At 50.5% G+C, this 57,671-nt stretch carries 46 protein-coding genes and 1 tRNA gene (1 of these 47 running past the window's edge); 27 read left to right on the top strand and 20 right to left on the bottom strand.

The window, feature by feature from the left end:
• The 9 genes from E1919_RS16580 to E1919_RS16540 form a co-directional block, all read left to right on the top strand.
• On the top strand, positions 1 to 86 hold the end of the coding sequence (locus E1919_RS16580) for a hypothetical protein (protein ID WP_162054526.1). It extends 778 nt beyond the left edge of the window; the window shows 86 of its 864 coding nt (coding positions 779–864); its start codon lies beyond the left edge, outside the window; its stop codon occupies positions 84 to 86.
• A 7-nt stretch (positions 87 to 93) separates the two neighbouring features.
• Positions 94 to 3,015 carry a tail fiber domain-containing protein gene (locus E1919_RS16575; protein WP_162054525.1) on the top strand — a complete coding sequence of 974 codons (2,922 nt, stop codon included), beginning with the start codon at positions 94 to 96 and terminating at the stop codon, positions 3,013 to 3,015.
• 53 nt (positions 3,016 to 3,068) lie between these two features.
• Entirely contained in the window at positions 3,069 to 4,250 is a 1,182-nt protein-coding gene (locus E1919_RS16570; protein ID WP_162054524.1) for a hypothetical protein, read from the top strand.
• Positions 4,251 to 4,271: 21 nt separating this feature from the next.
• Positions 4,272 to 5,171, top strand: coding sequence for a hypothetical protein (locus E1919_RS16565; protein WP_162054523.1), 900 nt, complete (start codon positions 4,272 to 4,274; stop codon positions 5,169 to 5,171).
• A complete protein-coding gene (locus E1919_RS16560; protein ID WP_162054522.1) occupies positions 5,158 to 5,340 on the top strand; it encodes a hypothetical protein in 183 nt (60 codons plus the stop codon). Before E1919_RS16565 ends, E1919_RS16560 begins: the two co-directional genes overlap by 14 nt.
• 4 nt (positions 5,341 to 5,344) lie before the next feature.
• A complete protein-coding gene (locus E1919_RS16555) occupies positions 5,345 to 6,001 on the top strand; it encodes a hypothetical protein (RefSeq protein WP_162054521.1) in 657 nt (218 codons plus the stop codon).
• Between the two features lie 2 nt (positions 6,002 to 6,003).
• Positions 6,004 to 6,642 carry a hypothetical protein gene (locus E1919_RS16550; protein WP_162054520.1) on the top strand — a complete coding sequence of 213 codons (639 nt, stop codon included), beginning with the start codon at positions 6,004 to 6,006 and terminating at the stop codon, positions 6,640 to 6,642.
• Positions 6,643 to 6,645: 3 nt separating this feature from the next.
• Entirely contained in the window at positions 6,646 to 7,221 is a 576-nt protein-coding gene (locus tag E1919_RS16545; protein ID WP_162054519.1) for a glycosyl hydrolase 108 family protein, read from the top strand.
• Positions 7,222 to 7,384: 163 nt separating this feature from the next.
• Positions 7,385 to 8,020, top strand: coding sequence for a hypothetical protein (locus E1919_RS16540; RefSeq protein ID WP_162054518.1), 636 nt, complete (start codon positions 7,385 to 7,387; stop codon positions 8,018 to 8,020).
• A 12-nt stretch (positions 8,021 to 8,032) separates the two neighbouring features.
• On the opposite strand, the gene E1919_RS16535 is transcribed toward E1919_RS16540, so the two are convergent.
• A complete protein-coding gene (locus E1919_RS16535) occupies positions 8,033 to 8,281 on the bottom strand; it encodes a hypothetical protein (protein WP_162054517.1) in 249 nt (82 codons plus the stop codon).
• Positions 8,282 to 8,411: 130 nt separating this feature from the next.
• Here E1919_RS16535 and E1919_RS16530 point away from each other — a divergent pair, with 130 nt between their 5' ends.
• From E1919_RS16530 to E1919_RS16520, 3 genes are read left to right on the top strand one after another with little or no spacing between them, the layout of a single operon-like run.
• Positions 8,412 to 13,085: a strawberry notch-like NTP hydrolase domain-containing protein gene (locus E1919_RS16530; RefSeq protein WP_162054516.1), complete on the top strand. Its 4,674-nt coding sequence runs from the start codon at positions 8,412 to 8,414 to the stop codon at positions 13,083 to 13,085.
• A 32-nt stretch (positions 13,086 to 13,117) separates the two neighbouring features.
• The gene (locus E1919_RS16525; RefSeq protein WP_162054515.1) at positions 13,118 to 15,007 is read left to right on the top strand and encodes a hypothetical protein; all 1,890 of its coding nucleotides are present in this window, start codon (positions 13,118 to 13,120) and stop codon (positions 15,005 to 15,007) included.
• Positions 15,004 to 15,321, top strand: coding sequence for a hypothetical protein (locus tag E1919_RS16520; RefSeq protein WP_162054514.1), 318 nt, complete (start codon positions 15,004 to 15,006; stop codon positions 15,319 to 15,321). Before E1919_RS16525 ends, E1919_RS16520 begins: the two co-directional genes overlap by 4 nt.
• Positions 15,322 to 15,499: 178 nt before the next feature.
• On the opposite strand, the gene E1919_RS16515 is transcribed toward E1919_RS16520, so the two are convergent.
• A tRNA-Arg gene (locus E1919_RS16515) sits at positions 15,500 to 15,573 on the bottom strand.
• 72 nt (positions 15,574 to 15,645) lie between these two features.
• Positions 15,646 to 16,365 (bottom strand): TVP38/TMEM64 family protein, encoded by a 720-nt coding sequence (locus E1919_RS16510; RefSeq protein ID WP_162054513.1) that lies wholly within the window; start codon positions 16,363 to 16,365, stop codon positions 15,646 to 15,648.
• Positions 16,366 to 16,544: 179 nt separating this feature from the next.
• Between E1919_RS16510 and E1919_RS16505 the strand changes: the two genes are divergently transcribed.
• Positions 16,545 to 17,684 carry a cystathionine gamma-synthase gene (locus tag E1919_RS16505; protein WP_162054512.1) on the top strand — a complete coding sequence of 380 codons (1,140 nt, stop codon included), beginning with the start codon at positions 16,545 to 16,547 and terminating at the stop codon, positions 17,682 to 17,684.
• A 198-nt stretch (positions 17,685 to 17,882) separates the two neighbouring features.
• Positions 17,883 to 18,395: a DUF6141 family protein gene (locus E1919_RS16500; protein WP_162054511.1), complete on the top strand. Its 513-nt coding sequence runs from the start codon at positions 17,883 to 17,885 to the stop codon at positions 18,393 to 18,395.
• Between the two features lie 144 nt (positions 18,396 to 18,539).
• On the opposite strand, the gene E1919_RS16495 is transcribed toward E1919_RS16500, so the two are convergent.
• From E1919_RS16495 to E1919_RS16485, 3 genes are all read right to left on the bottom strand, one after another.
• Complete coding sequence (locus tag E1919_RS16495) at positions 18,540 to 19,250, bottom strand: OmpA family protein (protein ID WP_162054510.1); 711 nt, start codon at positions 19,248 to 19,250, stop codon at positions 18,540 to 18,542.
• A 169-nt stretch (positions 19,251 to 19,419) separates the two neighbouring features.
• A complete protein-coding gene (locus E1919_RS16490) occupies positions 19,420 to 19,884 on the bottom strand; it encodes a hypothetical protein (RefSeq protein ID WP_162054509.1) in 465 nt (154 codons plus the stop codon).
• Between the two features lie 145 nt (positions 19,885 to 20,029).
• Positions 20,030 to 20,464: an NUDIX hydrolase gene (locus tag E1919_RS16485; protein WP_237144530.1), complete on the bottom strand. Its 435-nt coding sequence runs from the start codon at positions 20,462 to 20,464 to the stop codon at positions 20,030 to 20,032.
• A 127-nt stretch (positions 20,465 to 20,591) separates the two neighbouring features.
• On the opposite strand from E1919_RS16485, the gene E1919_RS16480 reads away from it, so the two are divergent.
• The gene (locus E1919_RS16480) at positions 20,592 to 21,623 is read left to right on the top strand and encodes an isoaspartyl peptidase/L-asparaginase family protein (RefSeq protein ID WP_162054508.1); all 1,032 of its coding nucleotides are present in this window, start codon (positions 20,592 to 20,594) and stop codon (positions 21,621 to 21,623) included.
• 317 nt (positions 21,624 to 21,940) lie between these two features.
• Here E1919_RS16480 and E1919_RS16475 read toward each other — a convergent pair whose 3' ends face one another.
• On the bottom strand, positions 21,941 to 25,444 hold the full coding sequence (locus E1919_RS16475; protein ID WP_162054507.1) for a ThuA domain-containing protein: 3,504 nt from the start codon (positions 25,442 to 25,444) through the stop codon (positions 21,941 to 21,943).
• 175 nt (positions 25,445 to 25,619) lie between these two features.
• On the opposite strand from E1919_RS16475, the gene E1919_RS16470 reads away from it, so the two are divergent.
• The 3 genes from E1919_RS16470 (at position 25,620) to E1919_RS16460 (ending at position 28,799) form a co-directional block, all read left to right on the top strand.
• Positions 25,620 to 26,147, top strand: a complete 528-nt coding sequence (locus tag E1919_RS16470) for a gluconate 2-dehydrogenase subunit 3 family protein (RefSeq protein ID WP_237144528.1) — start codon at positions 25,620 to 25,622, stop codon at positions 26,145 to 26,147.
• 14 nt (positions 26,148 to 26,161) lie between these two features.
• Positions 26,162 to 27,868: a GMC oxidoreductase gene (locus tag E1919_RS16465; protein WP_162054506.1), complete on the top strand. Its 1,707-nt coding sequence runs from the start codon at positions 26,162 to 26,164 to the stop codon at positions 27,866 to 27,868.
• 64 nt (positions 27,869 to 27,932) lie between these two features.
• Positions 27,933 to 28,799: a sugar phosphate isomerase/epimerase family protein gene (locus E1919_RS16460; protein WP_162054505.1), complete on the top strand. Its 867-nt coding sequence runs from the start codon at positions 27,933 to 27,935 to the stop codon at positions 28,797 to 28,799.
• A gap of 149 nt (positions 28,800 to 28,948) precedes the next feature.
• Here the strand turns inward: E1919_RS16460 and E1919_RS16455 are convergent, their stop codons facing one another.
• Positions 28,949 to 29,353, bottom strand: coding sequence for a SpoIIAA family protein (locus E1919_RS16455; protein WP_162054504.1), 405 nt, complete (start codon positions 29,351 to 29,353; stop codon positions 28,949 to 28,951).
• Positions 29,354 to 29,659: 306 nt separating this feature from the next.
• On the opposite strand from E1919_RS16455, the gene E1919_RS16450 reads away from it, so the two are divergent.
• Both E1919_RS16450 and E1919_RS16445 read left to right on the top strand, forming a co-directional pair.
• A complete protein-coding gene (locus E1919_RS16450) occupies positions 29,660 to 31,585 on the top strand; it encodes a hypothetical protein (RefSeq protein WP_162054503.1) in 1,926 nt (641 codons plus the stop codon).
• A gap of 44 nt (positions 31,586 to 31,629) precedes the next feature.
• Entirely contained in the window at positions 31,630 to 32,142 is a 513-nt protein-coding gene (locus tag E1919_RS16445; RefSeq protein ID WP_237144526.1) for a DUF421 domain-containing protein, read from the top strand.
• 289 nt (positions 32,143 to 32,431) lie between these two features.
• Here E1919_RS16445 and trxA read toward each other — a convergent pair whose 3' ends face one another.
• Together trxA and dnaE are read right to left on the bottom strand one after the other, a co-directional pair.
• Complete coding sequence (gene trxA / locus E1919_RS16440; protein ID WP_115563496.1) at positions 32,432 to 32,758, bottom strand: thioredoxin; 327 nt, start codon at positions 32,756 to 32,758, stop codon at positions 32,432 to 32,434.
• A gap of 332 nt (positions 32,759 to 33,090) precedes the next feature.
• Positions 33,091 to 36,711 (bottom strand): DNA polymerase III subunit alpha, encoded by a 3,621-nt coding sequence (dnaE, locus tag E1919_RS16435; protein ID WP_162054502.1) that lies wholly within the window; start codon positions 36,709 to 36,711, stop codon positions 33,091 to 33,093.
• 279 nt (positions 36,712 to 36,990) lie between these two features.
• On the opposite strand from dnaE, the gene E1919_RS16430 reads away from it, so the two are divergent.
• Positions 36,991 to 38,319 (top strand): MFS transporter, encoded by a 1,329-nt coding sequence (locus tag E1919_RS16430; RefSeq protein ID WP_162054501.1) that lies wholly within the window; start codon positions 36,991 to 36,993, stop codon positions 38,317 to 38,319.
• A 364-nt stretch (positions 38,320 to 38,683) separates the two neighbouring features.
• Here the strand turns inward: E1919_RS16430 and E1919_RS16425 are convergent, their stop codons facing one another.
• The 4 genes from E1919_RS16425 to E1919_RS16410 form a co-directional block, all read right to left on the bottom strand.
• Positions 38,684 to 41,266: a LysM peptidoglycan-binding domain-containing protein gene (locus E1919_RS16425; protein WP_162054500.1), complete on the bottom strand. Its 2,583-nt coding sequence runs from the start codon at positions 41,264 to 41,266 to the stop codon at positions 38,684 to 38,686.
• Positions 41,267 to 41,588: 322 nt separating this feature from the next.
• Positions 41,589 to 42,233 (bottom strand): O-methyltransferase, encoded by a 645-nt coding sequence (locus tag E1919_RS16420; protein WP_162054499.1) that lies wholly within the window; start codon positions 42,231 to 42,233, stop codon positions 41,589 to 41,591.
• Between the two features lie 89 nt (positions 42,234 to 42,322).
• The gene (locus E1919_RS16415) at positions 42,323 to 43,555 is read right to left on the bottom strand and encodes a M16 family metallopeptidase (RefSeq protein WP_162054498.1); all 1,233 of its coding nucleotides are present in this window, start codon (positions 43,553 to 43,555) and stop codon (positions 42,323 to 42,325) included.
• Between the two features lie 110 nt (positions 43,556 to 43,665).
• The gene (locus E1919_RS16410) at positions 43,666 to 44,448 is read right to left on the bottom strand and encodes a hypothetical protein (protein WP_162054497.1); all 783 of its coding nucleotides are present in this window, start codon (positions 44,446 to 44,448) and stop codon (positions 43,666 to 43,668) included.
• Between the two features lie 399 nt (positions 44,449 to 44,847).
• On the opposite strand from E1919_RS16410, the gene E1919_RS16405 reads away from it, so the two are divergent.
• From E1919_RS16405 to E1919_RS28065, 3 genes are all read left to right on the top strand, one after another.
• Positions 44,848 to 45,855, top strand: a complete 1,008-nt coding sequence (locus tag E1919_RS16405) for a glycosyltransferase family 9 protein (protein WP_162054496.1) — start codon at positions 44,848 to 44,850, stop codon at positions 45,853 to 45,855.
• A 282-nt stretch (positions 45,856 to 46,137) separates the two neighbouring features.
• Positions 46,138 to 47,451 carry an aminopeptidase P N-terminal domain-containing protein gene (locus E1919_RS16400; RefSeq protein WP_162054495.1) on the top strand — a complete coding sequence of 438 codons (1,314 nt, stop codon included), beginning with the start codon at positions 46,138 to 46,140 and terminating at the stop codon, positions 47,449 to 47,451.
• Between the two features lie 354 nt (positions 47,452 to 47,805).
• Positions 47,806 to 49,290, top strand: coding sequence for an OmpA family protein (locus tag E1919_RS28065; protein ID WP_162054494.1), 1,485 nt, complete (start codon positions 47,806 to 47,808; stop codon positions 49,288 to 49,290).
• 197 nt (positions 49,291 to 49,487) lie between these two features.
• On the opposite strand, the gene E1919_RS16390 is transcribed toward E1919_RS28065, so the two are convergent.
• From E1919_RS16390 to E1919_RS16365, 6 genes are all read right to left on the bottom strand, one after another.
• Positions 49,488 to 50,411, bottom strand: coding sequence for an aspartate carbamoyltransferase catalytic subunit (locus tag E1919_RS16390; protein WP_162054493.1), 924 nt, complete (start codon positions 50,409 to 50,411; stop codon positions 49,488 to 49,490).
• A 9-nt stretch (positions 50,412 to 50,420) separates the two neighbouring features.
• The gene (pyrR, locus tag E1919_RS16385; RefSeq protein ID WP_162054492.1) at positions 50,421 to 50,969 is read right to left on the bottom strand and encodes a bifunctional pyr operon transcriptional regulator/uracil phosphoribosyltransferase PyrR; all 549 of its coding nucleotides are present in this window, start codon (positions 50,967 to 50,969) and stop codon (positions 50,421 to 50,423) included.
• A gap of 224 nt (positions 50,970 to 51,193) precedes the next feature.
• The gene (locus tag E1919_RS16380) at positions 51,194 to 52,681 is read right to left on the bottom strand and encodes a hypothetical protein (RefSeq protein ID WP_162054491.1); all 1,488 of its coding nucleotides are present in this window, start codon (positions 52,679 to 52,681) and stop codon (positions 51,194 to 51,196) included.
• A gap of 117 nt (positions 52,682 to 52,798) precedes the next feature.
• Positions 52,799 to 53,203 (bottom strand): EVE domain-containing protein, encoded by a 405-nt coding sequence (locus E1919_RS16375; RefSeq protein ID WP_162054490.1) that lies wholly within the window; start codon positions 53,201 to 53,203, stop codon positions 52,799 to 52,801.
• Between the two features lie 59 nt (positions 53,204 to 53,262).
• Positions 53,263 to 53,445: a hypothetical protein gene (locus E1919_RS16370; protein ID WP_162054489.1), complete on the bottom strand. Its 183-nt coding sequence runs from the start codon at positions 53,443 to 53,445 to the stop codon at positions 53,263 to 53,265.
• Positions 53,446 to 53,512: 67 nt separating this feature from the next.
• The gene (locus tag E1919_RS16365) at positions 53,513 to 53,920 is read right to left on the bottom strand and encodes a hypothetical protein (protein ID WP_162054488.1); all 408 of its coding nucleotides are present in this window, start codon (positions 53,918 to 53,920) and stop codon (positions 53,513 to 53,515) included.
• A 211-nt stretch (positions 53,921 to 54,131) separates the two neighbouring features.
• On the opposite strand from E1919_RS16365, the gene polX reads away from it, so the two are divergent.
• From polX to E1919_RS16350, 3 genes are all read left to right on the top strand, one after another.
• Positions 54,132 to 55,835 carry a DNA polymerase/3'-5' exonuclease PolX gene (gene polX / locus E1919_RS16360; RefSeq protein WP_162054487.1) on the top strand — a complete coding sequence of 568 codons (1,704 nt, stop codon included), beginning with the start codon at positions 54,132 to 54,134 and terminating at the stop codon, positions 55,833 to 55,835.
• 168 nt (positions 55,836 to 56,003) lie between these two features.
• Positions 56,004 to 57,002 (top strand): glycosyltransferase family 9 protein, encoded by a 999-nt coding sequence (locus tag E1919_RS16355; RefSeq protein ID WP_162054486.1) that lies wholly within the window; start codon positions 56,004 to 56,006, stop codon positions 57,000 to 57,002.
• Positions 56,989 to 57,390: a hypothetical protein gene (locus E1919_RS16350; protein ID WP_162054485.1), complete on the top strand. Its 402-nt coding sequence runs from the start codon at positions 56,989 to 56,991 to the stop codon at positions 57,388 to 57,390. Before E1919_RS16355 ends, E1919_RS16350 begins: the two co-directional genes overlap by 14 nt.
• The last annotated feature ends 281 nt before the right edge of the window (positions 57,391 to 57,671 follow it).

The raw sequence follows: 57,671 nt of genomic DNA, 5'->3' as shown, positions 1-57,671 counted from the left end.
CCACAGAATACTTCGTGATTCGCTCCCTGGGGCAAGGCCTGGGTGGGGGATCTTCTTACACCTTCCAATTAGGAAACATAGGATAAGCACAGCATGACACAGATATCTTCAATCGTAGCAGGAACAAAGTTTCCAGCGCCAATAGGACTTACTGACGACCAGGTACAAAAAGGCGTTCCTTTGGGCGATGGAGGCCTTATGCGCGGCACTCCTAAATTCGTTGCTACGCTTGCCGAGCTGGAGGCATACCCTGTTGAGCGATTGATGCCACGAAACGAGGGCACCGTGTACGCTGACCCTGTGAAGGCCAACAACGGGCTGTACCTCTTGTCTGAGGATTTGACAACCTGGACCAAAGCATCTAACCTTGCCGCTGCAGCGCACATCAACAGAGTGCAGGGGGGAACGCACCTGTACGACACCATTGCCGAGCGAAACGCCATTCCGCTAGATTTAAGGTATTTGGGCATGAACGTGAAAGTGTGGGAAGGTGGCAGGGAGGCCGGAAACGGCATCAACCCGACACAGGTAGCCTACATTCTGCTAGGCAAGAAAACGCCATTAGTGCCTGCAGGCTACACCTTTAACGGTGTGACAAAGCCTGCTTACACTATTTACGAAATTGTTGAGTACACCGGACTTTACGACAACCATCCGGACTATGATCCTGGTAACCCTTCCGCATCGCAGACAAACACAAGATTTGGTTTTGCTGCAGAGGTAGACTACTTCTTCGCTGACACACGTCCGGATGCACTGTATCAGATGAACTTTGTGCAGCTGATGGAGGATAGCGGCATTTTCAGCGTGAAGGGCGACGAAGAACACTGGTACTATGAGAAGTACTACTACCAGGAGGAAATAGATTCTGATGGCGATGGCGTGGTGGATTCCTACCGTGGCTATACGCTATTGGATTACCCGCCATACGATATGCCTGTTCGCATACTGGATGTAACGCCAGGTACACCGGAAATACCTGCAGGGCGTGACCTGATGGGCATTACTGAGGACCAAAGCGATGTATGGGCACCGCTTCCGGTACAGGCAGCCGTGACCTACACGACTTTTGAGGAAATGAAGGAGTTCCGGAACAAAGGACAGTTGGAGAAATACACCTACTATGCCTATGAGTACTCTTGCTGCTACATTCAAAATGGCACAAAGCTATTCACGGATGCCAATTCAGAGCACCAGAAAGAGCTGATGATATGCTTTGCCACGGACGCTAACAAAATCTCCAACATCGTGCAGTCTGCCAAACACCCGGGGGACGTGATAAGCATGTTATTCGATGCGGGAATTGGTGGCGTACCACACCACTACGGCTTTATGGAGTTCCGCTTTGACCCTTACTTGAATATAACAGGGGGATTTGACTGGAGAAGCATGAAGGTGGCGCGATACATGGTAGGTGGCATCAAACATGACCTGGTTACCAAAGTGAGCGAGAGCTTGTTCGCTGTAACGCCAATTCTTTTTTGGCCTCCTAATCACACGACCATACCGCATGAGTACTTTATTGACTTCGGCACAGCGCCATTGTCAAACACTGCAGCACCGAGCTTAGAGGTTCGGGCAACTAACGATGCCGCAACAGTATATAGGCTACCGCTTGTTGACCTAAACGGACAGCCAGTAGGAGCCAACCAGATACGGACAATAGTAGGAGCCACAGGCAAAGCGCATGTTTACAAGTCTCAGCCGCTTAACGCGTGGGTTCTAGCTTCTTCTGCAGACGAAGAGGCGATTGTAAAAGACCTTCCGCTTCTGACACCTAACCCTGACACAAACGGGGCAACGGTGGTAAGGCAGCTATACCGCAACGCAGAGCTGCTTCCGACTGGTGGCGTTCAGTTGTTCGATATCATACAAGGTATTGGCTCAGGAGCGAGGAACATTGACATAGGCGCTAATAATGGCTTCGGGCGTAACCCTAACATACTGCTTCATAGCAAAAGAGGGGGAGCGGTTGCACAAGACGTGTATTTCGGAGGTGGTTGTGAAAACGTAACGGTGGTAAGGGTGGATGGCGAGAATATTGGCAATGTCCGCGTCGGCAGACTATGCAAGGATATTGTGACAATAGGTGCCGTAGCGAGAGTGGAGGTGCCAGCTTTTAGCGAGAAAGTGCTTTTAGCAGGTAACTCGCACCGCACGTTGACCTTTGTTGAGGAACCAGGAGCAAAGCCCCTGTCAAACGTGGTTCTCTTTGCCCCGAAACAAGATTCAACTTTACGGGCAATAGACCTTTCCTTTAAGCTGCTATCACACTTCACGATGATAGTGCGCGGTGTGGGCTTTGTGCAGGCACAGTTGGGAGAGGCAGAGCAAAGCAACATCTACATTCACACCCTTTTTAACCGCGTAAGGATTGGCCGATTCTCAAAGAAGGTGTTTGAGCGTGGTTCCTCCTGGGAAAGTGTGGAGTATATCGGTTCAAGCCACTTGCCTACAGGACTTATGCAGCCGCAGTGGTTCCGTGGCACCATTCAAAGCCGGATGATAGTTGATACCGACGGTACAATCTTCAACACACAGCCAGCGGCAGGGCAGAACACAGACAAGCTCCTGAGCATCGACCCTCTTACGGGTGAGGTACGCACATTGGCCTATCCTGCTTCACAGCAGGTAAACGGTGTGGTAGATGCCACACCGAACACCATAGCGCAACGTGACAACCTGGGAGGCCTGTTTGCCACAGAGTTCACGCTAGTCTCTGATGCGAGGCTGAAAACGGACCTGGAAAAGATTACGCCAGAGCAGGCGCTTAACATGGTGCGGCAGCTTTCCAGCTACTACTACAGAAGGAACGACATAGACAATGCTCCGCTTGAAATCGGCTATTTGGCGCAGGAGGTACAGGGCATTGTGCCTGAGCTGACCAAGCAAATCAACCACGAGCTGTACGACGATGCCCTGGGTGTGAACTACTCCAGAGCCGTGACCCTGCTTGCACCGGCTTTGCAGGCACTCTATGAGCGCATCCTATCACTTGAAAAGCAGCTTAAATAGCCGCAATTCTCATGTTTCAATATCTACTCATGTTTGAATACCTGAAATTTCTTATGGCTAAAATTTCCTGTGAGCTTCCATTGAAGCTATCCACTATCAGAGCCGCTATCAACAGCGCATTTAAAAGCCTAGCAGAGTGCGTGGCAGGCTCAACCAGGATTGACAAGAGCCTGGACTTTCCGATGAGCCGGTTCCGCTGCTTTGACGATGAAATGTATGCTTCTTTAGGCCTTTCAACCTACTACAACCAGAGCGACACGACCGGTACGGTAATACTTGCTTCGCAGCTTTCCAATAACCCTGTTGGCATTGCCAGCACAACGCTGAACTTCAGCGTGTGGCGCGATGGTGTGCAGATTGGCACGACCACAATCACGCACAATGGGGGAGTTGCTGAAAATACAAGATCGCTGGATTACGCCAGGGAAGAAGCCGACTTTGACCTGACGTTTAGGTGTGAGCCAGGTGCCGGTTATTACCTGCAGCTTGATGCACAAGGCAACCCATCGCAGGTGACAGTCACGGTAGTGGCTAAAGTACCTGTAATGGTTGCATCTCAAGGGGATGCCTTCTATAAGCATGTAGATGACCTGACAGGGAACATTACCTGGGCATCACAGCTCACCAACAACACTGTTGGCGTGGGCGACACAGAGGTGTACTTCAGCTTGTGGAGGGACGGTGTGCAGATAGATTCCTTCATGGTGTCTCACCCCGAGGGTGTATTTAAGCATTCTTTTACCAGGCTATACAACCGGGAGGATGCCGACTACAGCCTGACGCTTAAATCTGAGCCAGGAGCCGGATACGACTTGTGGAAAGATGCACAAGGCAACCCATCGCAAATGACAGTAACGGTAGTGGCTAAAGTGCCTGTAGCTGCAACAGTACCGGTAATAAGCCTGAGCGCAACGAGAGACTTGAACCATACCATAGCTGGAGAAGAGAAGTGGAGCTGGATAGGTACCGTGGATGGTGGCGCTGTGCTGGAGGCTGATATAAGCGGTGAGATTTTCACTGTCTGGGACAACCAGCCGCTTTATGCCGCTACTTATAATTGGGTGTTGAAGGCAGGCACCAATTCCGGTATTCTGTTCATAGGCCAATACCCACAACTGGATGACCGTACGGCACCAGCCATGGCTGAAATCCTTGATTCCACGAATGGCACCTACACCGTGAACGAGGCCAACAGGACCAAAGAAATCACCATCTCAGCGGCGGCAGTCGCCTAACACCATAACCCGCAACACATTATGTACGCACGTCCCACGACACTTCCCCAGGCCATAGCAGAAATACAGGCCATGCCACACAAAGGGCTGCAATGCGCAGTGGTGGCCATTCCCTATGACGAAGAGGAGGCAAAGCCCCGGAAGCTGATGCCCCAGCAGGACTTTGACGCGGAGACGGTAAGCAGGGAGGTGGAAAAGGCCTTCACCTACTATGCAGGGCATGATGTGCTGCTGAAGGTGTACGCCAGGCGGGGATTTAGGCGGGACGGGCCGAGGTACGAGATTCAAACGACTTTCCAACTTATCAACGATACCGAAAACATGAGCGGACTATCTAAAAATCAGTCAAACTACAGTTACCCGCAGCCTAGCCCACAGCCCGAGGGCAACGGGGGCGGCTACCAGTACCCTTCGGACATGGGGCAGACCGGGATGTTCATCATGAGCATGAAGGACGAGCAGCTGCGCCATGAGCGGGGCCGCAACACAGAGCTGCGTGACCAGGTGAAGATACTGGAAACAACGGTGAAAGACCTCATCGCCAAAAACCAGGAGCTGCAGATGGATGTGCGCTTTAAGGACAAGGAGCACGAGATAACACTTGCCGGTATTGAGCAGAACAGCAAAAAGGGCTTCTCCGCCATTGTGGACGTGCTGCAGAACATGAAGCCCGAGGTACTGGGAATGCTGATGAGCGTAGCGATGCCTGGAAGAGTGGCTATGCCGCAGTTGCCGATGGGCGGGGTGCCGATGCCCTCTAACCTGACGCAAAACCAGCAGGAGGCCATTACCGAGATAAACAGCCTGCTCTCCGACATGGGCGAGGAAATGCTCACCAAGCTGTATGCCGTGGCGCTTTACGCAAAGCAGGGGAACATCAACTTAGACAACATACTGGCTCAAATCAATGGCGCAGCATAACCACACCATCAGGATAGCGGCCAAGTCAGAGCTGGAGGCCTTGAAAAAACTGGAGGCACTGCAGACCCTTGCCGACAATATCACCGCTGAAAACCTAAAGCTTTTGGCTGACAAGTCAAAGACGGTAGGCATCAACGCCAAAATCCAACTGTTTAAATCCTACATCTAGCCCTATGGCCTCTAACCTTCCCGCTGTCAATGTGCAGATGCCTGAATCGGCGATGAACAAGGCAATGAACGTCGTCTTCCTTGCCGGTGCCGCCGGTGGCACTTACCTTCTTGTCAAAAAGCTTGTCAACGATGCGCAGCGCAACAACGCACTAAAGGATTACGCCAACCCTTCCTCTACCGACGGCAAGGCGACGCAGTACGCCACGCAGTTCTACAACGCGATGTACTCCACCTGGGAATGGTTTAACTCTGCCTTCGGTGACGGGACCAATGAGGCGCTGGTTTTCCAGACCGCAGGCGATATGCACCGCCACAAGGTGTCGCTGCACACGGTGGCCCAGAAGTACAGGGCGCTTTACAGCCTGGACCTGCTCACTGACCTGCAGCGGGAGCTCTCCTCTGATGAGATGCAGCAGTTCAACCGCATGTACAGCTCCGGCAGCCTGGGCGCCACCCCGGCAGTGCAGAAGCGCATGGTAACCGCCACGCCGGCCTTCGTGCTCAATGAGAAGCTACAGCGCATTGCCTTTGTCCGTGCCAACACCGCTCTGGGCCCGATGGTGGACAACTTTATCCTTCCCGACAACAGGATCCTCCTAGGCTTCATGTACCACAGTGCGCTCCGCTATGTCGACAGCGCAGCAGTAAAACTCATCTGATCATGGCACCTCCTAAAAAAAAGCCTCTTACCAAGAGCAACACTTACAAAAGAAAGCAAAAGGCAACCAACACTTACAGAAAGGGACCAGAGCGCAGGGACAACCAGCTGCTCAACCTGGCCGTGCTGGCCGCGATGGTGGGTGGTGCGGTAGCCCTCGTGCAAGGCGCAAAGGCTGGTGCCAGCAACCAAGCAGCGCCGCAGGCAACGGGCAGCTCACCTGCCAAGGCACCTGCAGTCGTACCGAGGCCAACGCCTGCCCCGGCACCAGGGCCGGTGGCGGTCACAACGGCGCCGACAGCACCGGCAGTGCGGGACCAGGCCTTTGTTGACAGCTGGAACGGTGAGGGGCTCTATGCCGGCACCAGCCCTTCCTACAACCCTTACACCGGCAACGGGCGGGGCCATATCAAGCAGGCAGGCAATGAAACCTATGTAGGCCAGTGGACCGGGCACGTGAAGGATAAAATGCTGCAGCTCAAGATGACGGCAGTCTCCGGAAAGACCTACAGCTACTGGATAGCAAAGGACCAGGTGCAGCTCTACACCTTCGCTGAGGCCAACCAGCGCATCGCAAACGGCTCCGGGAGCAAGATGCCGGCCGACCTGAGACAGGCAATCGAAAACTACTTTAACAAATAAGCGATGGCGAATTTTGACGAGGCGCACCGTGTCATCATGCGCAACGAGGGGGGATACTCCAACGTGGGCACCGATTCCGGGGGCGAAACCTACAAAGGCATTAGCCGCAAGTGGCATCCCCACTGGGCGGGATGGGCAATCATCGACGCGGTAAAAGCCATGCGGCCGATTAAGTGGAATGAGGAGATAAACGACGTGAACCTGAAAATCAACGTCAAGAATTTCTACAGGCAGTACTGGCGCAGGTTCAAGGGCGACAGCATCCGCAACCAGAACATCGCCAACATCATGTTTGACATGTTCGTGATGACCGATGACGATGCCGTGAAGATAGCGCAGCGCATCGGTAACGCGATGGGCTACGCCTTGAAGGTAGACGGCGACTTGGGAAAATTGACTGCCGGCTTCATCAACAGCGTGGAGCCCTACCTCTTCTACAGCAGGTTCTTTGAGGCGCGGGAGCAGTTTCACCGCCGTGTCGCAGCCTCTAACGCCGCCACCGGCATGCCCAACCTGGAGGGCTGGCTCCGCAGGCTCAGCACCTTCAGCTTCTATTTAAAAAAAAAGACAATAGCCTAATCGCCCTGCTCATCCTGGGCGCTGGCGGTTACTACTTCTTCACGAATCCCCAATCCTTTAAATCAATTTTCAAATGAAGCCAATTCTACAACTATTAGGCGCCAACGTGGTGCAAGGCTGGAAATCAACCTTAGTCGGTTTGACACTCTTTGTGGCGACCGTATTGAGCGTGTTCCGAGTGGAGGCCGTCACCTGGCTGGATGCTGTGGTGCCGCTGATGCTGAGCCTGCTTCTGATGTTTGCCCCAAAGCAGCTGCGCAAGGCACTGATGGGCTACATGGGCAAAGGCAGCATGCCGGTGATACTGTTGCTTCTCTCGGTTTCCTGCAGCGCATCCAAAGATACGAAGACAAGTCAGCCGCCACAGCGAACGCTAACCGAGCAAACCGTGCAAGTCGCCTCCAAGGCAGAGGTAAAACCGGATTCAGCCGCAGTCCAGGTCAAGCAGGGCCAGCTCACACCGGGTGCCTCCTTCAGGCAGCAAGGCAAGCGGGCAGAAAGCATCGTCAGCGTCGACAAAACGGGCCTTGTCACCAGCAAATGCAACTGTAAGGGTGAGAGCCAAACTGACACCGTCACGGTGTACGTCCGGACGGAAACCCCAGTACCCTCTATGCCGGCTCCAAATGCAGGAAGCCAGCCAACGGAACCGGTTGTCTCCTGGTGGATCATACGCAACATCGTCGTGCCGATCCTCATTTTGTTCGTGGCCGCTATCATCCTCCTGGTGATTGCCCGGCTTATCAAGCTCCTGTTTCTCCAGCTCTTCCAAAGCAAACCAAGCGGCGGCATTCTATAGTTTTTTCTAAACCTAAATTTTTATACAGATGATTGATCCAGTATCAGTGGGCATAGGTGCCGCAGCAGTGTTCGGTTTTAACGCTTTGACCGAAAAAAAGAAAACAGCTCGCCGAAAGAGAAAACCGGCGGCCAGGAAAAAAGCAACCGCCTCCAAGCGGAAGGCAGCGCCTAGGAAGAAAGCGACCACATCCAGAAAAAAGGCGGCGCCAAAAAGGAAGAGCACGGGCAGAAGAAGAACTGCAAGTGCCAGAAAGCGCAAGTAGCACCATTCTGTAGCAGCCCCGCCATGTGGGCTGCTACGGTGCTTTGGCCATTCCCCTACTCACCTCCTAAACCGACACAGACAACAAGCCGTGAACAGCCAGAAGAACAGCGCATTTGCTACAGCCATGAAAGAGCGCCTTGCAAATGGCACAAAGGACAGCAAGGCCTCTGTCGAGAAAATAGCAGCGAGGCACGGTATCACCGACAAAACCCTGGTAAAGGAGCTGACCGAGCTGGCCATTGTCAACCGCGCCCGGGAACTGGCCCATGCCGTTGGGCGCAGCACAGGGGAGCGGTTCCAGAGTATTGTAGCGCTTTACTACAACCAGGTGAACCTTACCTTCCGAACAAGCCAGAGCATGCTCCTGCAGCAGTATTCCACGCCAGCCCCGATTGGATACCTGGCCGGTGTGTACACAGGGGCTGACAGGTTCGAGAACACGCTTTTTGAGCCCTCCGCCGGAAACGGGCTCCTGACCATTGCGGCCACTCCGCAGCGCTGCATCGTGAATGAGATTGACAAGGTGCGCCGCATGAACCTGGAGACGCAGGGGTACCGCAGCGTAACAGGCCTGGACGCCACAGCGCCGTTCCCCTTTCTGGCAAAGCAGTTTGACTGTGTGGTGACCAACCCCCCTTTCGGCTCCACCGATGAAGTAGTGTTCGGTGGCTACAGGCTCAAGTCGCTGGAGCAGGTGATGGCCATCCGCGCCCTGGACTGCATGAAGGACAGCGGGCGTGCCGCCATCATCATCGGCGGCCACTCTGCCTGGGACGACAAGGGGCGGTTGCAGGCCGGGAAGAACCGGCTTTTCTTCAATTACCTCTACAGCCACTACTATGTGGACGATGTGATAAACATAGACAGCAAGAAGCTGTACACACGCCAGGGCACCGGCTTTGCCGTCCGCCTAATTCTTATCCGGGGCAGAAAACCAGTTCCCCAAGGTGTCTCCCCGCTCAGAACAGCGCATGACACCGTCGCGAAAACCTACGATGAGCTCTACGAGCGCGTGATGCAGTACGCACCTGAGCCTTACAACCACTCTAAAAGCCTTAAAATGCTACGCTTAAAAGCCAAAGCCGCCAAAGCAAAGTTGCAGCTCCTGGACCTGGGCAGCCTGGGGATGCCCTACACGCCTACCTCCAACGCCTGTGTGGTACTGGATACCCATGTGCCCGACATGATGGCGCACGAGACATTCTCTGCCCTTTTGAAAATAAAAGAGGCCGTGGGCGGCGACATAGACGCTTTTGTGCAGCACAGGTTGGGCTACAGCTCTAATGTGGAAATGTGCAAGGCACTGGCAGCCGAGCAGATAGACGGCGTTGCCATGGCCATCTACAACATCGAGGCAAGAAACCAGGGCATCATCATCGGGGACCAAACCGGCATAGGCAAAGGCAGGCAGGCAGCCTCCATTATCCGCTATGCGGTGAAGCAGGGAAAGAAGCCCGTCTTCATCACAGAGAAGCCGAACCTGTTTTCTGACCTGTACCGCGACCTGGTGGCCATCGGTTCCGCTGACCTGGTGCCCTTCATCGTCAACAGCCGCGACAAGAAAACCAAAATCAAGGACGACAGAGGCAATGTGGTTTATGAGCCGCTGCCTGAAAAGCAGCTGAAGGACGCTGTCAAGAGCAACAGGATACCTGCAGGCTTCGACTATGCCGTAGCGACTTACTCGCAGTTCAACTCACCCGAGAAATCACCCGCCAAGCCCTCGTGGCTACGGCAGGTGGCAGCGGATAACATCGTCATTATGGATGAGAGCCACAATGCCTCCGGCGAGTCGAACACGGGTAACTTCCTGCAGGATATTGTGGCCAGCGCCTCCGGGGTGCTTTTCCTATCCGCAACCTATGCCAAGCGTTCCGACAACCTGCCGCTGTACGCCATGAAGACAGCCATGTCTGATGCCAACCTCTCAAAAGAGGGACTGGTGGAGGCCATTCAAAAAGGCGGTGTGGCGCTGCAGGAGATTCTTTCCTCGCAGCTGGTGCAGGAAGGCCAGATGATACGCAGGGAGCGCAGCTTTGAGGGGATAGAGGTAAACTACATCACACTGGACAAAAGCGCTGGCGACCCCTCGCTTGACAAAGAGCTCGAGCATAAAGCCATTGCCGACAACATGACCGAGATTATGCGCGAAATCATAGGCTTCCAGGAGAGGCATATCGAGCCGAGCATAGAGGAGATGGACAAAATTGCGGCAATCGAATCAAAGGAGATTAAGAAGCGCGGGGGCACCTCCTCTGCAGGCGTGGACAACTCCCCGTATTTCTCTAAGATTTTCCAGGTTATCAACCAGATGCTCTTCAGCATTAAAGCCGAAACCGTGGCCGACCGGGCCATACAGCGGTTGAGGGAAGGCAAGAAGCCTGTGATTGCTTTTGCCTCTACCATGGGTTCTTTCATTGAGCAAATGGAGGATGCAGAAGGTATGGCCGTGGGCAACGGATCCATGATTGACATAGATTTTGCCACGGTGCTCCAGCGAGGCCTGGACGGCGTGATGCGCTATACTGAGACAAACCACGACGGCAGCAAGGAGAAAAAGCAAATAGAGGTAAGCGACCTCACTGTGGAGGCGCAGGAAAAGTACTTCCAGATTACCGAGCGTATCAGGCGCGCCACATCCGGGATCACCATCTCGCCGATTGATGCAGTGAAGCAGCGCATCGAGGCTGCCGGTTACTCCGTGGCAGAGGTAACGGGCCGCAAGTATGAGGTACAGCTCAACCACTCAACCGGCAAGGGCCTGGTGATGCTGCGCGAGAAACTGGCCACAAACGACGCCTTCCGCTCCTTCAACGACAATGAGGTAGACGTGCTGATGATTAACCAGTCGGGAAGCACCGGGGCCTCCGCCCATGCCGTTCCCACGAAAGAGGTGCCGGCCGACCAGGTGAAGCAGCGTGTGATGCTGATACTGCAGGCAGAGCTGGATATAAACACGGAGGTGCAGAAAAGGGGCCGTATCAACCGTACCGGTCAATTGAAGCACATTCCCCCAATTTATGATTATGTGATTTCCGCCATTCCGGCTGAAAAGCGCCTAATGATGATGCTCCAGAAAAAGCTAAAGTCGCTGGATGCCAACACATCCTCGAACCAGAAGCAAAGCGAGGCGGTGCTGAGTGTGCCTGACTTCCTCAACAAGTACGGCGACACTGTAGTGAACAGGTACCTGATTGATAACCTGGAACTAAATGAGAAACTGGGCGACCCGCTTGGTGTAGGCAAGGAGGAGGACCCTAAAAAGGCGGACAGCAGGGGGAATGCTATTTCCATTGCGCACAAGGTTTCCGGTCGTGTGGCCGTGCTTTCCACAGCCGAGCAGCAGCAGTTTTATGAGGATATCACCGAAGCCTACGATGACTATATCGAGGAGTTGAAGCGCAAAGACGAATATGACCTGGAAGTGGAGGCCGTAGACCTGGAGGCGGAGACAATCAGCAGCCAGATAGCAAAAATAGGCAAGGGCGGCACCTCTGTCTTCTCTGAAAACACCCTATTGGAGACGGTACGCGCCAAGGTGCTGAAAAAGCCTTTTAACAAGGCCGAGGTACACAACTTGCTCCATGAGTCACTGGGAGCGCATACAGCAGCCCAGCGGCAAGAGGAACTGCTTTACGAGTACAAGCAGTACATGCAGGAGGCCGCCAACACTGAGTTACAGGAGAGGCGGGTGCATTATGACGAGCTGGAGTCCAGAATTCACAGCGATAAGAAAATAGCCAAGCTGCCACCCGAAGAGCAGCTGGAGGCCATACAGGAGCGCAGGAAGCTGCTACAGGAGGCAAGGCAGGCAGCTGAGCAAAAGATAAAGACCACGGCTAACAACCGCTTTAACTTCCTGAGCAGCCTCTTTAAGTTCTTCACCGTTGGCCGGGGAATCTATTACCATGTAGGCCGTGAGGAGCTGGCAAAAGGCATCTTCTTAGGCTTCAAGATTGACCGAAAGAAGAAAAATCCTTTTGCCCCGAGTAATGTGCGTCTGCGCTTTGCAGTGGCCCACAGTACAAAATACCTGGAGATACCGGCTAGCCAGAACGAAGCGATTGGCGCGATACGCGGCTCTTCCTATAACATTTCCTCCTGGGAGCGTGACAACATGCTGCATTACTGGGAGGACGCCATCAAGGAAAGCAGCCAGGACAGCAAAATCCGCTACGTCGTGACCGGAAACTTACTGCAGGCCTTTGACATGTTCAAAGGGAAGCTGGTGAGCTACACCCTTAAAGGCGGTGGCAAGAAGAAGGGAATCCTGATGCCCGAGTACTGGGTGCCCCAGGAATCAAACAAGTCCGTCAGCGTGCCTATCAGCCAGGCCATCGGGCACATTAAGTCGATGACCGTGGGCCGGAGCCTGGTGACTGCAAAAGGGGTGTCCATTCTGCGCCAGCCTCACTTCTACAAAATAATGGTGCCTGGTACCAAGAAGTCTGGAGGCTGGCTCTTCCTGGACCCTCACGTGATCAGCCTGGTGAATTACAACCTGTTTGAGAAGCAGTCAGACAAGATGGTGGCTGAGCTGGAGGCAGAGCGCATCGAAGAGCTGGTGAAGTGGCTACAGGAGAAGCAGTCCGACAGCGTGAGCCTGACGGAATCGGACTTCAGCAGGATTTTCAAAGCCAGAATCGAGGAACGCAGGCCAGTTCAGGAATGGCCGAGACTGCAAGTTCCGGAAATGAAGCAGGAACCCCAAAAAGACAAATTCAAGCTCCTGAAATTGAAAGCAAGGGCTGTGAAAGCCAAGCTTCTCTTACTCAGCTTAGACGCTAAAGCCGCCTAACCTATCCATACACACCAATCATTCAACACCCGATGAGAAAAGTAACCACGTCAAACTACCTGGAGGTAGTAAAGAACTTAGATTTTAGCACCATGCCCGAGGCGATCAGCGAATCGCACCAAATCACGCTGGAGGCAATGGAGGATAGCTGGAGCGCCTATCAGCAGGTGCCGGAGATAAAGGACATGGTAGACACCTATTTTGAGAAGCTGGTGGCCTTCCTGCCGGAAGAGAAACCTGCGCTCACTTACTCCAAGAAAAAGCTTGACCCAAATGTGCTGGTGGTCAAGCCGAAATATGACAGCAGGGAGAGCCGTATGGCGAAAGGCAAGGGCGGGCGTTCGGCTTACTCTAAACTCCACACCGCCATCAAAGACGTTTCCAACGACAAGCAGCTTATAAGAATGGCTCAGCTGGTGGATGAGGCCTATGAAGACGAGGACATCTCGAAGGTAGAGAAAGAGGAGCTGCTCAAAATGATGGACCGCAAGAGCAATGAGACTCAGCCGGAAGAGATAAAGCAACTCAAAAAAGAGCTAACAAGGCCAAAGCAGACAAAGCCCAGAAAAGCTAAAGCACCAAAACCGAAGAAAGTAAAGCAGCCCAAGTATAAAGCTCCGGTGGCTTACCATGATCATTTTACAGATGAGGAAAAGGTTATCAAGCGGTTCGTTGCCATGGACGGCAAAGTAAAAACCGAGAAGCAGGTAAAGCTACTGCTCGACACGGTAAACAAGCTGGTGGTGGAGCGTAAAATCCGGAAGATAAGCCACAATGCCGAGGTGATCAAAATGGTGCAGAAGAAGCTCACTACGGCCATACGGCACATGAGAGCTGAGAAGGAGGACCAGTTGCAGCTGAGCTTTGCCGACGACACGCTGTCGATGTTGAAGAAGTTTACGAAGCAATCCAAGGTTTACAGCACGGTGCAGCTCTTGAAGCGCTTCATCCCGATGCAGGGCACCACTCCAGATAAGGAGAAAGCCAAAAAGCTGATGGATGACATCACCAGGGCCATGACCAATGGCGCTGTGCAGAAGTCTGACACCTACTACGGCGATTTGCAGGAGGCAGTGATGGACCTGAATGCCGTGATTACCGGCGCCAACAAGTTCATCTCATTCGATAGCCCAACGCTCTCTGGTCTAGGGTGCCCTGGTACGGAGGATGCAGAATGCGGGTGCAACAAGGATGCAGTCACTGCCTTAGCTGGAGTAGCCGCAGCTAAAAAAAAAGTCTTGCCAAAAGTCGCTCCGGAAAGAAAAGTAAAGCTGCCTGGTAGTCTGGCCGGAATTTTTACGCAGATAGACCAGCCTGGTGTAGACACAAAGAAAAACACATTCCGTCTGCAAGGAGACATTGGAAAGCTCCTGGGCAACATCGAGCGAAAGGAATATGCCATTGCCCTGCGCGGTGATAAGGGTGCCGGTAAGACGAGCTTTCTGTATCAGCTGATGGATGCTTTTGCCGAGCAAGGCTTCAATGTGGCCTCTTTCACACTGGAGATAGACAAGCAGTCGGACTTGGTGCAGCGCATGACGCAGAAATTCATTAAACCCAAAAACCGCAGCCGCATACAGGCGGCCTCCATCGCTCCGGATGGAATTACCACTATCCGCGAGGCCGCAAAGTATTTCGACGTGGTGGCCATCGATAGCTTTAGCAAACTCAATGCAAACCAGATGGAGTTCGATAAACTGCGCAAGGATTTCCCTAATACCTTCTTCTTGGTGATCTTTCAAAGCACAACCGCAGGAACAGCCAGGGGCGGGGCCGCAGCCGAATATGATGCCGGTGTGGTGATTCAGGTGGATGAACCAGGTGTGGCACTATGTGAGAAGAACCGTTATGCAGATGCTGACAGTATGGGCCTTAAGTATTTAGTACACGAGTGTAAACTTTCTAACGATAAAGCATCATGAACGACAACACGCTTTTAATTGTGGGGGTTCTGGGAATAGGGGGACTTTACCTGATGAGCCAGAATAAGGATAAGCAGATGGTATCTCCTCATGTAATTGTGCCTGGAGTAAACTCCGGCGCCACCAGTCCCTATGTTACAAAACAAACCACTTTGAGCACCGGTCAAAAGATAACAAACACCATTCAGACAGGTGTATCCATTGTGGAAGCCGGTAAGGGTTTATTTGATAGCGTTTCAAGTATATTTAGAGGCTCGAGATCTAATCTTTTGCCACAGACTACGCCGTCCTTCTTACCTAAGAACATAGCATAGCACTGTATCATTAGCAGTGGTTATTTTCTGAATTTAAATTAGAAGTCAAGAATTTACCCAGCTGCTCCCATACTTAGTCTGGGAAGGCTAAGTATGGGAGGAGTTTTCTAAATCTGCTCCCATATCTGCTCCCGAGAAATAAAAAAGGCCCCCAGCTGCATGCTGAGGGCCTTTCCGGTGGTCGCGAAGGGAGTCGAACCCCTAACCTTCTGATTCGTAGTCAGATGCTCTATCCAGTTGAGCTACGTGACCGTTTTGTTCTGTGATGATGGTGCAAAGTAAAGGCCTTTTTCCCTTATACGCAAGTCCTGGGGCAAGATTTCGCTAACTTTTTTCGGAGGCTTTCCGCAGGGCGCGCTTCAGAGCCCTGTCGAAGAGGAAGTACAAACCGCCTATCGAAATGATAATTAGGGAAATCAGCAGGATTTGCCCGCCGGCGCCGGCATTCGGGTCCTGCAGCACCGAAACGATGTCGCGGGCCTGGGTGCCTATCCAGAAAAAGAACAGGGTACGTGGGAGCATACCGATGATGCTGGCGATAAAGAACCTTGTCCTGTCTACCTGGAGCAGCGAGAGCACGAAGTTCATCAGCGCGAAGGGCAGTACTGGCGATATACGTGTAAGGATGATAAGGCTCCAACTCTGGTTGCGCAGCTCCTGCATGAGGATGCGCGCCTTCTCGAAGCGGTTCAGAAAGCTCAACATCTTGCCGTGGTCTATTATTCTGGCGAGGCTGTAGCCTATCAGTGCCGCAATGCCATAAGACACTACAATTCCTCCAAAACCAATCCAGCCCAGGTAAAAGCCGCTCACCAGCGCTACAAAGGTAGTAGGCGTCAGGGCCAGCGCCATCGTCACGGAGATAACGGCAAAGTAAAGCAGCATCTCCACCCACGACAAGCCTGCGAGCAGGTTCTGGTAATTGTACAGTACCACTGCCAGTGTAGAGCTCACCACCACCGGCACCACGACCAGCAGCAGCATAGAGATAAACGTAGAAGCGTTTTCGCGTATAAAAGTACGCAGCATGGGGAATCCCTTCATGTGGCGGTTTTTGTATTCGTTTTGTTAAGGTATAGACGAAATACAAAGGACAAAAGATTTTAGCGGCTTTAAAAGTGCTGACTGCCGTAGAAGGAAAGGAGGATGTGAGACGCATTCTCTCTTCTGCGGTAATTTTTTTAACTTGCAGCATACCGCATTCTTAAACAGAAACTATGAATATGAAATTTGGAACAAAAGCAATACACGCTGGCATTGAACCAGACCCAACCACCGGCGCTATCATGACGCCTATTTACCAGACATCTACCTATGTGCAGCGCTCACCCGGCGACCACAAAGGCTACGAATACTCCCGCACGCACAACCCCACCCGCACCCAGTTGCAGAATGCACTTGCGGCGTTGGAAAACGGCAAGCACGGGCTGTGTTTCTCTTCGGGTATGGCTGCCGTGGATGCCATCATCAAAATGCTGAAGCCCGGTGATGAGGTTATCTCCACCAACGACCTGTACGGCGGCAGCTACCGCATTTTTACAAAGGTTTTCCAGAACTACGGCATCAAGTTCCACTTCACCGATATGGGCGACCTGACAAAAGTGGAGTCGCTGGTGAACGAAAATACCCGGATGATATGGGTAGAAACGCCAACAAATCCTTTGCTGAACATCATTGATATAAAAGGCTGTGCTGAAATCGCCAAAAAGCACAAACTGCTGGTGGTGGCTGACAATACCTTTGCCACGCCATATCTGCAAACGCCGCTCGACTTGGGCGCTGACATTGTGATGCATTCCCTAACAAAGTACATGGGCGGCCACTCCGATGTGGTAATGGGCGCCATTGTGGTGAAAGATGATGACCTGCACCAGCAGCTTGCCTTTATCCAGAACTCCTGCGGTGCCACACCGGGCCCTCAGGACTGCTTCCTGGTGCTGCGCGGACTTAAAACCCTGCACCTGCGCATGGAGCGCCATTGCCAGAATGGACGCCAGGTGGCGGAGTTCCTGAAAGGCCACGTAAAGGTGGAGAAGGTATTCTGGCCTGGTTTTGAGGAGCACAAGAACCACAAGGTGGCACAGGAGCAGATGAGTGACTTCGGCGGCATGGTATCCTTTGTGCTGAAAGGCGACAAGGTAGAGGATGCGGTAAGCGTGCTGGAGAAACTGAAAATCTTCACACTGGCGGAGTCTCTGGGTGGCGTAGAGTCACTGTGCGGGCACCCTGCCAGCATGACGCACGCCAGCATTCCGGCCGAAGAGCGTATGAAAGCCGGCTTAAGTGAGTCACTGATTCGCCTGAGTGTGGGAGTAGAGGATATAGAGGACCTGCTGAGCGACCTGGAGCAGGCACTTCGTTAGTTTTTTCTCAGACACAAGACGTCAAACACAATATTGTAGACTTGTTTCTGATGTATATTTAAGCCGCCTGCTGCTATAGCAGGCGGTTTTGTTTTATAGGTTGATTCATGTCTTACAACTTACTACTGGCTTCATCCCGTAGAAAATGAAACAAAGACCAAGGCATGTGTCTTTTGTCTTGATACTTGTGTCCAAGAAATGGCGGAGCAAAACATACTTTTCCGGGAGCGACAGCGCTTTAAGCAGTTCTGGCTGTCGGTGGTGGTGGTGGGCGTAGCCAGTATTTTTTGGGCAGGATTTGTATCGCAGGTATTGCTTGGCGGCAGCTTTGGCAACAATTCGGTATCCAACGTGCAGGTGATTTTACTATTTGTGCTGATGGGCCTGGGCTTTCCCATTTTTTTTTACAGCATGAAACTTACTACGGTGGTGCAGCCGGGGGAACTGCAGGTGCGGTTCTGGCCTTTCCATCTGCGGCCGAAGCGCATTCTGCTGCATTCCGTCCGCGACTATGAGCGCATCACCTATAATCCTATCCGGGAGTACGGCGGTTGGGGCATCCGGTGGGGCTTCAGAGGCAAGGCCTATAACATGTCGGGCAACGAAGGGGTGCAGCTACACTTCTATAACCGAAAGCCGCTGCTCATCGGCTCTCAGAATGCGGGGAAGCTATTTGAGGCCATCCGGCAGGCGAAGGAGATGAAGGAGTAAAGTGTGGGATGGTTAAATGGTTTAAATGTTGATGGTTGTTTGCATTAAAAGAGAATCACAACAGTTTAAAATTCAACCATCAGCACAAAAAAAGCCGACACCCCTAAGAGAAGTGTCGGCTTTTCTATCGTTTATGGATTCAGATTAAGACTGAAGACCTATGATTTTATAAACTTCTGAGAAGTCTGGTGTCAGGATAATTTCTGTGCGACGGTTTTTCGCTTTTGCCTCTGGCGTACGGCCAGTGTCTACCGGCATGTAGTAAGAACGTCCTGCTGGTGTTACTCTGTCAGGAGACAGTCCTTTCTGCGTCATCATACGGGTGATTTCAGTGGCACGCAGTACGCTCAGGTCCCAGTTGTCAGACATGTATTTCATGCCGCCTGCTACACTCACGTCATCTGTGTGGCCTTCTACCATTACACCAACCTCTTGGTTTTTCTTCAGCACATCCACCAGTTGGTCTATTGCTTTTTTGCCACCAGCGTTTACTTTGGTGCTACCAGTAGCGAACAAAAGTTTGTCAGACATAGACACGTACACTTTGCCGTCTTTAATGCTTACGCTCAGGTCGCCTTGGTTAAAGCCTTGCAGTGCAGTGTTTACCTCGTTTTTCAGGTTGTCCAGGATTTTTTGCTGCTCGTTCATGGCACGCTCCATCTCAGCAAGCTTTTGCTCACGGTCTTTCAGGGAAGTAGACAACTCGTCTACTTTTTGCTTAGAGGCAGCCTGCTCGCGCTCGAGCGCTTCTTTGCTTGCCTGGAGTTCTTCGTACTTCTTGGATGATACACAAGAGGCCATTAGTGAGGAGCACAGCACCAATGAAAGGGACGCTTTGAAGAAATTGAATTTCATGTTAAATAGTTAATTGTTGTTTGGTTGGTTTTTAATAGTAGCGCTACAAAGATGATGAATTATTAGACTGCAGGCTAAACAATCGTGGCAAAAATATAAAATCCTTTCGCTATTCTCGCTTGTTAACGGCGCCTTGTATAGAATATTTTATCTGTAATATATTTTTTAATTAAATTATTTTAATGTTTTGACAGCGAAAGCGTAACAGTTTATAGCTCTGCAGGCTTTCAAGCTTGTTAAGCCGGGGCTGTAGAAACCAGATGCCAATGGGCAGAAACATAAACAGCAGGTAAGCACCGGTAAACTCACTGGTTGATACCACCCGCTGCCGCTCCACGCTCACCAGCGACCTTGCCGCAAAGTATATAATGTACAGCAAGCAGAAAGTAGCCAGCAGGTGCATCGGCGCGAGGAGCAGCAGCATGCCGTATGGTAAGTTGCCCTCCAGTACGCTCTCTTTCACGAGGCCCAGCGTGTAAAGGAACAGCAGCGTGTACAGCACAAAATAGGTAGCTCCCAGGTGCAGGTATACCGGGCTTATCTTTATCTGTGCCGGCAGGCGACGGTACAGAAGGTATCCTACCCGCCACATCCAAAGAACATAGGCCACCGAAGGCAGCACATCAATCAACAAAGCTGCAACTCAACCCAGCGCTATCCCAGCAGCATCAAACAGTTTGGGCACACCATACTGCAGCAGGAAAGGAAGTACAAACAGCAGCAGAAAAGCCTGCCAGTGTTTCAGGCGGAGAAGGAGAGGCATGGACGCTTGCGCTAAATCAGTCAATCAGGTCCTGTTGCTTTAGCCAGTCGAAGATAAGCTTATCCACAGGCGATACCTTGTCCCGGTCATGGTAAGTGAGCCAAATGACTTTTTCTATTTCGGAGTTGGCCGTAATCGTGCCGCTGTACCGGCCTTTGTAGCACTGCATCTTTACTTCTATGCCAGCAGCATGCCCATGAGCCTGTGCCTGGAACACCCGCACAAACTCCAGCGTTTCCGGGTGAAGCTGCACTGTCAGTTCCTCTTCAACTTCCCGAATAAGTGTCTGGTGGTCTGTTTCACCGGCTTCGCGTTTGCCACCGGGTATGTAGTAGGTGTCTTTGCCTTTGCTGCGTGTGCTCAGTATTTTCCTGTCCTGGATCTCTATCCAGGCCATCTTGTCTATCAACGTCATGATGCGAAGATAAGTGGGAAGAGGCAAATCATACATTTGTTGTTTTTACAAAAGAGGAATTTTACCGCACCGCCTCACGTTTTTTCTTTCTCAATCAAATGGTATAACTTTAAGAGCAGCTTCCAAACTGGACTTTTAAATCACCCTTACATCAAAACAAATTATGAACAAGAAACTATACTTCCTGTGCCTGTTCCTGCTGGCCGGATATATGGGCCTGGCACAGTCTAAGCCTGACTACAGTAAAATAACGCTGGTGATACACGGTGGTGCCGGTACCATTACGCGTGCCAACATGACACCTGAAAAGGAGAAGGCCTACAAGGAAAAACTGAACGAGGCGCTTAAAACAGGCTATGCAATCTTGGAAAAGGGAGGCAGCAGCCTGGATGCCGTTGAGGCCACAGTGCGCGTGATGGAAGATTCGCCGCTCTTTAATGCCGGTAAAGGCGCGGTGTTCACGAACGAAGGCAAAAACGAGATGGATGCCGCCATCATGGACGGTAAAACGCTGAATGCAGGTGCCATAGCCAGTGTTACCACTATCCGGAATCCTATCAGCACAGCCCGTGCGGTGATGGAGCAGTCGGAGCACGTGATGATGATTGGCAACGGAGCGGAGAAGTTTGCGAAAGAGAAAGGAATGGAAATCGTAGAACCATCTTACTTCCATACCGAAACGCGCTTTAACCAATTGCAGCAAATCAGAGACAAAGAGAAAACGCAACTAGACCACAGCGGTGGCACCGGCAGCACGGAAAACATCTTTATCGAGGGTCAGAAATTCGGTACTGTGGGAGCTGTAGCCTTGGATGCCTACGGCAACCTGGCAGCGGCAACCTCTACGGGCGGTATGACTAACAAGCGCTACGGCCGCGTAGGCGATGTGCCAATTATCGGGGCAGGAACTTATGCCGATAACAACACTTGTGCCGTGTCTGCCACAGGCCATGGCGAGTACTTTATCCGTTCGGTAGTGGCCCACGACATTGCGGCGCTGATGGACTACAAAGGCTTGTCGTTGAAGAAAGCAGCCGATGAAGTGGTGATGAAGAAGCTGGTGGAGCGTGGCGGGGAAGGCGGCGTGATTGCCGTAGACAAAGATGGTAACGTGGCCATGCCTTTCAACTCAGCCGGCATGTACCGTGGCTACATGAAGAAAGGAAAATCAGAAGTAGCCATTTATAAAGATTAATAGCTTTGGTTTAAAGTAAAAGAGAAGAGGACCTGCGCAAACAGGTCCTCTTCTCTTTTATATGGATTGAGCTTCTTTTTGGGGATTATTAATGTCTTCGCGAATGTCCCCCTTCCCTTTGGAGGGGGTAGGGGGATGATTACACCTGCAGACAATCATTTAGGAAAGCATTTCAAAGAAAAGTGCGAAAGTTCTGATTCTTCAGCCGACTGTCATCTCCCTCATCCCCTTCAAAGGGCGACGACACTAAGCTGACCTGATATCTTACATAAGCTGCCATTGTTAGTGTTTTCATTGACAATCATTTTTCTGGTGCTCTACGGATTCTGGACAGTAGACGCTCCCTCTTTAAACTCAATAGTTCTGAGGGAAATGATGTCATTATTAGGCTTATCAGGCTTTACTACTATAAAATATACATCGTGTTTTCCGGTGGTGGGGGTGGTAACATCGCCTGTTACTTTCTGTGCTTTATCCCAGGAGCCGGTGGCTTTGTAGGGAGTTCTGCTGATAACGGGGCCACCCTGAGAATCGATGCGTACTTCTATTTCACCATCTTTGTCTTGAGAGGCATATTCATACGTGAGCTGCTGTATGCCCGTCAGGTCGATGTTCCGGAGCAGGATATAAGACTTATGATCGCCCTGGCTCAGGCTGTTGCCCCACCTCGGGAAACCCACGTGTGCATCGGCAAACGCTGTTTTTACCTTTGCGTTACGAAGGGTGATGACATCAGAATTCGTAAGCGGACCAACTTCCTTGCCCCCCTTATCAGTATAAACAGCCATGAGCGTATACCTGCCTGCTGGCTCGTCTGCTTTATGCTCTTTCAGGGTGAGAGTGCCTTGTGTCGGCAACATAGTCTGCTCCTTCTTTTTGTCGCTCAGAGATAAAATGTATTTTACCATTTCCTGCGCATCCTGCTGCGCTAGTTGTGGGTGCGCACTCATCACATAGGTCTTGCCCCAGTTGCCGCCGCCGCCATCAATTATCTTTTTTGCCAAAGTCGCTACTGCACCGTCCTGGCCTTTATAACGTTGCGCCACCGCTGTGTAGGACGGTCCCACCGAAACTTTGTCAATCGTGTGGCAGGCCTTGCAGTCGCTGCTGGCAATCAGGCTTTCGCCAAGGGAAAGCGACTCGACAGGGAGCACGGCCTGATGCCCCATAACAGGTGCCGCAGATTTGTTACCCTGCTGTGGGTTGTAGTTAAAGTATACCTTAAGTTGCTTTGGGTCGATTTGGGTATCTTCTTTATCTGTTACTGCCACAGTGTATGGCAAAGGCTTGTTTTCCCAAAAGAAGGATTTGTTACCAGGAGTTTGGATAGTGACAACCGGCATGGCATTGCCTACGCTTACCCTGATAGTATCAGTATTCACCAGACCCTTTGTGTCAGTAACTCTCAGGATAGCATTGTAGATGCCGTTTTGGGTATAGGTATGCACCGGGTTCGGTTTGGTGGAGCCAACCGTTTTGCCGTCAAACAGCCACTCATACGTTAGCTTGTCATCCTCGTCAAAGTCGCGGGTGCCACGGCTGCTGAACAACACCCGCAGCGGTGCCTGCCCGATTGCTTCGCGTATTTCCGGCAGGTCTCTTTCAGAGGTCAGGAACACGCGCTTGTTTATATCAGCCACGGCAGCAGAGTCTGTTACAGTTGCTTTAGCGATGGGTGCGCGGTTGCCTCTGTTGTATTCGATCTTGACTAAGCGGGCATCGTCGTTATCCGCTCCGTATACAGAGCCATACTCCAGCATATACATCACGCCGTCTTCGCCGAAGGCCATGTCAATGGGTCGTCTGAAGTCACCGTTTGCCGTCATAAAGGGCTCGCTGCGCAGGTAATTTTCGTTCTCATCGAAGCGTACCGCCACAACCCAGTTGCGCATCCACTCCATCAGGAATAAGCTGCCGTCGTAGTACTCCGGGAACTTACTGGCTGAAGTGGAATTAGGATCAAAAGTATAAAAGGCACCAGCCATGGCGCTTCGCCCTCCCACGCCCAACTCCGGAAACTCCTTTGAAGCGGCGTAAGGGTACCAGATCATGGCTGGCGTGGCAGGTGGCAGGTTCGTTAATCCTGTGTTATTAGGGGAGTTGTTGACCGGCGCTTTCGGGTCGTAGAGAGGACCAGCTGTTTTAGAAGCAAAGTCCCAGTCGGCATAGGCGTAGTTATTGCCTACAAAGTAAGGCCAGCCGTAATTACCCGGCTTTTTCGCCTGGTTAAACTCATCATACCCTCTTGGGCCTTGAATACTGTCTTTGCCGGCATCCGGGCCTATCTCTCCCCAATACAGCACAGATGTTTTTGGATTCACAGCAATACGGTAGGGATTACGCGTGCCCATTACATATATTTCAGGCAGGGTTTTCTCCATTCCTTTCGGGAAAAGGTTGCCTTCCGGAATGGTATAGGTGCCATCCGGTTCCGGGTGAATGCGCAGGATTTTTCCTTTCAGGTCGTTGGTGTTGGAGGCAGACCGCTGCGCATCCATGCTATAGTATTCCTTGCCCGGCCTTTCATCTATGGGTGCATAACCCTCCGACGGGAAAGGCGTTGTGCTGTCGCCGGTGGAAAGGTAGAGGTTGCCGTCTTTGTCCCAGGCCAGTGAGCCGCCGTGGTGGGCACCGCTGTTCTCCTGAACCGGAACCTGCAGCAGTACCTTTTCCGAAGCCAGGTCTAAGGTATTATCCGCATTTACTTTAAAGCGGGAGAGGTTAAATAGATAAGGTTCTTCTGCTTTTGGCGGGGAATAGTATAAATAGATGAAGTTATTTGTAGCAAAGTTCGGATCCAGTGTTACGCCTATCAATCCGGTACCACCTTTGTTGACCACCGGAAACTGGTGCAGGAGCTTGTTCTGACCTGTTTTAGTATTGTACATGAAGAGGCTGCCACTCAACTCGGAGTAGAAAATCCTTCCATCGTCGGAAACGGCTAATTCCATGGGCACATTCAGATCGTTTACCAATACCGTTTTCATAAAGCGGTTTTGCTCCGGCACCACCTTCGCATACGACTTGCTGTAATCCAATAACTTGCCATCACCGATAGCATATTGAAGACCACCCAGTAAGTGACTCACAAACAGAGAGTCGCTATAGCTCTCATCCATATGGCCGCCGCCGGTATAGAAAGCACGGCCGCCATCAAACTCGTGGTACCAGGCAATCGGATGGTTTGCCCCGTTTGTGCCACCCTCATAGGTGTTTTCGTCGAGGTTAGCCAGCACCTTAAGGCCGGGGTAGAAGGACTTGTAGCTGTACCATTCATCGGTGCGCTCCCATTTATCCGGTAAGCCTGCCGTGGAGGGATGGTTCTTGTCGAGTATCTCCACGGTAGCCTTGCGCTCGCCGGGGTTCAGCGGATGGCTGGAGAAATGAGCTCCCATCAGTTTATCGTACCAGGGCCAGTCGTACTCCGTGTCTGCCGCCGCATGGATGCCCATGTAGCCACCGCCTGCCTGTATGTAGCGCTCAAAGGCTGCCTCCTGCTCCGGGTTCAGCACGTTCCCGGTTGTGCTCAGGAAGACAACAGCCTGATAATTCCGCAGGCTGTCATCCACAAAATAAGCGGCGTTTTTGGTCGTGTCTACCCGGAAGTTATTTTCCTGCCCCAGCTTCTGGAAGGCAGCAATGCCATGGGGAATGGAGGTGTGTTTCCATCCTTTTGTCTTGGAGAAAACCAGTACCCGGGGGGGGGCGGCCTCTTCAGATATCTGTTGTTTTGGGTTGAGGCAGGCATATGTCCCCAGGGTGATGCCTGAAAGGCAGAGAAAACGAAGCAGGAACTTTGATGCCTGTTGCAAATGTATCATGGTAAGAAATAGGTAAACAAATGTGAGTACGCAATCACAAGATAAGGAAGAATGAAGTAAAAGGCACGGAATGCTTCCAATTAGTTGCTGATTTAAAGCAGTTTCCTTATACTTGATATAGCTTCCTGAACTTAAGTCAGGCAGCAAAACGAATTATCAGCGCAAGAGATCGCTTATGGAAAGACGCGTAGTTATCAGACACATGGCGGTGGCCATGGCTGGCTTGGTCCTGCTCCCGGGCTGCGACATAGGGAGCAAAAAGGCAAAAGCCCAAACGCTGCAGCCCGACTTATCGCCCGACCAGGAGAGCCTGCTGGCTGAGGTAGTAGACACCTTCATCCCTGCAACTGACACGCCGGGCGCAAAAGACCTGAACGTGCACCTCTTTGTACAAAAAATGGTGAAAGACTGCTATGAAAAAGAGGTGCAGGAAAACCTGGTGAAAGGGCTTCATACAGTAGAAGCCCTTGCGCAAAAGGAATACAAAAGCTCCTTTGCAGCCCTCCCTGAAGCCCGGCGCATCGACATCCTCACCGGGATGGAGCAATCAGACAAGGAGGATCAGCAGGCGTTCTTCTCTTTGGTGAAGGAGCTCACCATTTTCGGCTACACCACTTCCGAGTACGTCATGACGAACCTGACGGGATATACGCCGATTCCGGGTCACTACTACGGCTGCGTTCCACTTCCTAAAGCTGCTTAACCCTTCAAAAGAATATGGCGAACTTATCGATAGATGCAGTAAAGAAAATGACGTACGATGCCATCGTGATTGGATCGGGCATCAGTGGGGGCTGGGCAGCCAAGGAGCTAAGCGAGAAAGGCCTTAAAACGCTGGTGCTGGAGCGCGGACGCGATGTGCAGCATGTAAAGGACTACCCCACCGCCACAAAACATCCCTGGGAACTGGAGCACCGGGGCCGGCCATCGCTGGAGGTGCAGAAGGAGTTTGCCACCAGAAAGGGCAAGGTAGACGAAGCAACGATGCATTTCTTTGTAAAGGATGCAGAGCAGCCTATTGTGCAGGAAAAGCCCTTCACCTGGACCCGGGGCTATCAGGTGGGAGGCAAGTCGCTGACGTGGGCGCGGCAGACGCAGCGCTGGAGCGACTTTGACTTTGAGGGGCCTGCCCGCGACGGTTTTGCCATAGACTGGCCTATTCGCTATATTGACCTTGCCCCCTGGTATAGCTACGTAGAGAAGTTTGCCGGTATCTCCGGTAACAGAGACGGGCTGCCACAATTGCCGGACGGGGAGTTCCTGCCGGCCACGGAACTGAGCTGCATTGAAACGCACCTGCAGCGCACCATCGCCAGCAAGTACAAAGACCGACAGCTCATTCAGGGGCGTTGTGCCCACATCACCGAGCCGCAGCCTATCCACCTGCAGCAGGGCAGGGCAAAGTGCCAGCACCGCACCATGTGCAACCGGGGCTGCCCATTTGGCGGGTATTTCAGCAGCAACGCTTCTACCTTGCCCTGGGCGGCCAGAACAGGCAACATGACGCTGCGCCCGCATTCCGTGGTACACTCTATTATTTATGACGAGCAAAAAGGAAAAGCTTCGGGGGTGCGTGTGGTGGATGCCAATACAAAGGAAGTACTGGAGTTCTACGCAAGCGTGATTTTCGTGAACGGATCGGCGCTGAACTCCAACCTGATTTTAATGAACTCCATCTCCAGTCGCTTTCCGAACGGCCTGGGCAACGACAATGGCTTGCTGGGCAAGTATATCTCCTGGCATAACTACCGGGGCAAAATCTCCGCCTCTTATGAAGGCCTGCAGGAGGTGACCATTGATGGGCGCACCCCAAATAACAGCTACATTCCCCGTTTCCGAAACCTTTACAGGCAGGAGACGGACTTTTTGCGGGGCTATGCCACAGGCCTGGGTGGTGGGCGCGGCACAGCTCGAAGTACCGATGGGATAGGCGCCAATCTGAAGGCCAACCTTTTGAACAGGACGCCGGGCAACTGGCACATCAGTGCCTGGATGCAGGGCGAGGTGATACCGAGGGAAAGCAACCACATCCGGCTCCATGCCACAGAAAAAGACCCCTACGGCATCCCGCAGCTGGTCACTTCCTGCGACTGGACCGAAAATGACGATAAAATGGTGCAGGATTACCTGGAGCAGCTCACGGAGATGTTCACGCTGGCAGGCTTCACCAACATCAATGCCGTGGATACCCATTCTGCGCCCGGTGCAGACATACACGAGATGGGGGGTGCGCGCATGGGCAAAGACCCGAAGACTTCCCTGCTGAACAAGTGGAACCAGCTGCACGCCTGCGAAAACGTGTTTGTGACAGACGGCGCCTGCATGACCTCCACCTCTACGCAAAACCCGTCGCTGACTTACATGGCGCTTACAGCACGCGCAGCGGACTATGCGGTGAGTGAGCTTAAGAAGCGGAACATTTGAAGCGTAAAACTATTTGATGCCTGACGTGATTAGCAACATAAATCATCAAAATATCTTTACCTATATGAAAAAGCTGCCCTTGTTAGTGAGTCTGTTATGCGTCCTGTTCATTGGCCATAACAGTGTGTTTGCCCAGAAGGCTAAACCTCTTTTCCCTCAAACCCCCGGTATGGCGGCCTATACCTATCGGTTCAGCTTCCCGAAAGGTGTGGAGGCTACGTTGGATACTATACGGGGCTTAGGTATAACAGAAATTGAGGTTGGAGTGAACACGTATGATCTGGAACCGGAGGCTTTCCGTCGGATGCTAGATGTGCGTGGCATGACAGCCCCCTCGGTTGGTGTGGGGTATGAGCAACTCATGGAAAACCCGCAGGAAGTTGCCCGTAAAGCGAAAATCCTGGGAGCGAAGTATGTGCAGGTAGCCTGGATACCGCATGAGAAGGATAACTTTAAGTTAGAAGACGCGCAAAAAGCGGTGGCGGACTTTAACCGTGTGGGCAAGGTGCTGCAGGAAAACGGCCTCACGTTTAACTACCACACCCACGGTTATGAAATGAAGCCCTACCAAAACGGCACCCTCTTCGACTATATCGCTGAGAACACAAATCCGGAATACGTATCATTTACCATGGACATGCTGTGGGCCTACCATGGCGGGCAGGACCCTGCCAAATTGCTGCTGAAGTACCCTGACCGCTGGACTACCATGCACCTGAAAGACCTGAAAAAGGGCGTGAAAGGGGACTTCACCGGGCTTACACCGGTTGAGAACGACGTGGCGCTGGGAGAGGGGCAGCTGGACATTCCGGCTATACTAAAGGCTGCAAAGAAAGTAGGAATAAAGCATTACTTTATCGAGGACGAAAGCCCGCGGGTGAATACGCAGGTACCCAGAACGATGGCTTATCTGAAAAGCCTGGAGGAGTAAGCTAAAGTAGTGCAGGCTCAGGACTTTGCTACTGGACGAGGTTGATAAGAGTTGACTTCAACCTCTCTGCCATTGCTGCGTGTTTTTACCAGTAAGCAAATGATCGCCAACGTGTAGTTATGCTTGCTTCTTCTTAAGAAGGCTTATGCTCAGGCAGGCGATTTTGGACTTGGTGCCCTGGCACCTGCAGGTGGAATACCGTCATGCACCCATTCCCAGGCTTCCTGGCGCTGGCTAAAGTTAAAATACTTTACTTCAGCACTCGTAAATGGACGCGCTGCTTTTGCTAACCAATCCATCCAGTCATTGTCTCCTACAATAGCCGCTTTGCTGAAGTCTGAGGCATGCTTTAGGTCGAATTTTATATCTTCATACAGGGCACGCAATGAGTACGCCTCCACATCCTGCACCTCGGCATAGACCTTTATTTTGCCATGTTTCTGAATTTTGTCTTCCAGCACCGGGAGCATAACGTTATAGTCGTTTTTATCTACATTGCCGGAAATACGGAATGCAACCAGATTACCTTGAGACTCTTCTAGTAATTGTAGCATATCGATGGGGTATAAGCTTTGTATCAGACTTTATTTTTGATACGTGGCAGTTAGCTGATGCGTTTAGAAGCAGGCGGAAGGATTAAGCATTTGTGGCTTAAGCTACGTTTCATGCTGCTTTGCTTTTAGCAGCCGGTAACGCAGTTCCTAACACCGCATACCCTGGCACTGCCTGTTAAATTTCCGTCGAAAAATTTACCTGATGTTTCGCTTCTTTCACGCACTTATATTCCTATTTTAGCGTTTGACATCTCAACCGCTAAACCTCCATAGTCGCAGCTACAGCATAAGTCACACAACTCAAATATGAGAAGATTCCTCTATATTTTCCTGATGCTGCTGCTTTGCCAGCAGGCCTTCGCCCAGCGCAACATTGAGACCCGCCTTGGGTACACCTACAACGAAGATTATCAGTTTTCAGATGAGTGGCAGTACCTCTCCACCGACATCTACCTCTACAACGGTAGCCGGTTTAGCCGTGTGCTGAACGAACTGGAGCACGGGGTGCGCAAACCAAAGAAGAAGTATGACACAGGGCTGGAGAACCTTTTCATCACGGCGCAGCTCAAGAACATGAAGCTCTTCGGAAACGACGAAATTGTATACCCCCTGTACAATTTCTCTATCACCGAGGACGGTAAAGAATATAAGACGCAGTTAAGCGACCATCAGGAGGTGGTGCGCATCATTGATAAAATGCCTTTAACCTCCACCAGTTCCAGTATCGACGCGGTGATAAATGCCAAAGCTGTTACCAACAATGACGGTGACCAGGTGTTTAACCTCGTAGCTAACCAGTTGGTGAATATCTCCAGGCTCACCAATCCCTCTACGGCGGTTTTGTCGCTGATAGGGGAGTTTGGTAATCTTCTGAATGCCCGCGCCAACCGCAAAGAGTACAAGTTCAGCTCTACCATCCGGCTGTATGAGGGCCAGAACTTTGACACACGCCTGCACTCGGTGCGCATTTATGTGTTTGTGCCCGGCGAAGTAAAAACGGTGACAATAAAAGCGGCAAAGCTGGCAAGTTACCTGCAGAAGAACCCGAACAAGTTGGACCGGAAGCAACTGGAGGATGTGATCGGCTACACCGACTATCCTTTTATGGTGGTGGCCAATTATAAATCGCTTTACAAAATGGATGTGCTCACCGGCGACGAGGTAACGCTGGACCTGATTGAGAAGCGAAAGCAGAAAATACAGAATGCTTATGAGCACAAACTGGTAAACGATGAAACGTACCGCCACGAAAAGCTCTACGTGGAGTTTCTGAAGATTTTTGCGGAGATGCGGCAGCACCTGAACACGTACCGTCTGAACTACCGCAACAATAGCCCGGATCTAAATGCGAAGAACCTGTTTGCTATCATCCAGGAATACAAGCGCCTGAAAGGTACATTTGACGTGCGTGAAAAGGAGTTTGAGGGGAACAGCACCTATCAGAACGTCTTCCGAAGAGAGTATTCATCTATACTGAACAATGCAGAACTGTACCTGGAGGCAGACCACAACCTGAAGAACGGCAAGCTGCTCGTGAACACGCTCCGCGACTTGGAGAACGACCCGAGTGCATGGAATTCTCCAGAGAAACGGGAAGCAGCTCTCACCAGGTTATATGCCGTAGAACTGCCAAAACCGGAATTCCTGTCTGCCTCGGTAGAGGGTGGAGCCATTGTAAGGCTGATTACAAAGCTGGAGGACCAGCAGTACAATGAGGTGTTTGCCAGAGAGGTGACGCAGCTCAATACAACAGAAGCGACAGACGTAACCCTGCCAAAGCGCAACACCCTCTCTGACAAAGCGACGAATAGCAAGTGCCAGACCTGCCGTGACAAAGTGCGGGAAGCAGTGACAGACTATAACAAACGCTACGAAAGCTTTAAGCTGCAGCAGGCCCTGCTGCAGAAGAACGAGCTCAACCAGGTGGCAGAGCAAACAGTGTTTAAATGCCTGAAGCGCCAACTATGCATCCAAAACAACCTGCAGACCTTTGCCTCTGCTAACGAAAGCCCTGACCAGTACATCAACCGCATGCATGAAAAGAACAAAGCTTTTGGCATCGGCATCGAAACGTTAGATCAGTTGAATAAGCTGGAGACGGGCGAGGTGATACTGCAGAAAGTGCAGGAGTATAACTCGAAACTGAGACTCCTGACGCAGGAGGTGGAAAGAGCGTACGAGATGCTATATGACCTTGATAAGAACCTCTGCAACTGCGGTGAAGCTGGCTGAGACAGGAAAAACGTTCCCGGAAAACTTCCGTTTGATGAGGGTGTATGGAAGGTTTTTTAGAATTGGCTTTTGGTATTCATGGAGATGATTTAACCTGGTGGCAGATGTCAGTGCGGGCGGTTGTTGTTTTTTTCGCTGCTTTGCTGATTCTGCGCATAGGCAATCACCGTATTTTTGGAAAGAGCTCTGCTTTTGATATTGTGCTGGGAATTATCTACGGTTCTGTTCTCAGCAGGGCCATTACTGGGAATTCTCCTTTTGTCCCCACGCTGGTTGCCGCTTTTGTATTGGTGCTGCTGCATAAAGGCTTAGCCACAGCGGCTTATCATTCTAATTTTGGCTTCGGTGATCTTATTAAAGGAGAGCGTATAAAACTAGTAGAGGATGGCGATTTGAAGCAGGATGCCCTGAGGAAAAACAGCATAACAAGAAATGATATAGAAGAGGCGCTTCGGAAATCAGGTACCGAAGCAGACTTAAGTAAAATCAAATCGGCCTACCTAGAGCGCAGCGGTCAAATCAGCGTTATCATGAAAGACAGCGATGATGAAGAATAGTAATGATATGTGAACTCGGGAATTAAACAGCGGTTAATCATTTGTTATTCAATTACATAATCATGTTTATAATTACTAATCAAATACAAGCAGTTAGTTGTTTATCAGTGTTTTAAGGCTCAATCTCCTGGAATAGGTGAAGAAGCAGTTAAATGTTGATGTAGAAGGTCTCTGAAACGTAGATTTCAAAGGTTAATTCCCGAGTTCACGTTAATGATGTATAATAAGAGAGGCTCTCCTGCATAGCGGGAGAGCCTCTCTTTGTTTCTTAGAATAGGTATTTTTTAGCTTACGCCATTTGTGACTCCAGTTTCTGAGACAGCACATTCTTAGGAACGGCGCCTACCTGCTTGTCTACCACCTCACCATTCTTGAAAACAAGAAGTGTCGGGATGCTGCGGATACCGAATTTAGCAGAAGTCTGCGGGTTCGCGTCTACGTCTACTTTACCGATAACGGCTTTGCCTTCGTACTCGCCTGCCAATTCTTCTACAATCGGACCTACCATGCGGCACGGTCCGCACCACTCTGCCCAAAAGTCTACTAATACGGGTTTATCTGAATTGATGATCTCATCAAAATTCGCGTCTGTGATTTCTATTGCTTTGTTAGCCATAATTTTAACGGTTTGTTGTGTTAAGTTCTATGTTTAAATATAGTAACAATTATAAGTTTGGCAAATATCCGCCCAAAATCAAATACCCTGACAAGCTGTCCTGCTATTAAGCTTTGTAGCTGCCATTCGCAATCGTTACAGTATATACTTACGGTAGCGAGGCCCGTCAGGGTATTATTTAATTTGTATCAACAAGTTTAGATTGAAAATGTTTAAGGTATGAAAGCGAATCTTAAATTGAAAGGGGTATGCCGCAGCGGCATACCCCTTTCAATACTTTAAAGAAGCAGCGAAGATTTTCACATCTCCACATCTCCCAATCTTCAAATCAACTAGATCAGCTTACACTCTCCCACGCCCATATCCTTGATGGTTGCCAAAAACTGCTTTGGGTCGATGCGGTACTTGCGGGAGTACATTGGCAGGGCCAGCTTTTCTTCCGGTACGTGCAGGGTAATTTCCAGGCGCTTCTGGCCCGGACTCGCTACAATGGCACCTTCCAGCGCCTCTGCCAGGTTTGGCGTGAAGTGCTGCAGGTTGATGTTGAGTTGAACGCCCTGCGCCATTTTATCAGTAATATCGCCTAGCAGTTGGATATTCTGCGGTTTCAGCTCCCACTGGTCTTCAGACTTGTAGCGCAGCTGCACCTTGCCCCTGATGAACAGGTATAAGCCCATCTTCAGGTAAGGCGAGAACTTGACGTAATCCTCTCCAAAAAGCGCCATCTGCATCGACGTGTCATAATCTTCCACCGTGAACAGCGCGAACGGATTCCCGTTTCGGGCGGTGCGAATCACAATGTCCGTCACCATACCGGCTACGTTCACGTCGCGGTTTTTGTATTCTTCGATTCTGTTCAGCTGGCAGGTGCAGTAGGAGTCTATCTCCAGCTTAAACTGGTCGAGCGGGTGTCCGGACATGTAGAAACCAACTACCTCTTTCTCGCGGCGAAGCATCTCGGCCTGCGTCCAGTGGGCTACTTCCGGTATCTTTGGCATGGGGGCAGCCACAGCAGCGCCACCGCCAAACAACGACTGTTGCGCCGCCTGCAGTTCTGCCTGATAATTGTTGCCATAACGCACCGCCTTCTCCAGCACGCTCATGCTTTCGCCTTCCGGCACTTCTACAAGTTGGGCACGGTGGTATAAGTCCCACGAATCAAAACCGCCAGCCAGCGCCAGGCTTTCAAAGGTCTTTTTGTTCACGGCACGCAGGTTCACCCGCTTCGCGAAGTCGAAGATATCCCGGTACAAGCCGTTCTCCCGCTCCGCTATAATAGCATCCACGGCAGACTCACCGGTTCCTTTTATCGCAGCCAGGCCAAAACGGATGTTTCCCTGCTCGTTCACGTTGAACTTGAGTAAGGATTCGTTCACGTCCGGGCCCAGCACCTGTACGCCTTGCTTGCGTGACTCCTCAATAAAGAACGTCACCTTTTTGATGTCGTTCATGTTGTTGGTGAGCACGGCAGCCATGTACTCGGCAGGGTAGTGGGCTTTCAGGTAACCTGTCTGGTAAGCCACCACCGAATAGGCGGCGGAGTGGGAGCGGTTGAAGCCGTACTGGGCAAACTTCTCCATCACGTCGAAAACCTCGGAGGCCTTTTTAGACGGGATGTTGTGAATCTCTTTGGCACCGGCAATGAACTTCTCACGCTCCTCGGCCATCTTCTTCATGTCCTTCTTACCCATAGCGCGGCGCAGCAAGTCGGCACCACCCAGAGAGTAACCCGCCAGAACCTGGGCCGTCTGCATAATCTGCTCCTGGTACACCATAATACCGTAAGAGTAGTTCAGGATAGGCTCGAGCAGCTCATGTGGGTACTCTACTTCCTCTTTGCCGTGCTTCCGGTTAATGAAGTTCGGGATGAACTGCATCGGGCCCGGACGGTAAAGGGCGTTCATGGCAATCAAATCTTCAATGTTAGTAGGCTGCAGGTCCTTGAGGTACATGCGCATGCCCTCCGACTCAAACTGGAACGTACCGATGGTGTCGCCGCGCTGGTATAGCTGGTACGTTTTCTCGTCGTCTATTGGAATATTGTCGATGTCAATCTCAACGCCATGGTTCTTCTTAATCAGCTCCATGGCATCTTTGATGATGGTCAGCGTTTTCAAGCCCAGGAAGTCCATCTTCAACATTCCTGCGCTTTCAATTACCTTTCCATCAAACTGCGTCACGAGCAGGTCGGAGTCTTTGGAGGTAGAAACCGGAATATAGTTGGTGATATCGTCCGGGGCGATGATAACACCCGCTGCGTGTATACCCGTGTTCCGGATGGAGCCTTCCAGCTTCTCGGCCAGCTTCAGTACGGCGGCACGCGCGTCGGTTCCTTCGCGGATAGCGGCCAACTCCAGGTTTTCTATAAAGGCCTTTGCCAGCGTAGTACCCGGCATGTCCGGCACCATCTTCGCCATCTCATTCGCATCGGCCAGCGGCAGAGAGGTAGAGCGCGCCACGTCTTTGATAGACGATTTAGCGGCCATCGTACCAAAGGTGATGATTTGAGCTACCTGCGTTTTGCCATACTTGTCCACCACGTAGTCGATTACGCGCTGGCGGTTCACGTCGTCAAAGTCAATATCAATATCGGGCATCGACACACGCTCCGGGTTCAAGAATCGCTCAAACAGCAGGTTGTATTTTATAGGGTCGATGTTGGTGATACCGATGCAGTAGGCTACCGCAGAGCCAGCCGCCGAACCACGACCAGGCCCTACAAATACACCCATATCGCGGCCATGGTTAATGAAATCCTGCACAATAAGGAAGTAACCGGCAAAGCCCATGGTCTCCACAATGCGTAGCTCGTAATCCAGGCGCTCTTCTACTTCGGGCGTGATATCGGTGTATCGTTTTTTTGCACCCACGTAAGTAAGGTGGCGTAGGTAAGCATCGGCACCCGCATGTTCCGGCGGTATCGGGAAGTTAGGCAGCAGGATATCGCGCTTCAGCTTGGGAGGCGTAATCTTGTCTACAATCTCGTTGGTGTTATCCACCGCCTGCGGCACGTCCTTGAACAGCTCGTTCATCTCGGCCTGCGTCTTGAAGTAGAACTGGTCGTTGGGGAAGCCAAAGCGTGTTTTTGGGCCAGCCTCATCAATGCGCTGCAGCATCTGCCGTACGCTAGCATTGTTGCTGTACTTGTTCCGGACATTGTCTACCGTGTCGTAAATCACCTTCTGGTCATCTGAAAGGAAGCGGTAGTAGCGCGTGGCAAAGTCCCCCACGGGTGTCGACTGGTCCTCGCCGGTGTTCACGCAAAGCAGGATGTCGTGCGCATTCCAGTCGTCCTGGTCTACGTAGTGGGTGTCGTTGGTACAAATCACCTTTACATCATACTTCTTCGCCCACTTCAGCAGCACCTGGTTAATGTCTTCCTGGCTCTTGCCTGTGCCATCGATGTTCATCAGGCCGTGGCGCTGTATTTCGATGTAGTAATCCTCCCCGAACACATCCAGCCACCACTTAAAGATTTCTTCTGCTTCTTCCTCAGTTTTCCAGAGGATGGCTTGTGGTACCTCTGCGCCAATGCAGCAACTCGTAGCAATCAGGCCTTTGCTATACTTTAAAAGGAGTTCTTTGTCCATGCGCGGCCACTTGCTATACACACCTTCTATATAAGAAAGTGAGCACAGCTTCGCCAGGTTCTGGTAGCCATCTTGGTCTTTGGCCAGCAGCAGCTGGTGGTGGCGCACATCTTTCATCTCCTTGGTAAAGGTTTTCTGATGGCGGTCTTTTACCAGGTAAAACTCACAGCCCACGATTGGCTTCACGTTATACTTGTTCGCCTCTGCCACAAAGTTGAAGGCAGCGAACATGTTTCCGTGGTCTGTCATGGCTACGGCGGGCATGCCATCGGCCTGCGCCTTTTTCATGAGCGCGCTGATGCTGGCCTGGCCGTCGAGCAGAGAGTACTGCGTATGGGTGTGTAAATGCGAAAAAACTGGCATTCGGGAGAATTATGAATTACGAATTAAGAATTATGAATGACCTCTGTATAAGGGAAAATCTATACTTGCGGCTCATTCTCGGGATGTTAAAAGTACGAAAAATAGGGCTGCTGCCCAAACCAAAAAGCAGCTTCTGCCATAACAAAAGCGTGGTTTGATTTGTCTCTTTAAGGGTACTTGTTCTTGCTATTTCTATAACGTGCTGTCGTTTAAACTATAACTCCAAAGCGGTATCCCTACGTAAGTAAAAAGCTGTGCCAGTGCAGGAGAAATTTGTTTATGGGAGAGGGAAAATCAGAAGGAAAGTTAAGCAGCATGTTCAGGGCCTTGCAGTCGCGCAACTACAAGCTGTTTTTTGTGGGGCAGGGAATTTCGCTTATCGGTACCTGGATGCAGCAGATTGCCCTAAGTTGGCTCGTGTACCGCCTCACAGATTCGGTTTTCCTGCTTGGTGCCGTTACCTTCTCCAGCCAGATTCCCTCTTTCCTGCTCGGTCCCTTCGCTGGCGTAGTCGCCGATAAGTTTAACCGCCATAAGGTGCTAATCGTTACACAGTCGCTTTCAATGCTGCAGGCATCGACGCTAGCCGTTCTGGTCCTGACCGAAACCATTGAGATATGGCATGTGCTGGCTTTAAGCGCTGTGCTCGGCATTATCAACGCCTTTGATATTTCAACCCGGCAGGCTTTTGTTTTTGAACTGGTAGAGAAGCGGGAGAATATCAGCAACGCCATCGCCCTGAACTCCTCCATGTTCAACATGGCGCGGCTTGTCGGGCCAACCATCGCGGGTTTGATTATCGCGGTGGTAGGAGAGGGGATATGTATTCTCATCAATGCTGTTAGTTATATTGCCGTGCTAGCCTCGCTGCTGATGATGCAACTGAAGCCTTTTGAGCGGGTGGCGCAGCAGCGCAAAGCCTGGGAGTCGCTGAAAGATGGCTTCCAGTACGCCTTTGGATTTCCGCCAATTCGGTCGCTGATTATGATTGTGGCGCTTCTGAGCCTGTTCGGAATGCCGTTTAGCGTGCTGCTGCCCGTTTTTGCCCGGGATATTTTAAATGGTGGCGCCAACACATTAGGTTACCTGATGGGGGCTTCCGGCTTTGGGGCATTAGCCGGCGCTATGTTCCTGGCGCAGCGGAAGTCCGTGGTGGGGCTGGGAAAGGTGATTGTAGGTATGATGGTCTTGTTCGGCTCGTCGTTAATTGCTTTCTCTTTTTCAACTATGCTGGTGCTGTCGCTTTTGCTGATGCTGTTTTCCGGTTTCGGCATGATTGTGTCCATGGCTTCCTGCAATACGCTGCTGCAGACCATTGTAGACGACGATAAGCGGGGCCGCGTGATGAGCCTCTACGCCACTGCATTTATGGGCATGGCTCCCATTGGAAGTATGCTGGCAGGTGCCGTTGCAGAGCATATTGGGGTGGGGTATACCCTTGCCGGATGTGGTCTGCTGTGCGCGCTGAGCATCGTGCCATTCGCTGTGAGCCTGCCGCGCCTCCGGCAGATGGTATGGCCAATTTACGAACGCCTGGGCATTGTGCCGGAAATTGCCACCGGGCTTCAGTCAGCCTCTAGTTTGACGGCTCCGCCGGAGGAAAGGTGAGGCCTTTTAGACAAAGGACTTTTGACAAAAGACTAAGGACTTAAAGGAGTATTATAATAAACGACAAGAGCCAGCTACAGCAGCTGGCTCTTGTCGTTTGAAAATTGAGGTTATTTAACGTGAACTCGGGAATTAAGCCATGTGTAAAAAAATGATTTACAATCATTTATACGGTGATTTAATCACTAAGTAATCGTGAGTATTATGGTATTTATTTGCATTTGTAGGCTATATGTCCCGAAATAGAAGAATACATCAACCAATATTCATATTAAGAGCTCTGCAAGCGTAAATTTCAAAGATTAATTCTCGAGTTCACGTTTATTTAGGTGTTTCTTTGTCAAAAAGACCTTCGTCCAAAGAATCACTTCTTCTTTATCAACAACCTCTCCCCAACACTCACAGCAAAATCAGACTTATTATTCCACCCCATAATGTCTTTAATGGTGACACCATACTTGCGGGAAATCTGGTACATACTTTCGCCGTCAGCCACGGTATGGTACCCGGTGCTTGGCAGCGCACTGGTTTCTGCTGAGCCGGACTCAGTGGCAGTGGCTGGTGCTGTAGCGCCTGCAGGAGCTTTCACACGCAATTCCTGCCTTAAGCGGATGTTGTTGTCTGTCAGTTTATTCCAGTTGCGCATGTCTTCAAGCGAGACACTATATTTTTTCGAGATCTGGTAAAGTGTTTCACCGGCTACTACCGTATGATAGTCGCTGGTGGTGGAAAGCATGGTGGCAGGTACATCTTCTGCTGTTGCCTCCTGCTCCGGCTGTACCAGGGGCTCAGCTATCAGCAACTCCTGGCCCATTTGTATCGGGACATCACCTAGTTTATTCCAGGCAGTCAGGTCATTTACTGTAACGGCATACATTCTGGAGATACCATAAAGCGTTTCCCCTTGCTTTACCACGTGCTTTGTAGGTTTTGGTGCTGCCACAGGAGCTACTTCTTCTCTCTTAACTGTATTAGTGGCTGGCTTCGTAACAGGCGTGGCGGCTGGCTCTCTGAAAATATCCTCTGGTTCTTTCGCTGTTCCGTCTTTTGCCCCTATGTTCCATTCTTCTGCCTGCTCCTCTACCAACTCTTCTTCCTGCTGCGCTTGTTCCTCTTCTTCTACGGGTATAGGACTGGTGTTGAGCGTGTCAGCTTCGGCTGGCGACATTTCACCTGCTGCAGGCAGCGTGTCAATTGGTGCTTGCTGCGCAGGCTCTTGTATGGGCTCCATGGTACCGGTTTGTGGGTACAGCGCCGGCTGTTTCTTCTGCGGTTCTGCTGCGGGCACTTTGGTGACAGGTGCTTCCGCTTTCTTCATTGCTTCTGTCTTCTCCGTTTGTACTCTTTCTTCCTTGACGGCCTCTAACCATTCCTCATCCGTTGGTTCAGCTTTTACGGCTACAGCCGTTTCAGTAGCTACAGATGGGGCAGGAACCTTTGTCTTCTTTTCAACAACTACTGTTCTTTCAGCTACTACTATTTCCTCTTCCTCCTCTATTTGTTCCTGCTGCTCAGGCTGTGGATTTTTAAAACGCTTAAAGCTGTTGATGAATCGCTTGAAGATGTTGCCATCAGAAGCTGGCTTTGACTCAGAAGCTTTATTATCATCCTGCTGTCTGTCATCCTGCTTTGATTGAACTGCGTTGGTTGCTGGTCGATTAGAACCTGGCGCGGTAGCGGTTTTTGTCTGTGTTTTGTTCAGGTCGCGTACCTCCACTGGTGTGTGGGCTGGTCTGCGTTGCTGAAGCCACAGTACGCGGCCGGGCACGGGTACCTCTCTGCGGTTCATGCGGTTCTTGAACAGGAGGTAATTCAGCCTGATGCCATAGTGCTGCGAAATCAGCTGCATGGTTTCTCCTGGCTGCACCACATGGTATTCCGCATCGGCGGTCATGTTTTTCTTTTCAGTATAGTATGCTGCACCAGCTACAATCTCGTCGAAGTTGTGCAGGTCGTTATACTTCAGGAATTTACGGGTAGAAAGGCCGGCTTTCATGGCCAGTTTGTCTTTTGTGTCGCCAGGTTGCGCGGTAACTGTGCTCAATCCGTTCTGCTTCGAAATTCTTGCACTTAAGGCTTTTCTTGTTGTTATAGGAGTAGCCGTGTCTTTTGACGCTAAGAGGCCTCCATCGCTGTTGCCGTTGCGCACGGGCACCATTACATAATAATCTTTATCAGACGGGATAGAACTGCCTAACAGCCATTTGTTATACTTCTCTAGCTCAGCGTAATCGGTTTGAGTAGACATGGCAATATCAGCTAAACTCTGGCCCGCAGTACCGCGTATCTCGCGCAACGACAGTGCAGGCGGGTTGGCCTTGCCAACAAAAACGTCGTAAGCAATTTTGTGTGCCAGGAAGGTAATCACGTATGGGTGCGACTTTTCGGTTACATCCATCTTACGGGCACCATTATCCGAAGGGCTGGTATAAGCCTTCGCTCCTGTATAGCCCAAATAGTACGAAAGCAGCGAGTTAAACCAGTTATTGTAGTATTTGTTGCTGCGCAGGAAGTATTTAGCGGCACCGCGGCTAGCCTCAATAATATGGCGGCGTTCGTCTATTTTGTTATCCATGCGCAAATTAAAATCCAGCGCAGCCTCCCGCTTAAACTGCCAGTAGCCAACTGCGTTAGAAGTAGAAACAGCATCGCCGAGCAATCCGCTTTCCTGCAGGGCAAGGTACTTATAGTCATCTGGCACGCCTTCCTCCTTAAATACACGCTCAATAACGGGAAAATAGGTATCTGCCAGATCTACTTTCATTTTAAAGTAAGTCTGGTTGCGGTGCAGCGCATCTACCTTTTTCTGGATTTCCTCCTGTGCTCCGTCCGAAATCCGGAGGTGGATGTCGGCGAAGTATACGTTTTTGGGCACAGTAACGAGTTGTGCCAAGGCCAGCAAGGGCAGGAACAACAAGGCTAAAAGGCTGCTGAAGGATTTTTTCATGGCTTGGTACTTTACAATGTGGCTAAACGTTGAATTTGGAGCTCTACTTTCTATTGAGTTGAAGCTTGTTAAATAGCTAAGTGCTAATATGTTTGAAAGGTAATATATAGCTTCGCAAAAATAACGCAATTTGCCTCGCTTTTTAAAACGCTTCGCCAAGTTCTTACATTATATTTTCAGGCAGAGATTAGCCCATGAAAGCAGAAGAAAGCTGCTGCCAAAAGTAAGGTGCAGTGGGATAGGGTGTTAGCTAAAGGAAAGGTATAAATCAGGTAAAAAGAAAAGCGGGAGAACATTTCTTTCGTCCTCCCGCTCCTTCATCTTATTTTTTGCGTGCCACCATCAGGCCGTCGCGTATGGGGAGCAATATGTTTTCTACCCGCTCGTCCTCCTGCACCTTTTTGTTGAAGTTCATCACCGCTTTCGTGTCTTCGTCCAGCTTCCGGCGGTACTTCTCCAGCACTTTGCCACTCCACAGCACATTATCGGCAATAATATAACCTCCTGCACGCACCTTATCAATGACCATGTCATAGTAGGTGGTGTAGTTGATTTTGTCAGCATCAATAAACACCAGGTCATATTCCGCATCAATAGTCGGGAGAATCTCCAGTGCATTGCCGATATAATACTTTATGCTATCTGAAAGTCCTGCTTCCTCAAAATAGTCCCGCACTCGCTCTTCCAGTTCTTCGTTAATGTCGATTGTGTGCAGCGTACCACCTGTTTGCAGCCCTTCAGCCATACATAGTGCGGAGTAGCCGGTGTAGGTGCCAATCTCCAGAATCTGCTTTGGCTGTATCATTTTCGAGAACATCGACAGTAAACGCCCCTGCTGGTGCCCCGACAGCATACGCGGACGCAGCACACTCAGGTGCGTCTGGCGGTTTACCTTATGCAGCAAATCACTTTCCGGTGAGGTATGTTCCTCTGAATACTGCAGCAGTTCTTCGTCTATGAATTCCATTTTTCTAAACTGTTAAATGGTTGGTTTGTTAAAGTGCTGATCTCTGAAAACTAAAAAATCAACCATTTAAAAGTTAAACAATTAAGCCATTAATTCGGCACATAATTCAGTACGCTGAGTTGGTCTTCGCGGAGGGCGTCGTTAGCGATGTCCAGCAGGTCGGTGGCGGTGATGTTTTTGATTTGGCTGAAGATTTCGTTCAGCGAGTCTACCCGGTCCTGGTCCAGAAGGCTCTTGCCAATCATCATCATCAGGCCCATGTTGCTTTCCTCGGCCATGGCCAACTGCCCCATCAGCTGCTCTTTGGCAGTGTGCAGCTGCAGGGAGCCCAATGGTTTCTCCCGCAGCTTCTTCAGCTCCTTCAGCACCAGTGAGGTCGTGCGTTTTAGTTGCTTTTTCTCTGTGCCGAAGTAGATGGTGAGTAGGCCGGTGTCGAGGTAGGTTGCGTAGTTGGCGTCTATGGTATACACCAGGCCATGCTTTTCGCGCACCGCCAGGTTCAGGCGCGAGTTCATGCCGGGGCCACCCAGTATGTTCACGAGCATGAAAAACGGAATGCGGCGCTCATCGGAAAGGGCGTAGGCGGGCGTGCCCACTACACAATGCGCCTGCGAAATCGGTTTTTCAAGGGTAATAAACTTCGGAACATAGTGGCTGACCGGAATGCGCTCCCGGTGCTTCTTCATCTCCGGAATATCGCCCAGGTACTTTTCTGCCAATTTCAGCACCTTCTCGAAAGGCAGGTTGCTGACAGAACAGAAGATAAGTTTGTCGGTGCTCAGGTTGCGGTCAAGGAAATTCAAGAAATCCTGTTTTTCAAAGCTGGAAACACTTTCTTTCGTGCCGAGGATATTGTTTCCCAAAGGATGGTGGTCATATACAACGGCGTCGAACTCGTCTACGATAGCTTCTTCCGGTGTGTCGAGGTACATGGCCATCTCCTCCAAAATCACGCCCCGTTCTTTCTCAATCTCCCGCTCCGGGAATATGGAACGGAAGGTGATGTCCGTCAGCAGCTCAAACGACTTATCAAAGTGCTTGTCCAGCACAGAGGAGTAAAAGCAGATTTTCTCCTTTGTAGTATAGGCGTTCAGTTCACCTCCCACAGACTCAAGCCTGTTGAGGATGTGGAAAGATTTTCTTTTTTCGGTGCCTTTAAAGGCCATGTGCTCCCAGAAGTGAGCTATTCCTGTTTCGTTAGAAAGTTCGTCGCGGCTGCCGATATCCATTATAAACCCGCTGTGGGCTATTTTGGTATGCTGCACCTGCTTGTGTACAATTCTTATCCCGTTAGGTAAAGTATGAATATGATAATCAGGCATTCAATATTGATTTTAGGCTTGCAAAGGTACGGAAAAAGTCGCAGAATCTTTTTAGCGCTACACGTGCCGGATGATGACTATGCCTATATACCTATATAATAAAGCCTGATCTAGCGGGCGGCTTTCTTGGTGTTAACAGGTTTGCTCTGGGTGGTGTTGCGGCCTCCTACATTGATTACAAAGCCAAGCGAGAAAACAGAGTAACCGGCGGTCAGGGATTTGCGGTTTTTCAGGCCGAAGTTAGAGCCGCTGGAATACTGAAGCTGCACCGATGGATTCAGCGTCAGGCGGGTATAAAAGATTGGTTCCAGAAATATATTGTCTTCTTCTTCCGCGGGTAAACCATTGAACAGGTGTTTGTTCATGTCTATATAACTGGCCCGTAGAGCAGTGCCATAATTCAGTGGGTACTCATTGCCAAACAGGCGCAGCGACTTTTTCCTTTTAGAGCTGAAGTTTACCTGTACGAAATATTTGCTGAAGCTTGCCTCGCGTCGTTCAGAGATGATCGCACCCTCGTCATTCTCTTCTCTTTCAGTGCGGTCGCTGCTGCCGCCACCAAAACCGCCATACACTTCTAAAACACGGTTATTGTCCGGGCCAAAGGAGGTGAAGTAACCACCGCCTGCTTCAATCAGGTTATGCTGCAAATCTCTTTTTCGGCGCTCGCTGTTGAGCATGGAGCCATTCACCAGCACCGCAAAGTGGTCGGTAACGGCATAGGCTGTGTTAAAGGTAAAATTACCCTTCGGTGTTATGTGGCCTCCTGTGCTCAATTCCCCCTTTTTAGTAAACATGGGTACATTGGGCACGTTGGGCATGTACGTAGAAACGCAGCCGGACATGGAAAGCAGAAGGCCTAATAAGCCAGGAAGGAATAAAGTTCTTTTCATACAATAATAAAAGGTAATGATAACAGGCGGAAAAGCTGTCTGCTGACTTTCCTTTCCTGTTGATGATGTATCTTTGCACCTGCTAAGGCAGCTGCATGAGGGGTTGCCAGTCCATATTTGGAAAGGCGACTTGCCTGCATCACCAAAGCAACCCATTACAAATATCAAGACTCAAATTGATATTTTATAAGAATATCAGAACTATTAAGTTAAAGTAGTTTAATGTTTAGTTTAAAAACAGCCTTCGCTTTGCAAGAATGAGCGATATACTATATATTGCTTTTTAGCATGAAAGGCAACGATTTCCCAACTGTTCATTCCTGCCTGTTTCTCCCTTTCAGTTTATATTTTTAAACTCAGCGCGCTTTGGTGTAGCTTTACCGGAAGCTTATTATCAGCATGAAGAAAATCCTTATCATACAAACAGCTTTTTTGGGAGACGTGGTACTCGCCACTGCGTTGGTGGAGAAGCTGCATGCTTTTTACCCGGAGGCGAAACTGGACTTCCTGCTGCGCAAAGGAAACGAGGCACTGCTGAAAGGGCATCCTCTGTTACGGGAAGTGTTGATTTGGGACAAGCAGCAGGGTAAGTATAAAAGTCTGCTGAAATTACTGAAGCAAGTCAGGGCAGAACAGTATGACTTGGTGGTAAACGTGCAGCGTTTTGGCGCCACAGGTATTATGACTGCTTTTTCGGGAGCGAAAGAAACTGTAGGATTTGAAAAGAACCCCTTCTCCCGCCTCTTCACCCGCCGCTATGTGCACGATGTGAAGTCAGGTACCCACGAGGTGGAGCGCAACGACATGCTCATCCAAAGCCTGACCAATGCCATCCCCTCCAAGCCAAAGCTTTACCCCAGCCAGATAGATTTTGCAAAAGTGCAGGACTTGAAGCAGGAGCCGTTTATCTGTATGGCGCCCACTTCGGTGTGGTTTACAAAGCAGTACCCGCCAGAGCAGTGGGTGCAACTCATCAACAGCCTGGACACGAAATATAAAATCTACCTGCTGGGTTCGCCCGCCGACAAGAGCCATTGCGACGCTATCATCAGCCAAAGCAGCAGCCAGCAAGTTGAAAACCTGTGCGGGCAGCTGAACCTGTTGCAGTCGGCGGCCTTGATGCGGGATGCGGTGCTCAACTATGTGAACGACTCCGGCCCCATGCACCTGGCTTCTGCGCTGAATGCACCGACCTGTGCCATCTACTGCTCCACCGTGCCTCGCTTCGGCTTTGGTCCGCTCTCGGGCTTTGCCCACGTGGTGGAGCGGCAGGAGCCGCTTTACTGCCGCCCCTGCGGCCTGCACGGCTACAGAGCCTGCCCCGAAGGCCATTTCAAGTGCGCCCGCGAGATACGGAATGAGCAACTGCTGCAAGTGTTGGAAGTTAGAGAGATGGAAAGAAGTTAGAGAGATGGGTAGATTCCCCTTCGTCAGTGCTAACTGTATCAGTTCAGAGGGTATTCTCAGTCCTGCCTTTCTGCTTAGCGGCAGGGCATCCTTAAAGTGTTGTGCAAAAGGTAAATATAGTTTGCGGCAACTTCCAAATGTGCAGACTTGTACCTCCTCAGGAAATAATTTTTAGTCCAGTCCCTACTTATACGAGTGCTTTTATAGCCGGAGCAAGAGAAGCCTCAGTTGCCATCTCTGTAAATTTTAGTAGTTTTATGGGCCGAACAATAATCACGAACTATGAAATACCACCCAATAGGGCAGGAGCTGTTTGTGCAAAACCGCCGCCACGTTATAAAACAGCTCAAATCATCGTCCGTTGCCATCTTTCATTCTAATGACTTGATGCCTGCTAATGCAGACGCCACCATGCCCTTCCGCCAAAGCAGTGACTTATTCTACTTAAGCGGTATAGACCAGGAGGAAAGCATCCTGATGCTTTTCCCGGATGCGAAAGACGAGCGCATGAAAGAAGTGCTTTTTGTGCGCGAAACAAACGAGCATATTCTGACATGGGAAGGGTATAAGCTGTCGAAACAGCAGGCCCGGGAGGTGTCTGGTATCAGCACCGTTTTGTGGTCGCATGAGTTTGAGCAGATACTGAAAACCCAGCTTTTTGAGGCGGAGCACTTATACCTGAACACAAACGAGCACTTGCGTGCCATAATAGAGGTGGAGACCCGCGATGCCCGCTTTATAAAGTGGTGCCAGCAGCATTACCCTTTGCACAGGTATGAGCGCAGCGCGCCCATCATGCACCAGCTACGGGCCATAAAATCGGAGCAGGAGGTGGCGCTGATTCAGCAGGCCTGCGATATAACGGAGAAGGCCTTCCGCCGGCTGCTTGGTTTTATACAGCCCGGTGTGAAGGAATATGAGATAGAGGCAGAGCTTTATCATGAGTTTCTGCGCAACCGCTCCAGAGGGCCGGCTTATCAGCCTATTATTGCATCTGGTGGCAATGCCTGCGTTCTGCACTATGTGGATAACAACCAGGAGTGCGAAGACGGAGAGCTGGTGCTGATGGATTTCGGGGCAGAGTATGCCAATTATGCCGCAGACCTGACGCGCACGGTGCCGGTGAACGGCAAATTTACACCGCGTCAGCGCGATGTGTATAACTCGGTGCTGACGGTGATGAAGGCGGCCACCCAGATGCTGGTGCCGGGTAACACCCTCGACCAATACCATAAATTTGTAGGTACCGTGATGGAGAATGAACTCATCCGGCTGGGGCTGCTGAACGAGAGCGATGTTCGGAACCAGGACCCTGCCAAGCCACTTTACAAGAAGTATTTTATGCATGGCACCTCGCACCACCTGGGGCTGGATGTGCATGATGTCGGTAATAAGTTCAGGCCGTTTGAAGAAGGCATGGTGTTTACCTGCGAGCCGGGCATCTACATTCGGGAAGAGGGAATTGGCATACGGTTAGAGAACGATATCCTTATCACAAAGAACGGACCGCGAGATCTGATGCAGGCCATCCCGATTGAAGCAGACGATATTGAGCGCCTGATGCAGCAAAAGCTTTGTTCTGTTGTAGAAAAATGAAATATGAAAAGCTTTGAGGCATGTGCTGACAACAAGTTTTACTGTACTTACTCTTAATTTAATGCCCTTGCATCAAAATATTTTTTCTGGAACAACCTTGTACTACTGTATCAGTTGAAGTATAGGAATGCTCTAGCGGTAATAATATGTGCGTCTTTACGTAACTGCCGTGGTGTTCAAGGTAGTGTAAATGTTTAATTTTATTGAAAGCCTATGGATAAATTTTTCCTCCTTCTAAAATTGCGTGCAACTAAAGCCTTGCAGTCACCGAATGCCAGACTCTTTTTTGGGCATAAGAGTAACTCCTTCCCAAACATGCACGTATTGTCATATCAAAATATACATTGTAAAAACATGCAAACACAACTTACAAAACTTAGTAAATTAGCTATGGCGCTCGTTTTCTTGCTGTTAGCAAGTAACGGGTTGTTTGCCCAAAGCTCGGATCAACCAACAAACATCCAGATATACGGTAGTGCCTTACAATATAAGGGCGAGATAGATGACCAGTACTTCGAAAGCAACAAGCTGGAGTGGGGCGGTGGTCTTAATCTGAACCGTTATCTAACGTCTGGTATAGATGCAGGCTTGCACCTGACCTATGGTAGCACGGAAGCCAGGAACTCAGAAGTAGGCGGCGCCTTCAATAACGCTAACTTCGATGCTCAAATGGGTACTGCTATGCTGGCCCTGCGCCTGAAACTGTATGGTAGCCTTCTAAAAGAAGATGCCTTTATCGGTCCATACCTGCAAATTGGTGGTGGTGGTGCCTGGGCTAAAACAGATGCTTTTAGAGCAGATGGTAGCCGGCAGGAAGATGATAAATTTATCACAGCCGCTGCAAAAGGTGGTGCGGGTATCCGTTTCCGTTTCTCAGATGCTGTTAGCGCCTTCATTGAAACCAACTATGTAATTATAGGACAGGACAAGATTGATGGCTATGACACAGGTAGTAATGATAACTTCCTTCAGCACAACGTGGGCCTTGGCTTTAACTTAGGCAAAGCCGCGGATGCGGACGGTGATGGTGTGCCAGACAGAAGAGACCAATGCCCAGATACACCAGCAGGTGTGGAGGTTGATAGAAATGGTTGCCCACTAGACGCTGACGCTGACGGTGTGCCGGATTACCAGGATCAGTGCCCTACAGAGCCAGGTACAGCAGCTACACAAGGTTGCCCTGACCGTGACGGTGACGGCGTAGCTGACAAAGATGATCAGTGCCCTGACCAGCCTGGTACTGCTGCCATGCAAGGTTGCCCTGATACTGACGGTGACGGCGTAGCTGACCCGAATGACCAATGTCCTGACACACCAGCTGGCGTACAGGTAGGTCCTGATGGTTGCCCGCTAGACGGTGACGGTGACGGTGTTCCGGATTACCAGGATGCTTGCCCTAACTCTGCAGGCCCAGGCACAGCAAACGGATGTCCTGAACTAACTCCTGACGAACTGCGACTAATTGAAGAGAAAGTACGCTTTGAGTTTGACCAGGCTCGTGTGCAGGATGCGTATAAGCAGCTTCTGGATAGCATTGTAATAGTACTGCAGAAATACCCTGATCACGTACTCCTGATTAAAGGACATGCTGACTACATTGGTTCTGAAGAATACAACCAAGCACTTTCTGAGGCCAGAGCACAGAATGTGAAAGATTACCTGGTACAGCAAGGAGTTCAGAACCCAGACCGTTTGGTAACCAGAGGTTATGGTGAGTCCCAACCTTTAGTACAGGTGAATGAGCGTCTGCCACGTCGCAGAACCGAAGCTCTACGACTGATTAACAGAAGGGTTGGTTTTGAAATGAACACACCTGATATGCAACTCGACCTCGATTAAAGCTGCATAAATTATAAACAAAAAGGCCGCAGGTTTTCCTGCGGCCTTTTTGTTTGCAGAAGGTTTTTGTTCTGAAGAGAAACAGCCGCAGAAAAGGTAAAAGAAAATACAGCGTTTGGACATAGTGACAAAAAGAGGCCTGTTCCGCTATCCGGAACAGGCCTCTTTTTGTCAGAAAAAATAAGTTTTATGACATGCTACTGCTTTTGAGCCAGCAGGAACAGCACTGCCATACGAATAGCCACGCCATTCTCCACCTGGTTCAGGATAATGGAGTGGTGTGAATCTGCTGCATCGCTGCTGAGTTCCACGCCACGGTTAATCGGGCCCGGGTGCATGAGTGTGATTTCTTTATCGAGGCTGTTGAGCATCTTTTTGTCGATGCCATAGTAAAGGGTATACTCGCGCAGCGACGGAAAATACTTCATTTGCTGGCGCTCTAACTGTATGCGCAGCACATTGGCCACATCGCACCATGCCAGCGCCTTTCGTACATCCAGTTCCACTTTAACGCCCAGTTGCCTGATGTGTTTTGGCAACAGCGTAGTAGGGCCGCACACCATTACCTCAGCCCCCAGCTTCTGAAGCGCAAAGATATTGGACAGGGCCACCCGCGAGTGCAGGATATCCCCGATAATCACGACTTTTTTGCCCGCTACATCGCCAAGTCTTTCCCTGATGGAGAAGGAGTCTAACAGCGCCTGCGTCGGGTGCTCGTGGGTGCCGTCGCCGGCGTTTACTATGTTGGCTTTGATGTGGTTGCTCAGGAAGTGTGGTGCGCCCGGGCTGGAGTGCCGCATCACGATCATATCCACTTTCATGGCCAAAATGTTATTCACCGTATCCAGCAGGGTTTCGCCTTTCTTTACAGAACTGCTGCTGCTGCTGAAGTTGATCACATCGGCAGAAAGCCTTTTTTCGGCAAGCTCGAAGGAGAGACGGGTGCGCGTGGAGTTCTCGAAGAAAACGTTGGCAATGGTAATGTCGCGCAGCGAAGGCACTTTCTTGATCGGCCTGTTCAGCACATCTTTAAAATTATCCGCGGTCTCAAAAATGAGCTGGATGTCTTGCGGGGTAATATCTTTGATGCCTAAAAGGTGCCGGACGCTAAGCTCTTGCATGGGGAGAGTTTATTCTTCGTTTTTGGTAATGAGCCATATATTGTCTTCCGGGGCCTGCTGTTCTTTCCACTCTACCAGCACCCTTTGGCTTTGCAACGAGTTTACGTGGCGACCCACATACGTTGGCTGTATGGGCAGGTGGCGCGAGTAAAGGCGGTCAATCAGCACCAGCAGCTCCACATTGGCTGGGCGGCCGTAGGCTATCATGGCATCCAGCGCAGCCCGCACAGAGCGGCCGGTATACAGCACATCATCCACCAGAATCACATTTTTGCCTTCAATTAGGAAATCAACTTTGGTGGCGTTGGCGGTAAGCGGTGTTTCACGCCGGCGAAAATCATCGCGGTGAAATGTGGTATCGAGGTAGCCGGTTGGCACCTGCTTGCCCAGTATGGAAGCCAGGGTATGCTGGATACGCTGCGCTACAAACCTGCCGCGTGGCTGCAAACCCAGTATAACAGAATCAGAAAAGTCGCCGTGGTTCTCGATGAGTTGGTGGCAAAGGCGCAGCACCATTATATCGAGCAGTTGGTGGTTTACGATGAGTCTTTTCTGCATAGCCGGAAGTATTGGTTGCAAATATAGCGTGTCTGATTAAGATAGGGAAATAAATGTTTAGTGGTTACATTGTTTCATTGTTGAATGGATGTACTGCCCCGACTAGCACACCTTTCCTGTCGGAAGAGCTAATATGCAGCGCGAGTTATCGTAAAAACCTGTTTCTTGGATAACAATTTAACAATGCAGCCATTTAATGATTTAGCCATCGAGCAATTCAACCTTTAAAAATCAATCCTATTGATATAGAAGACGGTGCGGGAGCTTTCGGATTTAGGCTTTATGCGCTGGAAACCAAATGCCGCAAAACTATTGCCGTACCAGCGAATAATGCCCGGCTCAATAGTGTCCTGTATTCTTTCATCTTCCTCGTAAGTGAGTATGTCTAGTTCGGTTTCTTCTTCGTCGAACTTGCTGTGGTCCATTATGTGGTAAATAATCTGCTCTTCTCTTGGGTATGCCATCACCACCCGGCCATCTGGTAAGCGACCTACTTCAACAGTGTGCACCAAATCATAGCTAACTACATCTTTAAGTGGAAAAGCATTGTCCCAGAGCAGCCTGCCTTGCTTATCAAAGCCCAGCGCTACAGCGTGCGTCCGTTTATACCCTTCTTCCTGGCGCCCTACAGAGAAGCTGCGGTCAATGCCCCAGTTAGTGTTAGAACTGCGGTACTGCGGGTAGTATACCTCTGCTGCCAGTATGTAGCCCTCTGGAGTGTCAATGAGGTCGTGCAGCAGCAGGCGGTACCGGTACCTGGGGCTCTTGCCCGTTTTCAGACGGGCTGCCTCCCTGCGGCGGGTACGCTCCTCCTGGCGGGGCTTTAGGTACTTAAAGAAGTTCTTTAGTTGCAGCATGCTGTAAAACCTGCCTTCTTCATCCACAACGGAAGTCGTGACGGGCGTCGTGAAGAAGCCTTGGTTATAGCGCAGGTCGCGGGTGCCATATGTGCCAAAGAGCATCTTCTGGGTACTGTCGCCAGGCGTAATCTCTGCGTTTAGCAGGCTTTTATCTTCCTGCTGCAAAATAAAGTGGCTCTTGAGTAGTTTGCCACGGGCATTAAAGCTCTTTACCTGCAGCCGGGATATGCGACCGTTAGACTCTGACAGCACGGCATCTACGCGGTTATTCGCAGGGTCTGCTAAAAGATCAGAAAAAGCAGATTCTTCTCCATATATCGAAGGCAGCAGCTGTATTTCGTTTGTGTCGGTATTCAGGTGCAGGAGCACTGGCTTCTGGTCTTTTCTATTTCTGCCAATAATAAAGTAGTTGTCGTTAAGCACACTGTACTCGTATATTGCATCAATCGGCTCTAGTTCATAATGTTTTTGCTGCAGTTGCCCTGTGCTGTGGTTTAGCTTCACAAACGTATACTCCTGCAGGTCATCCTGCCCGAAAACCAGGTAAGTGTAAGGTGCCTCTGTGTAGTGCCGGATGTAATAGCTATCGGAAGGCATGTTAACGGTGTCAGACCATAGCTGCTCAAGCTGATGATTAAACTTCGTGAAGTTAAACGTAGCTTCTGTTTTCCAGAGGTTGCCGGTGGTATAGTACACCAGCAGACTGCTGTCAGGCAGGGCAATTACTTCCACATTCGTTGTTTCCATATCGAATGGCAGCTCGACACGCACAGGTTGTGCTGGCTCCTGGGCGAGCACAGGAAACAGTAGAAGTGTGAAAATACAGGTGAGCAGGTGACGAAAAAGAACCATAAATAACAGGGTGTTAATGCTATCAGGTACGGGTAAATATAAAACAGCAGCTAAATCGTTGTACTGAATTTAGCTGCTGTTCGTTGTTATGGGTGACTAGTTTTTGGGAAAATTACTTTAGTTGCCCAGCGCAAGCAGCACATCAAATTCTTCGGCGGTAAGCGGCATAACCGACAGGCGCGACTGGCGCAGGAGTGCGATGTTCTCCAGGCGCTTGTCCTGTTTTATCTGCGCCAGTGTTACAGGTTCTTTGAAGTCGCGGAAGGGCGCTAAATCCACTACTACCCACTTGTCGTCGTCCGTAGTGGGGTCCGGGTAAGCGGCTTTCTCTACTTTGGCGATGCCTACTATAGCTTTTTCTGATACGCTGTGGTAGTATAGTACTAAGTCATTGGGCTGCATCTGCTGCATGTTATTGCGCGCCTGGTAGTTGCGCACGCCATCCCACATTGTGCGGCCGTCTTTTACTAAATCGGCCCAGGCATATTTTTCAGGTTCTGATTTTACAAGCCAGTGTTGCATTGGTATTGATATAGGTAAATTGTTGATTTATAGAAAACAGGAGAAACGGTTGGCAAACACTATTCTGCTCTACGACGCTGCAGGTACATTCCGTACTCCGAGATTAACAGCCCAATTATTACGCCCCCAATCAAACCTCCCAGCAGGTTCTCAATATTAGTCAGTGCCATGGTGAAAACAAGCAGAACCGTCAGGGCTGCTATAATTGCTATCCTGACTTTTATTGAGAGCTTGGTGTACATGGCGTTCGTTTATATCTATTTCAGGTTGCTGATATGTTGAAAGACACCTTTATGTTAATGCATGCGATTACTCGTTTCCGGGTACAGGTTGTCTTATGATTTTCAGCACGTCATCTTCCAGCGAGATGATCTGCACCTCGTATTGCTGCGGTGGATTGCTGTCAGGGCTCATCCGGATCTGCACACTGTGTTTGTCTTTCTGCTCCCATTCTCCAAGTTTTTCCTCCAACCCGTCGGTAGGGGCTATCTCGTAGCGCTTTATCACGCCGCCAGACTCCAATGTGAAGCCAGTGCGGCCGCGGGATGGCGGGAATTCATAGGTATTCGGGCGGTAAACGAGCGTGTCGCCGGCATCTTCCTCAAAAGAATGCAGCCAGGTTTTATCTATCAGCGCTGCCGCTAGCTTGTCGCTCTTTTTGCAGGTAACAGCTACCAACACGAGGCACAGCAGGCAAAGCAATGATGCGTTTTTCATACTTCATTAAAAAGATTATAGGGCAATTTAGGCATTTCTTCTTTTATATAGAAGCTTACTAATTTAAAAGCGCTCTGTGATACCGGCGTATTTAGTTGTAAGCGCAGCGTTACCACAAATCAAAAGTGTAGAGGCTGCAGGTGAATATAGGGGATATGGCAGGCAAGGTTCAGCAGCATTTTCTATCTTTGTAAGTATACAAAACAGAGCTTTGGAAAATAAGAATATCATAAAACTGTTTAAGCTAACGGCTGAGCTGCTGGAGCTACACGATGAGAACCCCTTCAAGATACGCTCTTACGCAAATGCGGTGGGAGCACTGGAGTTGGTAGAAGCGCCTCTGGCCGGCATGAGCCAGGTTCAGCTGGAGGAAATCGGCGGGGTAGGCAAAGGCATTGCCGCCAAGATTGTGGAAGTAAACACCACGGGTTCTTTTGAAGAGCTGGACCAGATGCTGGCAGCCACACCGCCCGGTGTGGTGGAGATGCTGCGTATTAAAGGCATTGGCCCTAAAAAAGTGCGCAACCTCTGGAAAGAGCTTGGTGCCGAAACAGTAGAAGAGTTGCTGGAGGCATGTGAACAGGACAAAGTAAGTAAGCTAAAGGGCTTTGGTGCCAAAACACAGGAAAACATCAGGCAGGCACTGCTCTTTACACAGCAAAATCGCGGCAAGCTGTTATATGCCGAAGCCGAGTCTGCTGCCCAGAAGTTACTGGAAAATATACAGGAGGCTTTTCCGGAGGCGCAGGTAAGCTTGGCAGGCGATGTGCGCCGGCGTATGGAGATAGTAGAGCACCTGCAGCTGGTGGTGGCAACAGATGCCCCTGCCGAAGCAACGGGTAAGCTTAGCAAACTACAGGTGCTGGAGCAGGATGAGAAAGCTTCCGGGCCGCTGGTGTGGCGCGGGCAGCACACGGTGAGTGGCCTTAGCACAGAAATTTTTCTTGTACCGGAAGCAAGCTTTGCCAACGAGCTGCTAACGCGTTCTGCTTCCGCAGCGCACCTGACACAGATTTTTGCAGCTGGCAAATGCATGATGGCTGTCATACGGCAGGAGAACCACGCCACTGAGGAGGATATTTATGCTGCAGCGGGTATGGCGTATGTGCTGCCCGAAATGCGCGAAGGCAGCAATGAGTTGCAACTGGCCATGGAGAACAAGCTGCCGAAGCTGCTGGAGCTAACAGACCTGAAAGGGAGCCTGCACAACCACAGCACCTACTCCGATGGCGCCCATACTTTAGAGCTAATGGCTACCTTCTGCCGCGACATGGGTTACGGCTACCTGGGCATCTCCGACCACTCCAAAACAGCTTCGTATGCCGGTGGCCTGCGGGAGGGAGACGTGCTGCGCCAGCAAAAGGAAATTGATGAGCTGAATAAGAAGCTCGCCCCGTTCAAAATCTTCAAAGGTATAGAGTCAGATATTTTAGGTGATGGTTCATTGGACTACAGCGAAGACATGTTAAAGACGTTTGACTTTATAGTGGCCTCTATCCACAGCAGCCTGAACATGGATGAGAAGAAAGCCACCACGCGCCTCATCACCGCAATTGAAAACCCCTACACCACCATGCTGGGCCACCCAACAGGCCGCCTGCTTTTACGCCGCGAAGGATACCCGATTAACCATCAAATGGTGATTGATGCCTGTGCTGCCAACAACGTCATCATCGAAATAAACGCAAATCCCTGGCGCCTGGACATAGATTGGCGCTGGGTGCAGTATGCAATAGAGAAAGGCGTGATGCTCAGTATAAATCCGGATGCCCACCATACCAGCGGTTACGACGACATGAAGTATGGCGTATTAGTTGGCAGAAAAGGAGGGCTCACAAAAGAGATGACCTTCAATACAAAGTCTGCCGAAGAGGTGGAGCAGTATTTCAGAGAGCGAAAGGAGAAGATAAAGTAAGGAAACACGGTGCAATTTTTGCTGCTTCAGGTTTTAACTTGGAGCACAAATGAAACAGGTTTTTCTACTTATTAAGCCTGAATCTATATAAAATGATACGCAAGCAGAAAGCTTGCATCAGATGCTGCTACAAGTCAAAACTTTGCGGCAGGACGCGTTTCAAACAAAATGCCTAAAATCCTCATACTTCGTTTTTCTTCTATCGGCGATATTGTGCTAACGACGCCAGCGGTGCGCTGCATTAAACAGCAGGTGCCCGATGCGGAGGTGCATTACTGCACCAAGAAGGCTTTTAAAAGTATAGTGGAGCATAACCCTTATGTTGATAAAACGCATTTGCTGGGCAGCAGCCTGAAAGAACTGGTAAAACAGCTGAAGGCGGAGAACTTTGATTATGTGGTGGATTTGCATAACAACCTGCGCACGCGCATTATTCGGGCACGATTGGGTAAGCCAGGCAAAAGCTTCAACAAACTGAACTATGAAAAGTGGCTCATGGTCAACTTTAAGCGCAACCGCCTGCCCGATGTGCACATTGTGCAACGCTATCTAGATGCCGCCGCCGCTTTAAGCGTGAAAGACGATGGCAAAGGCCTCGATTACTTCATACCTGCACAGGACGAGGTAGACATACAAATGCTGCCATCACTGTTTCAGAAGGGCTACGTTGCTTTTGCCATCGGTGCACAACACTACACCAAGCGCCTGCCCACCGAACGCATTATAGAGCTGTGTGAGCGCCTGCAGCAACCTGTTGTTCTTTTGGGTGGAAAAGAAGATGCCGCCACGGGAGAAGAAATTGCTACCTACTTCGAAACCCGAACAGCGAACAACGCACAGCGAACAGCGATATATAACGCCTGTGGCAAGTATAAACTGAATGGTTCTGCTTCGCTGGTGCGGCAGGCTGAGAAAATGGTTAGCCACGATACTGGCCTGATGCATATTGCGGCTGCTTTTCAGAAAGACATCATCAGTATTTGGGGCAATACCATTCCGGAGTTTGGCATGTACCCGTTCCGGACAAACTATAAAGTGCTGGAGGTGCATGGCCTCAGCTGTCGCCCCTGCTCCAAAATAGGTTACAGCAAGTGCCCCAAAGACCACTTTAAATGCATGCGGGATATTCCATTCAACGATTTAACTTTCCATCGTGCCGAAGTATAATTCAACCTGGGAAGAAGCTGATGCGCAGTTCCTGGAGGCCCTGCTGCTGGCCACAGGCGGAGAAGGAGGAGCCACCCTGCAGGACGTGCTGCTGATGGCCGACGCCATAGATGGCACTGTATTTACACTGGAAGAAGTAGAGCAAGCCCTGGAGAAATTGGTGGCTGTTGACTACGTAATTGTGCTAAAGAACAAGCTCTCGCTCACACCAGCATTTCAGGAGGCTTATACGCAGGTGGAAGAAAGTGCCGATGACCAGGAACAGCTGTTGCAAAATTTGCAGACGCAGGAACTGACAGAGAAAAAAATAGAAGCGGCCAGCAACGCCCTGAAAAAGAATAAACTCAAAAACCATTATCAGCAGTACCAGGAGCAGTTTGGTGGCTAAAGCGAAGGAAAAATACCCTGGCGACGGAATCTATCCGGTGACGTGCAGTGGGAGTGAGTCTCCAGACTCACTTGTGCCTAATCAAACATAGGTCTTATTGCTGATTTAAACAGAACTGCCGCTAAAGTATCAATTTATGCCGTTGTTGGTGTTTTCACCATAGCCGTCAGGCTAAGGGTAAAGTATATCATTTGGCGATGGTTTTAGTAGCCCGTTTTTGTCTCTTCTTTTTTCTTTCCTGCCTATCCTGATTACCCTTCTGAGCACTTTCCAAAACCACT

This window comes from Pontibacter pamirensis (assembly GCF_010015475.1).
In the GTDB taxonomy this organism is placed as follows: Bacteria; Bacteroidota; Bacteroidia; order Cytophagales; family Hymenobacteraceae; genus Pontibacter; species Pontibacter pamirensis.
The sequence above is the reverse complement of the archived record's forward strand: the minus strand, read 5'-3'. Positions and strand labels throughout refer to the sequence as shown.

What these genes read in the sequence shown, in the direction of transcription:
- E1919_RS16495 (WP_162054510.1), bottom strand. Translation starts at nt 19,250, where the DNA reads ATGAAATTCAATTTCTTCAAAGCGTCCCTTTCATTGGTGCTGTGCTCC.
- E1919_RS16510 (WP_162054513.1), bottom strand. Translation starts at nt 16,365, where the DNA reads ATGAAGGGATTCCCCATGCTGCGTACTTTTATACGCGAAAACGCTTCT.
- E1919_RS16505 (WP_162054512.1), top strand. Translation starts at nt 16,545, where the DNA reads ATGAAATTTGGAACAAAAGCAATACACGCTGGCATTGAACCAGACCCA.
- E1919_RS16480 (WP_162054508.1), top strand. Translation starts at nt 20,592, where the DNA reads ATGAACAAGAAACTATACTTCCTGTGCCTGTTCCTGCTGGCCGGATAT.
- E1919_RS16550 (WP_162054520.1), top strand. Translation starts at nt 6,004, where the DNA reads ATGGCACCTCCTAAAAAAAAGCCTCTTACCAAGAGCAACACTTACAAA.
- E1919_RS28065 (WP_162054494.1), top strand. Translation starts at nt 47,806, where the DNA reads ATGCAAACACAACTTACAAAACTTAGTAAATTAGCTATGGCGCTCGTT.
- pyrR (WP_162054492.1), bottom strand. Translation starts at nt 50,969, where the DNA reads ATGCAGAAAAGACTCATCGTAAACCACCAACTGCTCGATATAATGGTG.
- E1919_RS16575 (WP_162054525.1), top strand. Translation starts at nt 94, where the DNA reads ATGACACAGATATCTTCAATCGTAGCAGGAACAAAGTTTCCAGCGCCA.
- E1919_RS16400 (WP_162054495.1), top strand. Translation starts at nt 46,138, where the DNA reads ATGAAATACCACCCAATAGGGCAGGAGCTGTTTGTGCAAAACCGCCGC.
- E1919_RS16525 (WP_162054515.1), top strand. Translation starts at nt 13,118, where the DNA reads ATGAGAAAAGTAACCACGTCAAACTACCTGGAGGTAGTAAAGAACTTA.
- E1919_RS16530 (WP_162054516.1), top strand. Translation starts at nt 8,412, where the DNA reads ATGAAAGAGCGCCTTGCAAATGGCACAAAGGACAGCAAGGCCTCTGTC.
- E1919_RS16355 (WP_162054486.1), top strand. Translation starts at nt 56,004, where the DNA reads ATGCCTAAAATCCTCATACTTCGTTTTTCTTCTATCGGCGATATTGTG.
- E1919_RS16565 (WP_162054523.1), top strand. Translation starts at nt 4,272, where the DNA reads ATGTACGCACGTCCCACGACACTTCCCCAGGCCATAGCAGAAATACAG.
- E1919_RS16455 (WP_162054504.1), bottom strand. Translation starts at nt 29,353, where the DNA reads ATGCTACAATTACTAGAAGAGTCTCAAGGTAATCTGGTTGCATTCCGT.
- E1919_RS16405 (WP_162054496.1), top strand. Translation starts at nt 44,848, where the DNA reads ATGAAGAAAATCCTTATCATACAAACAGCTTTTTTGGGAGACGTGGTA.
- E1919_RS16365 (WP_162054488.1), bottom strand. Translation starts at nt 53,920, where the DNA reads ATGAAAAACGCATCATTGCTTTGCCTGCTGTGCCTCGTGTTGGTAGCT.
- E1919_RS16475 (WP_162054507.1), bottom strand. Translation starts at nt 25,444, where the DNA reads ATGATACATTTGCAACAGGCATCAAAGTTCCTGCTTCGTTTTCTCTGC.
- E1919_RS16570 (WP_162054524.1), top strand. Translation starts at nt 3,069, where the DNA reads ATGGCTAAAATTTCCTGTGAGCTTCCATTGAAGCTATCCACTATCAGA.
- E1919_RS16485 (WP_237144530.1), bottom strand. Translation starts at nt 20,464, where the DNA reads ATGTATGATTTGCCTCTTCCCACTTATCTTCGCATCATGACGTTGATA.
- E1919_RS16425 (WP_162054500.1), bottom strand. Translation starts at nt 41,266, where the DNA reads ATGAAAAAATCCTTCAGCAGCCTTTTAGCCTTGTTGTTCCTGCCCTTG.
- E1919_RS16370 (WP_162054489.1), bottom strand. Translation starts at nt 53,445, where the DNA reads ATGTACACCAAGCTCTCAATAAAAGTCAGGATAGCAATTATAGCAGCC.
- E1919_RS16555 (WP_162054521.1), top strand. Translation starts at nt 5,345, where the DNA reads ATGGCCTCTAACCTTCCCGCTGTCAATGTGCAGATGCCTGAATCGGCG.
- E1919_RS16560 (WP_162054522.1), top strand. Translation starts at nt 5,158, where the DNA reads ATGGCGCAGCATAACCACACCATCAGGATAGCGGCCAAGTCAGAGCTG.
- E1919_RS16520 (WP_162054514.1), top strand. Translation starts at nt 15,004, where the DNA reads ATGAACGACAACACGCTTTTAATTGTGGGGGTTCTGGGAATAGGGGGA.
- E1919_RS16380 (WP_162054491.1), bottom strand. Translation starts at nt 52,681, where the DNA reads ATGGTTCTTTTTCGTCACCTGCTCACCTGTATTTTCACACTTCTACTG.
- E1919_RS16500 (WP_162054511.1), top strand. Translation starts at nt 17,883, where the DNA reads ATGGCGGAGCAAAACATACTTTTCCGGGAGCGACAGCGCTTTAAGCAG.
- E1919_RS16375 (WP_162054490.1), bottom strand. Translation starts at nt 53,203, where the DNA reads ATGCAACACTGGCTTGTAAAATCAGAACCTGAAAAATATGCCTGGGCC.
- E1919_RS16450 (WP_162054503.1), top strand. Translation starts at nt 29,660, where the DNA reads ATGAGAAGATTCCTCTATATTTTCCTGATGCTGCTGCTTTGCCAGCAG.
- E1919_RS16390 (WP_162054493.1), bottom strand. Translation starts at nt 50,411, where the DNA reads ATGCAAGAGCTTAGCGTCCGGCACCTTTTAGGCATCAAAGATATTACC.
- E1919_RS16430 (WP_162054501.1), top strand. Translation starts at nt 36,991, where the DNA reads ATGGGAGAGGGAAAATCAGAAGGAAAGTTAAGCAGCATGTTCAGGGCC.
- E1919_RS16445 (WP_237144526.1), top strand. Translation starts at nt 31,630, where the DNA reads ATGGAAGGTTTTTTAGAATTGGCTTTTGGTATTCATGGAGATGATTTA.
- trxA (WP_115563496.1), bottom strand. Translation starts at nt 32,758, where the DNA reads ATGGCTAACAAAGCAATAGAAATCACAGACGCGAATTTTGATGAGATC.
- E1919_RS16545 (WP_162054519.1), top strand. Translation starts at nt 6,646, where the DNA reads ATGGCGAATTTTGACGAGGCGCACCGTGTCATCATGCGCAACGAGGGG.
- E1919_RS16410 (WP_162054497.1), bottom strand. Translation starts at nt 44,448, where the DNA reads ATGAAAAGAACTTTATTCCTTCCTGGCTTATTAGGCCTTCTGCTTTCC.
- E1919_RS16415 (WP_162054498.1), bottom strand. Translation starts at nt 43,555, where the DNA reads ATGCCTGATTATCATATTCATACTTTACCTAACGGGATAAGAATTGTA.
- E1919_RS16470 (WP_237144528.1), top strand. Translation starts at nt 25,620, where the DNA reads ATGGAAAGACGCGTAGTTATCAGACACATGGCGGTGGCCATGGCTGGC.
- E1919_RS16465 (WP_162054506.1), top strand. Translation starts at nt 26,162, where the DNA reads ATGGCGAACTTATCGATAGATGCAGTAAAGAAAATGACGTACGATGCC.
- E1919_RS16460 (WP_162054505.1), top strand. Translation starts at nt 27,933, where the DNA reads ATGAAAAAGCTGCCCTTGTTAGTGAGTCTGTTATGCGTCCTGTTCATT.
- dnaE (WP_162054502.1), bottom strand. Translation starts at nt 36,711, where the DNA reads ATGCCAGTTTTTTCGCATTTACACACCCATACGCAGTACTCTCTGCTC.
- E1919_RS16420 (WP_162054499.1), bottom strand. Translation starts at nt 42,233, where the DNA reads ATGGAATTCATAGACGAAGAACTGCTGCAGTATTCAGAGGAACATACC.